We start from the raw sequence: 57,528 nt of genomic DNA, 5'->3' as shown, positions 1-57,528 counted from the left end.
GCGCGCGCTTCGCGCCCGACAGGCTTGTGGTTGACCTGTGCGGACATGCTGTCCCTCCCTCTCGTGCGATGGCGGTGTGAAAGCCAGCTTGCCGTATCCAGATTGGTGAGTGAAGGCCAATTTTGTATACGCTTTGAAAATTTTGTCGTCTGTTGAATACGGATTGCGGCAGATAAGCGATTAGCGTATACCGTTGCGACACGAACAATCTTTGAATCGAGCAATCGGTGGCCGGATGCACAGCCATGGCCGGACGCCGGTTGCCACGCCCCCCTTCGCGGGCTGAACAACGGAGAGGAGATAAGACCATGGTCGTCTATGGTGTCGCCCTGCTGTCGGCCTGCATGCTTGCCGGGCTGGTGGCCGGCGATCTGCTGGGCATCCTGATCGGGGTGAAGGCGAATGTCGGCGGCGTCGGCATCGCCATGCTGCTGCTGATCCTGTTCTCCGACCATCTGAAGCGGACGTTGCGCATGAACGCGCTGGCCGAACAGGGCATCCTGTTCTGGAGCGCGATGTATATCCCCATCGTCGTCGCCATGGCTGCCCAGCAGGATGTCGTCGCCGCAGTGAAGGGCGGGCCAGCGGCCCTGCTGGCCGGGGTTCTGGCGGTTGTCCTCAGCTTCGCGCTGGTTCCGGTGATCGCCCGCATCGGGCAACCCGCAGATGCGCGCCGCGACGCCTCGCAGTCTGACGGCGCCGGTGCCTTGTCCCTGAAGAGCGGGGAGTGATCGCCATGTTCGACCTCCTGACCGATGTTCTCGTCAAGAATGGCCTGCTGACCGCCTTCGCCGTCGTCGGCGCCACCATCTGGGTTTCCTACTGGCTGTCGCGAATCCTCACCAACGGGCGGCTGCACGGGTCCGCCATCGCGATCATGATCGGGCTGGCGCTTGCCTATGCCGGCGGGGTCTCCACCGGCGGGCACAAGGGGCTCGCCGACATCAAGCTGCTGTCCGGCATCGGCTTCATGGGCGGGGCGATGCTGCGCGACTTCGCCATCGTTTCCACCGCCTTCGGCGTGAGCTTCGGCGAGATCCGCAAGGCGGGCTTGAGCGGCGTGGTTTCGCTGTTCACCGGCGTTCTGCTGTCCTTCGTCGTCGGGGCGGCGGTGGCGCTGGCCTTCGGCTATTCCGACGCGGTCAGCATGACCACCATCGGCGCCGGTGCCGTCACCTACATCGTCGGCCCGGTGACCGGCGCGGCGCTGGGGGCCAATTCCGACGTGATGGCGCTCAGCATCGCCGCCGGGCTGGTGAAGTCGGTGCTGGTGATGATCGGCACACCCTTCATGGCACCCTATATTGGGCTGGACAACCCGCGCAGCGCCATGGTCTTCGGCGGGCTGATGGGCACCACCAGCGGCGTGGCCGGCGGGCTGGCCGCCACCGATCCGAAGCTGGTCCCCTACGGGGCGATGACCGCGACCTTCTACACCGGACTTGGCTGCCTGATGGGGCCGTCGGTGCTGTTCATCGCCACCCGCGCGCTGATGGGCGGCTGACCGCGCTTCTTCCGGGTCCCCCCTCTTCCACCGGCGGCGAAGCCTGTCTATCCTGCCATCCGGCGCCCTGCCCCGGAGATTCAGCCTTGGACCAGTTCGACCCCCAATTCCCCCCGTCCGAGACCGATGCCGCCGCCGAGGAAAAGAGCCTGCTCTCCGACGTCATCCGGCTGGCGCTGGCCGACGAGATCGCCACCGGCCGGCTGAAGCCGGGGACGCCGCTCGACGAACAGCAGATCGGCCAGCGGTTCGGCGCCTCCCGCACCCCGGTGCGCGAGGCCCTGCGCCAGCTCGCCACCACCGGCATGGTGGAGGTCCGGCCGCGCCGCGGCGTGGTTGTCGCCACCATGACGGCCGAGCGCATCATGGACATGTTCGAAACGACGGCGGAGATGGAGGCGATGTGCGTCCGCCTCGCGACATACCGCATCACGCCGATCGAACGCAGCCGGCTGCAGACCATGCATGAATCCTCGGCGGAGATGGTGAGCGGCGGCGATCTCGACGCCTACGACGACTTCAACCGCCGCTTCCACGAGGCGATCTATCGGGCCACCCACAACCAGTTCATGGCGGAACAGGCGGTCGGCATCCGCGCCCGCCTCGCCGCCTTCCGCCGCACCCAGCTTCGTCACGGCGACCGGCTGGCGACCTCCCATGCCGAACATGGTGCCATCCTCGACGCCATGGCACGAGGCGACGGGGAGGAAGCCGCCCGCTGCATGCGCGCCCACATGTTGAACGCCAGCTGCGCGCTGACCAGCTATATCCAGGAACTGGATTTGCCCTGACCTGACGGCCCTCTCCGGCACCGTCATGATGTAGCAACACTACAGACGCGCAACCGACGCAAACGCGCCGCCTATTTCCCCTGGAAGTTCCTTGTTTTCCAGCGCCAATCGACCATCCTCCCGCAATGCCCCCTGCGACCGAATTGCTCAGGCGGCAGTCTTGCCAGCGTCCTCCCGACAGGAGTATGTAGTAAAGCTACATGAGGGGAGCGAAACTCTCCCCTGACGGGCCCGCACCGATGCGCGGCAGCGAGGACATCGACCTATGAATATGGACAGCAAGGATGTGGGCGGCTGGAGCCAGCCCACCCCGCAAACCCTCGACGCGCTGATGCCCGACGCCATCGCGCTCGCCGCCGAGAATCTCGGCGTCAAGAAGGCGCATTACGACACCCCCACCCTGTTCGCCCTGGCGGTCCTGGCCGGCGCCTTCATCGCGCTGGGCGGCCTGTTCGCCACCGTTACCATGTCGGGTGCGGAAGGCATGCTGCCTTACGGGGTGACCCGGCTGCTCGGCGGGCTGGTCTTTTCCATGGGGTTGATCCTGGTGATCGTCGGCGGCGCGCAGCTGTTCACCGGCGACGCGCTGATGGTGATGGCCTGGGCCAGCGGCCGGCTGCATGCCCGCGAGATGATGCGGGTGTGGACGACGGTGTGGATCGGCAATTTCGTCGGCGCCGCCGGCACCGCGCTGCTGGTCTTCCTGTCCGGGCAATACACCTTCGGCCATGGCGCGGTCGGCGCCTCGGCGCTGTATTTCGCAGTGGCCAAGAGTTCGCTGCCGACGACACAGGCCTTCTTCCTCGGCATCCTGTGCAACGTGCTGGTCTGCCTCGCCGTCTGGCTGGCGCTCGGCGCCCGCAGCGTCGGCGACAAGATCCTGGCGATCACCTTCCCGGTCGCCGCCTTCGTCGCCGCCGGCTTCGAACACTGCGTCGCCAACATGTATTTCGTCCCGCTCGGCCTGCTGATCGAATGGGGCGCGCCGGACAGCTTCTGGCACGACCTCGGCCGCGCCGCTCCATCCATTCCGGTCGGCCATTATCTGATCAACCTCGTCGCCGTGACGCTTGGCAACTGGATCGGCGGCGCGGTGATGGTCGGTGCCGTCTACTGGTTCATCTACCGGCGCCCCAAGCTGCACTGAGCACTGCCCTCTTCAAAACCTCTCCCGACACGTCTGCGAACTGTCACTCCCTCAAGAAACGGGACATCCCTTCCCATGAGCGCCATCACCGAAATCCGCGCCCGCGAAATCCTCGACAGCCGCGGCAACCCCACCGTCGAAGTCGACGTCACCCTGGAGACCGGCGCCTTCGGCCGCGCCGCGGTGCCGTCGGGCGCCTCCACCGGCGCCCATGAGGCGGTCGAACTGCGCGACGGCGAGAAGAACCGATTCGGCGGCAAGGGCGTGCTGAAGGCCGTGCAATCGGTCAACGGCGAGCTGTCCAAGGCGCTGACCGGCATGGATGCCGCCGACCAGCGCGTGCTCGACATGACCATGATCGAGATCGACGGCACCGAGAACAAGGGTCGCCTCGGCGCCAACGCGATCCTGGGCGTGTCGCTGGCGGTCGCCCGCGCCGCCGCCGAGGATGCCGGCCTGCCGCTCTACCGCTATGTCGGCGGCGCCTTCGCCTCGCTGCTGCCGGTGCCGATGATGAACATCATCAACGGCGGCGCCCATGCCGACAACCCGATCGACATCCAGGAATTCATGATCATGCCGGTGGGCGCCGAGACCGGCGCCGATGCCATCCGCATGGGCTCCGAGATCTTCCAGTCGCTGAAGAAGAAGCTGAAGGACGCCGGCCACAACACCAATGTCGGCGACGAGGGCGGCTTCGCCCCCAACATCGGCTCGACCGACGAGGCGCTCGGCTTCGTCATGAAGGCGATCGAGGCCGCCGGCTACAAGCCGGGCGACGACGTCATGCTGGCGCTCGACGCCGCCTCCACCGAGTTCTTCAAGAACGGCAAGTACGAACTGGCCGGCGAAGGCAAGTCGCTGTCGCCCGAGCAGATGGTCGCCTACTGGGCCGATCTGGCCGGCCGCTATCCGATCATCTCGATCGAGGACGGCATGGCCGAAGACGACTGGGAAGGCTGGAAGGCGCTGACCGATGCCATCGGCTCCAAGGTGCAGCTGGTCGGCGACGACCTGTTCGTCACCAACCCCAAGCGTCTGGCCCAGGGCATCCGCCAAGGTGTCGCCAACTCGATCCTGGTCAAGGTGAACCAGATCGGCACGCTGTCGGAGACGCTGGAGGCGGTCGACATGGCGCACAAGGCCGGCTACACCGCCGTTCTGTCGCACCGCTCGGGCGAGACCGAGGACAGCACCATCGCCGATCTGGCGGTCGCCACCAACTGCGGCCAGATCAAGACCGGCTCGCTGAGCCGTTCGGACCGTCTGGCCAAGTACAACCAGCTGATCCGCATCGAGGAGCAGCTCGGTGTCGCCGCCCGCTTCGCCGGCCGCGGCATCCTCAAGGCCTGAGTTCCACGAGCTTCCTGAAGTCCCCTGCCCGGCGACCCGTCCGCCCTGCTCTCTCCTGCCCCCGGAGAGGCGACAACGGCGGCAGGGTCGCACCTGAAGGGACTTCATGGACGGGCGGCGGGCGCCCCGATCGCTGAGACGTCCCGCCGTTGTGCCCCCTCCTCCCGTCTCTCCCCGGGAGGAGGGGGAAGCCCCGCCGGACCGGCGCCGCCACCCCTGCGGCATAGTGTCAAGGTCGGGGGTTTTCGATGGTTCCATGTTGCGATGCACAGTTAATATATTAATATATCGATGGTTCCCGGCGCGGCGCAGAACGCTGGCGCAAAACGGGCGACGACCCCGGATGAAACACTGGACGGCCACCCTTTCCGTCCCTTCCCGCCGCCGCCCTATCGGACCGTAAAACGGGCCGCTCGCTCGACCCGGTCAACCGGAGTGTTCAAAAATGCGTGCCAGTGGTGAAGCTTCCGGCAACGGCGCCTGTGCCGTGGTCGAGAATGTGACCTTCGACGAAATCCAGATCGGCCAGTCGGCCAGCCTGTCGCGCCAGCTCACCCTGATGGATGTGGAGCTGTTCGCCACCGTGTCGGGCAACATCAACCCGGCCCATCTCGACCCGAAATTCGCCGCCGACAGCCGGTTCCAGAAGGTGATCGGTCCCGGCATGTGGACCGGCTCGCTGATCTCCGGCGTGCTGGGCACCTATCTGCCGGGCGCCGGCTCGCTCTATGCCGGCCAGAGCCTGCAGTTCCGCCGCCCGGTCGGCCTGGGCGACATCGTCACCGCCACCGTCACCGTGATCGAGAAGCGTCCGGCCAAGAACGTCGTCGTCTTCGACTGCGTCTGCACCAACCAGGACGGCGAGGTCGTCGTGCTCGGCACCGCCGAGGTGATCGCCCCGACGCAGAAGGTCGTCCGCCCGGCGCATGAGCTGCCGCAGATCCAGATGATCCGCCACGACAAGCACGACGCCCTGCTCGCCAAGTGCGACGAGCTGCCGCCGGTGGTCACCGCCGTCGCCTATCCCTGCGACGCCAGTTCGCTCCAGGGCGCCGTCGAAGCCGCCGAAGCCGGACTGATCGAGCCGATCCTGGTCGGGCCCGAAGCCCTCATCCGCAAGGTCGCCGCAGCCGGCGGGCTGGACATCGCCCGCTACCGCATCGTCGACGCCGCCCACAGCCGCGCTGCCGCGGCAGCCGCCGTGGCGCTGGCCCGCGCCGGCGAGGCCGAAGCGGTGATGAAGGGCAGCCTGCACACCGACGAGCTGATGGGCGAGGTGGTGAAGAAGGAAACCGGCCTGCGCACCGCCAGCCGGATCAGCCACGTCTTCCTGATGAATGTGCCGACCTACTCCAAGACGCTGCTGATCACCGACGCGGCGATCAACATCTACCCGACGCTGGAGGACAAGGTCCACATCGTCCAGAACGCCATCGACCTCGCCAAGGTGCTGGGCGTCGCCACCCCGCGCGTCGCCATCCTGTCGGCGGTCGAGACCATCAACCCGAAGATCAACACCACGCTGGAAGCCGCCGCGCTGTGCAAGATGGCCGACCGCGGCCAGATCACCGGCGGCATCCTCGACGGTCCGCTGGCCTTCGACAACGCCATCTCCGCCGAAGCCGCCCGCACCAAGGGCATCACCTCCCCCGTCGCCGGCCAGCCGGACATCCTGCTCGCCCCCGACCTGGAGGCCGGCAACATGCTGGTCAAGCAGCTGTCCTTCCTGGCCAATGCGGACCTCGCCGGCATCGTGCTGGGCGCCAAGGTGCCGGTCATCCTCACCAGCCGCGCCGACAATGTGCGGGCGCGGCTCGCTTCCTGCGCCGTCGCCTCGCTGGTCGCCGCCGCCAAACGCCAGCCGAAACTCGCGCTGGCCGCCGAATAGGACGTTACCGTCATGGTCACACTGTCGAACTCCAGCGAGGACGCCTGCCTCGTCATCAATGCAGGCTCCTCCAGCCTGAAATTCTGCGTCTTCCAGGGCGGCAACGCCGCCGAGATCGAGCCGGTCGTCACCGGCCAGATCTCCGGCATCGGCACCGCGCCCCGCTTCGAGGCGAAGGACGCCGCCCGTCACAAGATCGCCGATCACAGCTGGGCCGCCGGGGAGAATCCGGGCCGTCCGGAGCTGCTGCACCATCTGCTCGACTGGATCGGCGACACGCTGAAGGGCGCCACGCTGGTCGCCGCCGGCCATCGGGTCGTCCATGGCGGCACCCGCTTCTCCGCCCCCGTCCGCGTCAACCCGGCGGTGCTCGACCAGCTGGAGGCGCTGATCCCGCTCGCTCCCCTGCACGAGCCGCACAACATCGCCGCCATGCGGGCGCTGGCCCAGGTCTACCCGTCGCTGCCGCAGGTCGCCTGCTTCGACACCGCCTTCCACCAGACCCAGCCCTGGCAGTCGCAGACCTTCGCCATCCCGCGCGAGCTGACGGCGGAAGGCATCCGCCGCTACGGCTTCCATGGGCTGAGCTACGAATACATTGCCCACCGACTGCCGCAGGTGGCGCCGGAGCTGGCCGACGCGCATGTGGTGGTCTGCCATCTCGGCAGCGGCGCCAGCCTGTGCGCCATGCGCGGCGGGCACAGCGTCGACACCACCATGGGCTTCACGGCCTTGGACGGCGTGCCGATGGGCACCCGGCCGGGTGCTATCGATCCCGGTGTGCTGATCTATCTGATGCGCGAGAAGGGCTACGGCGCCGACGAACTGGAGAAGCTGCTCTACCACAAGTCGGGCATGCTGGGCGTGTCGGGCCTCTCCAACGACATGCGCGACCTGGAGAACTCCGACCTGCCGGCCGCGGCCGAGGCGGTGGAGCTGTTCTGCCACAATGTCGCCAAGCAGGTGGCGGCGCTGGCCGGCTCGATGGGCGGGCTGGACGCGGTGGTGTTCACCGCCGGCGTCGGCGAGAACTCCACCCTGGTGCGGGCGCGGGTGGCGGAGAAACTGTCCTGGCTCGGCGTCGCCATCGACCCGGCGGCGAACCGGGCCAAGGCCACCCGCATCTCCGCCCAGGAGAGCCGCGTGCCGGTCTTCATCATCCCGACCGACGAGGAACGGATGATCGCCCGCCACACGCTGGGCGTCATTGCCGCAGGGCAGTTGAGCCGGGCGGCGTGAGCGCCCTCTCTCCTCCAGCAGATCCCCTCTCCCCCCTGGGGAGAGGGTTAGGGTGAGGGGGTCGCATGGCGAGGATTCTAGGGAAGGCACGCTGTGCATCCCCCTCACCCCGACCCTCTCCCCGGGGGGAGAGGGGGATTATCCCCGGGCAGGAAAGCGTCATCATGGAACAGCTCCCCACAAGCCCCACCGCCAAACCGCCGGAAAATGTCCGGCTCGGCATACTGTCGATGCTGCTGGCGATGGCGCTGATGACCGTCATGAACGCGCTCGCCAAGATCCTGGCGGAGACCTACCCGCTGGGCGAGGTCACCTTCTTCCGCAACCTGTTCGCCCTGCTGCCGGCGGTCGCCATGGTCGCGGCGGCGGGCGGGCGGAGCTGCCTGCACACCGACCATTGGCAGGGACATCTGTGGCGGGCCATCGTCGGGCTGGCATCGATGGTGCTGCTGTTCTGGGCCTATCACCTGATGCCGCTCGCCAATGCGGTGGCCATCTCCTACTCCGCCCCGCTGTTCCTCACCGCTTTGTCGGTCCCGCTGCTGGGGGAGAGGGTCGGCGCCTTCCGCTGGGGGGCGGTGGTGGTCGGCTTCGCCGGCGTGCTCATCATGGTGCAGCCCGGTGCCGGCATGCTCGACCGCGGGGCGCTGGTGGCGCTGACCGCCGCGGTCTGCTACGCGCTGGCGATGATCGCCATGCGCCAGCTCGGCCGCACCGAAAGGCCGGTGACGACGGTCTTCTACTTCACCGTGATCTCCACCCTGATCAGCGCACTGGCCCTGCCGTTGGACTGGACCACGCCCGACGGCCATGCGCTGGCCCTGATGGCGGCGATGGGGATCGCTGGTGGCGGGGCGCAGTATTTCAGCACGCGGGCCTACTCGCTGGCCCGGGCGGTGGTGGTCGGACCCTTCAGCTATGCCAGCCTGATCTATGCGACGATCCTCGGCTGGCTGGTCTGGGGCGACGTGCCGGCCCCCCATGTGATCGTCGGCGCCACGGTGGTGATCGGCAGCGGGCTGCTGATCCTCTACCGCGAGACCCGCCGGGGCGCCGTTCCCCCTCCGGCGCCGCACGCGGCACGGCCGGGCGCCGGACCGGTCCGGACCGCCTGAACGGCAAGACTACGAAGAACGAGACTGGTTCGAAGGAAAGGACAAGCATCATGCTTACGACCGATGTCCGAGGCAATCCGGCCCCCCGACTGACCGGCCGGCTGCATCTGATCACGGGTGGTCGTGATGCGGGCGGGCCGGCGCGGCCAACCCTGTTCACCCCCGCCCGCAAGGCGGGACGGTCCGACCACGCGGTCTGCGCCATCGTCGGCGGAGCGAACCTGTCCGCCAAGCTGGAGCTGCTGATCCGGCTGGTGACCCGGGTCGATGTGCTGGCGCTGGGCGGCGGCGTCGCCAACAGCGTCCTGGCGGCGACCGGCACCGACATGGGCGCTTCGCTGTGCGATTACGACCTGCGGGACGACGCGCGCAAGCTGTTGGACCGGGCGAAGGCCTGCGGCTGCGAGCTGCTGCTGCCGGTGGACATGGTGGTGGCGACCGAGGCGCGCAACGGCGCGGAGGACCGCGTCGTCCCCTGTTCCGCCATCGGGCCGGAGGACATGGCGCTCGACATCGGACCGGCGACGGCGGCGCGGCTGACCGCCTGTGTCGAAGCGGCAAGGACGGTGGTATGGACAGGACCGCTCGGCGTCTATGAGATCGCGCCCTTCGACGGCGGCACCAACGCCCTGGCCTGGTTCATCGCCCGGCGCACCCGCGATGCCGGGCTGCTGTCGGTGGCGGCCGGCGAGGACACCATTGCCGCCCTGACGGCGGCGGGCGTGGATGACCGCTTCAGCGAGTTGACCAGCCGCGATGCCCTGCCGGCATGGCTGGATGCGGTGTCGCCGCGGGCGGTCCCGGCGTGAGCGAGGGCCCACGCCTTAAAATTGCAATTCCTGCGGGTCGATCCCCGCTTTCCCCGGTTGAAACAGGTCTCCGCCCCAATCGGCACAGGACCGCAACCGAACGACTGGAGCACATCATGGCTGTACGGGTAGCGATCAACGGTTTTGGCCGCATCGGCCGTCTGGTTCTGCGCGCCATCTACGAGAGCGGCCGCAAGGACGTGGAGGTCGTGGCGATCAACGACCTCGCCGATCTGAAGGCCAACGCGCACCTGCTGAAATACGACAGCGTCCACGGCCGCTTCCCCGGCACCATCGAGACGGGTGACGGCGTCCTGATCGTCAACGGCCACTCCATCAAGGTCGTGCAGGAACGTGACCCGGCCAAGCTGCCGTGGAAGGATCTCGGCGTCGAGATCGCCATGGAATGCTCGGGCATCTTCACCAAGCGCGCCGATGCCGCCAAGCATCTGGAAGCCGGTGCGCAGAAGGTGCTGATCTCGGCGCCTGCCACCGACGAGGACATCACCGTCGTCTACGGCGTCAACCACGACAAGCTGACCGCCGAGCACAAGATCGTTTCCAACGCCTCCTGCACCACCAACTGCCTGGCCCCGGTCGCCTTCGTGCTGAACAACCTCGTCGGCATCGAGAAGGGCTTCATGACCACGATCCACTCCTACACGGGTGACCAGCGGATCGTCGACACCAACCACAAGGACCTGCACCGCGCCCGCGCGGCGGCCCTGAACATGATCCCGACCTCGACCGGTGCGGCCAAGGCGGTCGGCAAGGTGCTGCCGGAGCTGAAGGGCAAGCTGGACGGCACCGCCATGCGCGTTCCGACCCCGAACGTGTCGGTCGTCGACTTCAAGTTCACCGCCAAGCGCGCCACCTCGGTCGAGGAAATCGTCAAGGCGATCTCCGAGGCCGCCAACGGCGCCCTGAAGGGCGTGCTGGCCGCTTATGACGAGGAGCTGGTGTCGTCGGACTTCAACCACGACCCGCACAGCTCGACCTTCGCGCTGAAGGAGACGAAAGTGATCGACGGCAATTTCGTCCGCGTCATGGCGTGGTACGATAACGAGTGGGGCTTCTCCAACCGGATGGCCGACACCGCCGTCGCGATGGCGAAGGCCCAATAAGACCAGCCCGACCCAGACCAGAAGGAGCCGGACGATGAGCAAGACGATCATGTGGACCGAAACCGACGCCAAGGGCTTCGAGTCCGAGTGCCTGTTCAACGAGGACAGCCGCCAGTACGAAGTGATGGTCTGCGCCTCGGGCCGCCGGCTCTGCCGGTCGGAGTCCTTCCCGGCCCAGTCCGACCCCATGCAAGGCATGAGCGATGAGGACCGGCAGCGGGCGCTGCATTGTGCCGAACGGCTGGTGACCGAGATCGAACACGATCTGGGCGACCGCTGAACGGACAAACCCGGTCTTTTGGAAACGGTCAGGGCCGGCATCCTCGCGGTGCCGGCCCTTTCGTCATTCGCCGGCAGTCGCCTACCCATGGGCGGCGAAATCGGCCGTCCGCTCGACGAGGTCGTCCAGATTGCGGCGGAACTGTTCCAGTGCGAAGCCGGTGCCGAACATCCGCCACAGCCAGTCGGTCGGCAGGTCGCGCGTCCGCCGTTCGGCGCGGGTGCGATCGATGCTGGTACGGTAGGCCGCCAGCGCATCGGCAAGCGCGGTGGAACGGTCGGGCGGCCGACCGGTGGCCAGGGCGTCGGCCAGACCGCGCAGGGTGGCCGCCCCCGCTGCGGCGACCGGGGTCCAGTCGGGGCAGACGTCGCGGTCGGCGACGTCCTGCCGCGGCTCGCCCACCGCGCGGCGCAGCATCACCACGTCGTGCCGCAGCCGCATCAGCGTGCGCAGCAGCGGATCGGGATCGGGCATGTCGGCCAGCCGGCTCCGCCGCTCCCGCGCCGCCTCCCCCACCAGGGTTTCCAGCCGGGTGAGGGCCTGGCGGGTGCGCACCGCCAACCGGTTCATGGCGGCCTGCGAGGCATCGTCGGCGCCGGCCAGCCTGTCGAGCTGGTCGGCCAGCAACCGCGCCACCTCCGCCGCCGTCTCCAGCACGGAACGCGAAGCACGGGCCGGCACCACCAGAAGCGACACCAGGATGCCGACGATGCAGCCGAGCCCGACCTCCAGCATGCGGTCGGTGGCGAAGCTGAGCGGGCCGAGGCTGGCCCCGGCGCTGCCTAGCAGCACGATGATCGCGGTGATCGGCGCGATGCGGAAGCCGGCCGACTTCGCGGCGAGATAGGAGAGCGGTGCCACCGCCGCCAGCAGCGCCGCGGCCCGCGCCAGCCCATCGGTGTGCGGGATCAGCATGGCGACCACCCCGCCATAGGCGACGCCGACCAGCGATCCGACGAAACGGTCCAGCGCCGCCTTCAGCGATCCGCCGACATTGCTCTGGGTCACGATGAGCGCCGTGATGACGGCCCAGAAGCCCTGCGGCAGGTCCAGCACCTCCGCCAGCGCAAAGGTCGCCAGGGTGGAGGCGGTCATCCGCAGGGCATGCACCAGCTTGGACCGGTTCCGCGCCATCCAGGACACCGACACGCTCCACCACCTGCTCATTCCGTCAGTCCCGCTCCATCCCCCGCTGGCGCCCAGTGTCGGGCATGACGGCGCAAATCACCAGAGACAGCGCGATGCCCCCACCGCTCCCGCGTCGCCGGTCACTCCTCCTCCTCGTCCTCCTCATCCTCATCCGGCACCTCCTCGAAGACGATTTTGTCGCCGACGGCGTAGAGCATGCAGTCGTGGTTGCCGCTGGACTGTTCGCAGCGTTCCAGCGCGGCATCCTTCGCTTCCTGGTCGCTGTCACGATCCCAGACGGTGGCCCAGCGGCCGGCCAGGGTCACGGCCAGCGCCTTGTGGCCGGGGTTGCGCTGGTAATTCACCATGCCGACCTTGCGTGTGTGGTCGCTGACGAAGGGCACGCGGGCCGGATCGAAGCGGCCGCTCCCCAGGATTTCCACCGGCATCGGGGTGAAGCGCTTGCCGTCCATCACCACCGCGTCGTCGACGGCATAGAGGGTGCAGGGCTCCTCCGCCCGGTACTGGCAATATTGCAGGGCGCTGCGCTTGACGTCGTCCCCGGTCCGGCTGTTCGACTTGTTGGAGAAATAGGCGTAGTTGCCCTTGGTCGAGATCGCCAGCGCCTTGGGCGACGGCAGCCCGGCATACATCGCCAGTGTCTCCCGCGACTTGGCGCTGAGATAGGGGATCGCCGACACATCCAGCGGCCGGGCCGGCGGGGCGGCCGGAGCGGGGGTTACGGTGGGAGCCGGCATCGGTGTCGGGACCGGCGCCGGAGCTTGGGTCGGAACCGGCGGGGCGGCCAGGGAGGCGACCGAAAGCTGGGCCCGCTCGGACGGCACCGTCCCGCCCAACTCCGCGACACGCGCCTCGGCGATGGGGGCGAAGGTGCCCTGCGGGAACTGCTTCAGATAGGCCTCGAACAGGCCGCGGTTGGAACTGCCCTTGATGCTGTCCCAGAACAGCATTTCCTTGTCGGCGTTCACGGCGTTGAGGGCGGGTGCCGCGTCGGCCGGAGGCGCCGTCACCACGGTGGTCGGCCCGAGGAAATAGAAGCGCCCCTCGATGGGAGAGGCCGAGACCCAGGGCTGCTGCACACCGCCGGAGTTGCGCTTCACCGCGATGCCGACATCGTTGAAGACGTCGAACACCGTCTCGCCCGGCTTCAGCATCGCCTTCGACAGCGCCTCGGTATAGGGGCTGTTGGCCCCGGCCCCGTCGGCCGCCACCGCACCCGGCTGGGTCGCGTAGGCGATGATGGTGCCGGCCGGCGCCTGCATCTGCGCCAGACCGGGCGACGCCGCGCGCAGGCCGCGCCCGCCGAAGGGGTTGTTGCGGCAGGCGTCCAGGATGACGATGTTCAGCCGGCTTTCCGCCAGCGCCATCTCGTCCAGCACCATGGCGACGTCGATCAGTTCGTAGCGGACATCCGCCTCCTTCTCCAGATTGGCGGAGACCGGCAGCAGATAGTTGGTGCCCCTGGCCTGCATGCCGTGCCCGGCATAGAAGAACAGCCCGACATCGGCCCCGGCCAGCTTGGCGCCGAAGCTGCGGATCACCCGTTCGGTCCCCGCCCGGTCGAGGTCGAGCTGCGGCGCCCCGCCGATCAGTTCGAACCCGGCGGCACGCAGGGAGTCGGCCATCGCCTTGGCATCGTTGGTCGGGTTGGGCAGCCGCGGCGCATACTGATAGGTGCTGTTGCCCATCACCAGCGCCACCCGCCGGTCCGCCGCGGCCTCTCCCGTCCCCGCCACCCAGACGAACAGCGACAGGGTGAGCGCAACGGTGCGTCCCAGGATGTTCACGGCCATTTTCCTTCGGGTCGAAAGTATTACGGCCACTCTGCCCAGGCAACGGCACGGGTTCAAGGACGGTGACGATCCTCCTGCTCCGGCCGGGCATCGGTTTTGTCGTCCGTCCTGGAATCGACCGCACGGACCGCGTCGAGGAAGGCCCGCAGGGCCGGGGCCATCTGCCGCTGGCGCGGATAGCACAGGAACCGGCCGGGAAAGGCGGCGGACCACTCCTCCAGCAGCGGAACCAGCGCCCCCGCCGCGATATGGCCGGCCACCGAATCCTCGACGCAGAAGCCGATCCCGATCCCCCGCAGGGTCGCGCGCAATACCATCTCCTTGTCGTTGAAGATCAGCGGCCCGTCGACCGCGACCTCGAACCAGGATCCGTTCCCGAAGAACTCCCAGGCATAGGGCATCACATGACCCGGCCAGCGCCAGCGGATGCAGCGGTGGTCGACCAGATCGCGCGGATGCGCAGGCCGGCCATGAAGATCGAGATATCCGGGCGATGCCACGGCGATCTGCCGCAGGTCGGGACCGAGACGCACGGCGACCATGTCGCGATCGATCACTTCGCCGATCCGGATGGCCGCATCGAAGCCGCCGGCCACCAGATCCACCACCGTGTCGTCCAGCGTGATGTCCAGCACGACGTCCGGAAAGTCCCGCGCGAAGTCCGCCAGCATCGGTTCGATGTAGCGCTCCGCCGCCGCACGAAAGCTATGGACGCGCACAATGCCGGCCGGACGTTCGCGATACTGGCGCACCTGCCCGATGGCGTCGCCGAGTTCCGAGACGGCCGGCTGGACACGCCGGAACAGATTCTCACCGGCGTCGGTCAGCGCGACGCTGCGCGTGGTCCGGTTGAGCAGCCGCACCCCGACCCGCTCCTCGAATCCGCGCACCAGCTGGCTGAGCGCCGAGGGGGAAACGCCCAGCCGCTCCGCCGCGCGGCTGAAACTCAGCGTCTCGCCGACGGCGAGGAACGCGCGAAGCTGGTTGTAGTCGCTGCCGGAGAGCAAGGGATCCATGGGTCGAAGAAAGCATTCTTCAGCCGCACTTACAAGTATCGTCAGAAATCCGGGTATTCTGTGAGCAGATCACGGGATGTATCTCTGGTCGCGAAAGGAGACTCCCATGACCACATGGTTCATCACCGGCATCTCGCGCGGCCTCGGGCTGGCACTCGCCAAGGCGGCCCTCGCGGAAGGCGATACCGTCATCGGCACCGTCCGCAGCGGCAAGCCGGACCTCCCTGCCGGGCGCGGCACCCTCCATGTCCTCACCGTCGACCTCGCCGATGGCGATGCGGCCGAAGCTGCCGTCGTCGAGGCCTTCGCTCTCGCCGGCCGCATCGACGTGATCGTCAACAATGCGGGCTACGGCCTGCTGGGGGCGGTCGAGCAGGCGAGCGACGACGAGGTCGCCCGGCTGTTCGCGGTCGACGTGTTCGCCCCCTTCCGCATCATCCGCGCCGCCCTGCCCCGCCTGCGCGCCCAGGGTACCGGGCATATCGTCAACATCACCTCCATCGCCGGACGGGCGCCCGGCGCCGGTTCCGGCCTCTACGCTGCGGCCAAACACGCTCTGGAAGGATTGTCCTCCAGCCTCGCGCAGGAGGTCGGCCCGCTCGGCATCAAAGTGACGGCGGTGGCGCCCGGCGCCTTCCGCACCGACTTCCTGTCCACCCATTCGATCCGCAAGAGCGCTGCCGAGGACGCGGCCTACGCCGACAGCGTCGGGCGGATGTCGTCCGCCTTCGACGGCATGGCCGGCCGCCAGCTCGGCGATCCGGATCGCGCGGCGCAGGCCATCCTGGCCGCCGTCCGCTCCGATACACCGCCGCTCCATCTGCTGCTGGGGTCCGACGCCCTCCGCCGCGCCCGCGCCAAGCTCGACGCCGTGATCGCGGAAATCGAAGCCTGGGAAGGCGTGACCCGCGGCACCGACTTCGTCGAGCAGGCTTGAGGCTACAGGTAGGCGATCAGCCGTCCCGACGCCAGCACGCCCACCCACAGCAGAAGGGAGACCGCTCCGGCGACACGCGCGGCCGGCGGTGGCCTCCCTCCTCCGCCCCAATCGAAGATCCGTCTGCCGGTGCCCCGATGGAACAGGGCGATGTTGCCCAGCGCCAGCACCATCAGGCCCATCTTGACCAGGAAGGCGGGATTGCGGGCCAGCGCCGTCGCCTCGCTGATGAACAGGAGGATGCCGGTCGGCACCACCATGACGAAGCCGACCACCGCCACCGGCAGCAGAAGCCGCGACAGCGCCTCGGCCGGCAGGCGGGTGTGCAATCCCATCAGCCGCAGGTCGAAGGCGGCGATGGATCCGACCAGCAACGCCAGACCCAGGATGTGCAGCACCTCCACCAGTGGATAGAGCCACAGCGACTGACGCAGCATGTCGCCCAGGCCGGAGGTTTCCAGCGCCACCAGCCAGCCGGGTCCGGTCGGGCCCAGACTGTGGTCCATCAGCGCAACTCGACCGTCTGCCCGCCGACGGTGATGCGCTCCGCCCGCAGTTCCGCCGGGTCGGACTTGCTGGGATAGCCGACGACGGTGACCGTCTGCCCGGGCTTGATCGTCCCGTCCGGCAGGCCGCGCGCGGTCATGCGGCCGGGCGGCGCCAGGACCACATGCCACAGCTTCCCGTCCGATCCCAGGTTCAGCATGGCGTGGGGGTTGCTGAAGGCGAACTGCTCGACCGTGCCGGTCAGGGTCAGCGTTTTGCCGGCGTCATAGCCGCCCCAGCCATGATGGGCGAGCGCCGGCAGGGCGATCGTCGCCGCAACGGCGAAGCCGGCGGCGGCACCGGCGGCAACAAGGGCACGGGATCGGGTGCTGGGCAGGCGGTTGCGGACCATGATGACGCTCTCCCTTTCGTCGGGCATTCCCCGCACATGGGGCGGGCCGCCGTTCCTGCAAGCGGAGGCTGGGCGGGGAGGCGCCGTCCCGCGACAGCTTTGCGAACGGCCGTTCACATTTGTTGCGCAAACTGTTCATGGCCCTGACGAACGACATTCAATGGCATTGCCCAGACTGCGCACTCCCAAGGGCTGGCAAGGGTCGGCCAAGAAAATCGCAATGGGAGAGGAATGCCGTGTTGAAGACCACCGCCCGCACCATGAGCCGCACCATGGCCGCCGCCGGGCTTGCCGCGACGTTGATGACTGGAAGCGCCGCTTTCGTCCCCGCCTTCGCCGATGACGGGCTGCCCAACGTCACCATCCTGGCGACCGGCGGTACCATCGCCGGCACCGGCGCCACCAGCACCACCACCGTCGGCTACACCGCCGCCAAGGTCGGCGTGGAAAAGCTGATCGAAGCGGTGCCGGAACTGAAGAAGGTCGCCAACGTCAAGGGCGAGCAGGTCTTTCAGATCGCCAGCGAGAACATGACCAACGACCATTGGTTGAAGCTGGCCAAGCGGGTCAACGAGTTGCTGGCGCAGAAGGACGTCGATGGCATCGTCATCACCCACGGCACCGACACCATCGAGGAAACCGCCTATTTCCTGAACCTGACGGTCAAGAGCACCAAGCCGGTGGTGATCGTCGGCGCCATGCGGCCCTCCACCGCCATCAGCGCCGACGGCCCGGTCAACCTCTACAATGCGGTGACGCTGGCCGGATCGAAGGACGCCGTCGGCAAGGGCGTGCTGGTCTCCCTCAACGACCAGATCAACGCCGGCCGCGACGTGACCAAGACCAACACCTCGACCGCCGACACCTTCCGCACGCCGGAACTGGGCTTCCTCGGTTACATGCAGGACAACAAGGCGCACTTCTACCGGCAGGTCGTGCGCAAGCACACCGCAGAGGCGGAGTTCGATATCTCCAACCTCGACAGCCTGCCGCAGGTGGACATCGTCTATGGCTATGCCAACAACAACCGCACGGCGCTCGACGCGCTGGTGAAGGCGGGGGCCAAGGGCATCATCCATGCCGGCGTCGGCGACGGCAGCCTGTCCAACGCCATGAAGCCCGGTCTGGTCGATGCCCGCAAGCAGGGCGTGCTCATCGTCCGCTCGTCCCGCGTCGGCAACGGCATCGTCGCCCGCAACGGCGAGGCCAACGACGACGAGCTGGATTTCGTCGCCAGCGACACCCTGAACCCGCAGAAGGCGCGCATCCTGCTGATGCTGGCCTTGACCAAGACGACCGATACCAAGGCCATCCAGAAGATGTTCTACACCTACTGAGCCGGTGACTGAGGGAGGCGGCATCCTGCTGGCAACAACCACAGGGGATTGGGTGTTGAGGTTCCGCCCAGGGGGCACAGTGCCCCCAACGGAGATGCCGATGCCCATCCCGCGCCGCCGCACCCTGACGGCTCTTTCCGCCGCGCTGATTGCCACCCTGGTCTGCGCGTTTCCCGCCGCGGCTCTGGAGACGGCCGGGCTCGTCGTGCTGATGCGCCATGCCGAGGCGCCCGGCACCGGGGATCCGGCCGGCTTCAGGCTGGGCGACTGCGCCACCCAGCGCAATCTCGACGGCGATGGCCGTGCCCAGGCGGCGCGGATCGGCGAGCGGCTGCGGCAGTTCGGCATCGATCAGGCGCGCGTGCTGTCCAGCCAATGGTGCCGCTGCCTCGACACCGCCCGCCTGCTGGACCTCGGCCCGGTGAAGGAGATGCCGGCCCTCAACTCCTTCTTCGGCCAGCCGGAGAAGGAAAAGGAATCGATCACCGCACTGCGCCAGTTCCTGGCCGACCTGCCGCAGGACGGCAAGCCGGTCGTGCTGGTCACCCATCAGGTCACCGTCACCGCCCTGACCGGCATCTTCCCGGCATCGGGCGAGGCGGTGTTTCTGCGGGCAAACGGCACCCCCGATCCGGAGCGGGTCGATCGGCTGACGATTCGCTGAAACGCAAAGCCGGGCCACAAAATCAGGCCGCAAAATCGAGGTGGCACGGTACCGCCCCCGCGACGGACCTGAACATCTGCGCCGTTGACCGGTCGCCCTCCATCGGTCTGGATTAGCCGCCCGACGCGGCTTTCCGTCGTGACGGTGTCTGGAAAAGGAACAATGTTCGTCAGGCGGATGAAATATTCTCATATACCAGGATTGAGGACCGGCGGCATATCGCGCCGGATTCACCGTGCCCGGATCCCGCTTTTACTGGCCGCGGCGGGATTTGGACTGGCCGGCTGCTCCACCTCCCACGTCACCACCCCGGCCCGCTCCGCCACCGAACAGCTGCTGATTTCCACCGCAGCCGATCAGGCGGCGGAACGTCTGGCCGGCCGGATGGCGGTGCAGGGCAGCGTCTATGTCGATGCCGCCGGGGTCGAGGGCTACGACACCAAATACGCCGTCTCCGCCGTGCGCGACGCCCTGCTGCGCCACGGGGCCGCCATGGCCGAAAACCGCGACAAGGCGGCCACCATCGTGGAACTGCGGGTCGGCGCCCTGTCGGTGGACAGCGAAAGCTCGCTGCTCGGCATTCCCAGCATCGACATTCCGCTGCCGGTCAGCGGCACCTCCTCCACGCCGGAGATCCCGCTGTTCAAGAAGGAGCTGACCCAGGGCGTTGCCAAGCTCGCCGCCACCGCCTACGACAAGAACTCCGGCTCGCTGGTCTCGTCCAGCGGGCCGCAATACGGCTTCTCCAACCGGGCGGAATGGGTTCTTCTGCTGATGCTGAGCTGGGACACCAACGATCTGCTGCCGCCCGACACCCGGCCCGATCCGAAGCCCTGGGATGACTGAACCGGAGGACCCGAGAGAATGACCGACGGCCTGTTCCCAACCTGGATGCTGTGGGCGCTGTTGTCGGCCTGTTTCGCGGCACTGACCGCCATCTTCGCCAAGGTCGGCGTCGAGGGCGTCAGTTCCGACATGGCGACGCTGATCCGGACCGCCGTCATCTTCGTGATGCTGGTCGGGATCGTCGTCGCGTCGGGCCAATCGCTGTCGCCGTCAGCGGTGTCGGGCCGGACATGGCTGTTCCTTATCCTGTCCGGCCTCGCCACCGGGGCGTCGTGGCTGTGCTATTTCCGCGCGCTGAAGCTGGGTCCAGCCTCGCAGGTGGCGCCGGTCGACAAGCTCAGCGTCGTGCTGGTCGCCCTGTTCGGCGTCCTGTTCCTGGGCGAGACGCTGTCAGGGCCGAACTGGCTCGGCGTCGTGCTGATCGCCGCCGGGGTCATCCTGCTGGCCTTCAAATGACGTGAAGGCATTCAGTTCCTCCCTCAGGCCGCCCGCACATGGCGGAGAAACTCTTCCGCCTGATCGCGCAGGGACAGCGCCTGCCGGCCCAGGTCGGCGGCGGCGGCGCGGACCTCCGACGCCATCACCCCGGTCTCATGCGCGGAGTGCGAGACCTCTTCGATGTTGTGGGTAACCTCGGTCGTGCGGTCGGCGGCGCGCTGGACCGACTGGGCGATGTCGGCGGTGGTGGCGCTCTGGTGGTCGGCGGAGATTGCGATGCGGCCGACAAGCTCACTGACCGACAGCACGGTGCGGCCGATCCCCCCGATCGCCTCCACCGCACGGCCGGTCACCGCCTGGATTTCCGCCACCTGCCGGGCGATGTCGTCGGTGGCGCGGGCGGTCTGGTTGGCCAGCGTCTTCACCTCGCCGGCGACGACGGCGAAGCCCTTGCCGGCCTCTCCCGCCCTGGCCGCTTCGATGGTGGCGTTCAGCGCCAGAAGGTTGGTCTGGCCGGCGATGGACTGGATCAGGGTCACCACCTCGCCGATCTTGCCGGCGGCGGCGGCCAGCCCGTCCATGGTGTGGTTGGTGCGGGTCACCTCCTCCACCGCGCTGCGGACCATGCGGGCGGACTCCTCCACCTGACGGCCGACCTCGCCGATCGAGCTGCTCAGTTCCTCCGCCGCACCGGCGACGGTGCGGACATCGTCGCTCGCCTCGCCGGCGGCGCTGCTGACGGTGTGGGCGCGGATGCTGCCGGTCTCGGCGATGTCGTGCAGGCGCTGGGCATTCGCCTGCAACTGCGTGGTGGTGGCGCTCAGCACGCCGACGACGCCGAGCAGCGAGCCTTCGAAGGACTGCGCCACCTCCTCCATCGCCGCACGGCGTTCCTGCACCGAGCGGGCGCGCTCCGCCGCCTGGGCCTCGTGCAGCTGGGCGACCTCCAGCGCGTTGTCCTTGAAGACGCCGAGCGCCTTCGCCATGCCGCCGATCTCGTCCCTGCGGCCCAGCGCCGGGATGGCGACCGACAGGTTGCCGCGCGCCAGTTCCTCCATCGCGGCGCGGATGCCGGACAGCGGCCGGAACATGCGCCGCGCCAGCAGCAGGCAGCCGGCCGCGACCAGCAGGGTCACCACGGCGCTGATCACCACGATCATCGCCTGGGTGTCGCGGATCGCCGCGAAGAACTCCGCCTTCGGGATGCCGACATAAAGGATGCCGACGACGCGGCCGTCCGGCGCCTTGATCGGATCATAGGCAGTGTAGAAGGGCGTGCCGAGAATGTCGGCCTGCCCGCGATAGGGCACGCCGCGGCCCAGCACCGCGTCGTAGACCGGCCCCTTCGCCAGGGTCGTGCCGACGGCACGGCTGCCGTCCGGCTTCAGCACATTGGTGGCGACGCGGCGGTCGCCCATGAACAGGGTCGCGGTGCCGCCGACCAGCCGCTTGACCCGGTCCACCGGCTCGAAGAAGTCGTTCAGGGCGCGATCGCCGGCGAACAGCGTGCCGTCGCGGGCTTCGAACGCCTGCCCATACTGGTTCAGCACGTCCCAGGCGACGCGCATGTTGGTTTCCTGCCGCTCAATCGCCACGCGGTCGGCGTAGCCGGTCAGCAAAAATTCATTGACACCGAATGTGGCAAAGGCAAGCAATAGGAGACCGCCTCCACAGAGCGCCACAGTCTTTCCCGCAAGTGACAGAGCCTTGATCGTCATACCCAACCCCCGATTTTATCCTGCCGTCGGCGCCTTGTTCTTTTTCTTGAGCACCAGCCCTTAGGGCAAACATCTCAGACAGGGAAAACGTGAGAAGAGTTAAGGAAAAGTTAGACAAAATCCCTGAATCGATTTCCGGTATTTGTCTCAGTCATACGGATTGATTGAAGAACAACAATCGATCGGAAAGCTTCGTTCGACAGTCGACGCCGCAGATCAATATCATTGCCGGCAGAGGCGGCAGCCGGGGATGATTCCATCACCCGGCGACGCCGCGACGATCGGTCACAACAAATCTATGAAATAGGTAATATGACTTGAACGGGGTAAGGCGACGATGGAAAGTCCGGCCCCGCCCCAACCCCAGCCCCTACGGTGTCCGGCCCGTTGCCGTCAGGCTGTCGACGATGCGCACCAGTTCCACGACGGAACGGGCCTCCATCTTGCGCATGGCCTGACCGCGGTGCAGCTTCACCGTCGCCTCGCTGAGGCCGAGATCGTCGGCGATCTGCTTGTTGCGCAGGCCGGACACCACCATCATCGTGATCTCGCGTTCGCGTGCGGTCAGCGTGTCGAAACGGGCGCGCTGGGTGGTCAGCCCGCGTTCCTGGCTGCGGCGTTCGCCATGGGCGGCGATGGCGGCGTGGATGGCGTCGAGCAGTTCCTGGTGATGCACCGGCTTGGTCAGGAACTCGAACGCCCCCGCCTTCATGGCGCGGACCGACATCGGCACGTCGGCATGGCCGCTGATGAAGATCACCGGCAGACAGTTGCCGGAACGCGCAAGCTCCGCCTGGAAATCCAGGCCGCTGCGCCCCGGCAGCCGCACGTCCAGCACCATGCAGCCGACGTCGATCGCTGGACTCTGGTCGACATACTGCTGCACCGAGCCGTAGCTCTTCACCTGCAAGCCGACGGAGTCGAGCAGCCCTTCCAGCGCTTCGCGAACGGCTTCGTCGTCGTCGATGATGACGACGGTTTCAAGCGCCACCACGGTTTCCGGCTTCCTCGCCATCATTTCCCTCCGGGCGACACGGGCAGCACGACTTCGAAGACACTTCCGCCGGCGGCACCGGGTGTCGCGGTCAGCCGTCCGCCATGCAGTTCCACGATCGACCGGCTGATCGACAGCCCCATGCCCAGCCCGTCCGGCTTGGTGGTGTACAAGGCGCGGAAGATGTCGTCGACATCGGCATCGGCGATGCCCGGCCCGCTGTCCTCCACCCGGACGCGGATCAGTCCTGCATCACTGCCGGTGACGATGCGCAGGCGTCGTTCGGGCAAATCGTCGGCGGACATCGCCTCGATGGCGTTCATCACCAGATTGAGCACCAGCTGCTGCAACTGCACCCGGTCGCCATGGACCCAGGGCGGTTCGGCCCGCAGGTCGGTCTCCACCGTGACGCGGGCGCGGCGCAGTTCCGCCCGCACAAGCTCCAGCGTGTCGGCGATCAACGCGCTGATATCGACCCAGCCGGGATCGACCGGGGTCCGGCGGGCCAGCGCGCGGATGCTGCGCACCACGTCGCCGGCCCGCTGGGCGTCGCGCACGATCCGTTCCACCACCACACGCGTCCTGTCGAGGTCGGGCTGCGGCTGCGACAGGTGCTGGAGGCAGGTGCCGGCGTTGGTGACGATCGCCATCAGCGGCTGGTTGACCTCATGCGCGACCGCCGCGGCCAGTTCGCCCATCATGGTCAGCCGGCCGATATGGGCGAGGTCGGCCTGGGCGGTCCGCAGCGCCTCGGCGATCCGGCGGCGCTGGGTCAGGTCGCGGAACACCAGGATCGAGCCGACCAGATCGCCGCGGTCGTCGATGATGGCGGAACAGCGTTCCTCGACGACGATTCCAGCCGGCTCCTCCCCGCCGCGGGGCAGCAGCCGGGACTGCCGTTCCGGCGGAGCGAACTCGCCGCTGCGCAGGACGACGGCGGAGAAATCCTCCAGCGGTTCCTGCGTTTCCTCGTCCACCGCGACGAAGACGGCGGACAGCGGCTGGCCGGCGGCCTCTGCGGCGGTCCAGCCGGTCATCGTCTCCGCCGCCCGGTTCATGAAATCGACCCGGCCGTCGCGGTTGCACAGGATGACGCCATCGCGGATGCTGGCCAGGGTGGCGGCATAGCGCCGCTCGCTGAGGCGCAGCCGGGTGTCGCTGGCATGCTTGTACAGCGCCATCTGGATCACCGTGCGCATCTGCGGCTCTTCGAAGGGCTTCAGCAGATAGCCGAAGGGCTCCGTCAGGCTGGCGCGCTGCACCACCTCGTCATTGGCGTAGGCGGTCAGGAAAACGATGGGGATGCGCTGGGCATCGCGGATCCGGCGTGCCGCCTCGATCCCGTCCATCTCCCCTTCCAGGCGGATGTCCATCAGGACCAGATCGGGCTGCTGGCTGCACGCCAGCCGGACGGCATCCTCGCCGCTGGCCGACATGCCGACCACCACATGCCCCATGCGGGAAAGTTGATGCTGAATATCGCGCGCAACGATGCGGTCGTCTTCGACGATCAGGATGCGTGCCGCGATCATTCACTTCCCCGATTACGCCCCTTCAAAGGAAAGGTGACGATGAATTCCGCGCCTGTGTTGAAGCTGTACTTCAAAGTTCCGTGCAACTGACTGCTCAAATCCGACACAAGCTGGAAACCTACGGTGTCCATCCTATCGGGATCGTACCCGCCGGGCAAGCCCACGCCGTCGTCCCGGACGGATAGCCGGCAATCCTGCCCGTCGGTGGTGAGGACGACCCGCAGCACCCCGCCCCGTCCGGCCGGGAAGGCGTGCTTCAGCGCGTTGGAGACCAGTTCGTTGACGATCAGCCCGCAGGGAACCGCGCGGTCGAGGTCCAGCTTCAGATCGTCCATCTCGGTTTCCAGCCGCACCGCCCCGGCATGGCGGGAATAGGCGCGCAGCAGATGGGCGCAGACCGATTCCAGATGTTCGCGCATCGGCACCCAGGCGAAGTTGCCCAGGCGATAGAGGCTTTCATGCACCAGCGCCATCGACCGCACGCGGTCGCGGCTGTCGGCGAACAGGGCGGCCACCGCCTCGTCCTCGATCCGGCGCGACTGGAGGTTCAGCAGGCTGGTGACCAGTTGCAGGTTGTTCTTCACCCGGTGGTGGATCTCCTTCAGCAGCGCGTCCTTCTCCTCCAGCGTCGCCGTCTCCAGCGAGGCCGCCGCCTGGGCGCCGAGCAGGGTCAGCACATTGACGCGCTGCGGGGTGAAGGCGTAGGTCGCCAGCGCGTTCTCCAGATGCAGCAGCCCGACGACGCGGCGGCGGCGGACCAGCGGCAGGCAGAGGATGGAGCGCGCCTCCGTCTCCTGGAAATAGGGGTCGGCCGACAGCGGGCCGGCGGCGCGGGTGTCGTCGACGATCACCGCCTCCTGGTCGCGGATGGCGCCATGGATGATGGAGTGGGGCAGCGGGAAACGGTCGGCATCCTCCTGCACCAGACGGACCGACACGCCGTAGAGGCCGGTGGTCGCCTCCGCCTCGACCCGCAGGCGTTCGCCGCGGGCGAGGATCAGCAGGCCGCGGCTGGCGCCGGCATGTTCCAGCACCAAGGTCAGCAGGGTGGTGGTCAGCTGCTCCACGCCCGCCTGATCGGAGACGGTGCGCAGCGTCTCAAGGAGGGAGGCCAGATCGACGCCGTCGAAGCCGCGCGGCGCTTCCGGCATCACCGCCTCGCCCGACTCCACCGCCAGCGACGGGTAACGGCGGGCCAGCTGCCGGACCTTGGCCGTCGCCCCCCAGACTCGATAGCGGTCGGCCGCCTCACGGATACAGGCCAGTTCCAGCGTCGGGATGCCCATGCGGCGGTAGAGGCCGGCGGCACATTCATGGGCCAGCGCCTCCACATGCGGCAAAGCGGTGCGGCGCGCGGCCAAAACGGCGCGGTCATAGCCGCGCATCGCATCCCCGGTCCGTCCATCGGTGCGTGCTGCCTCCGCCTCCACCAGGGCAAGGCGGGCGTCGAAGCTGTCGGCGCTGTGTCCGGCCCATTCGCGCAGCTGGGCAAGATGGCGGGACAGCGCCACGGCATGCCGGGCGCGCTCCTCCGGTTCCGCTCCATCCATTGCGCCCGCGCGTGCCAGGGCGGCATGGAAATGGAACTCCGCCATCTCCCAATGGCCCGATGTGGTCCACAGCAGCCCCTCGGCCCGCTCGGCCGCCTCGACCGCCGCCGCCATCTGGCCGGCGATGCAGCGGAGCTGGAGCGTGCGGATCCAGTGCCAGCAGGTGGCGATGTCCAGGCTGGGATTGGCCAGCAGCCGCGCCTCGAAGGCGGCATTGCCGAAGCCGTGCCCGTCGAAGGAGCCGAGATCGTCGGTCCGTCCGCGCAGGGCGCGCAGCAGTTGCAGCTGCGTCGTCAGGATGTCGGCGCACAGCCCGAACTTCACCTGCCGCACATAGGCGAGCCGTGCCTCCGCCGTGCGCTGTACCGTCGCCAGCGGATCGCCCGACGCCAGCATGCTGGTGACCAGCGTCACGCTGGTGAAGCCGCCATAGGTGACGTCGCCGGCCTCCCGCGCCTCCTCGAACGCCCGCAGGAGCAGGGGGCGTTCGCTGCGGATGTCGCGGGTCCAGGGCACGACATGATAGGCGAAGGTCATCAGCACCCGCGCCCGGTAGCGGGTCCGCCCCTGCCGCTCCGCCAGATCGTAGCCGAGCCGGCCGAACGCGTAGCCGGCCGCGTAATCGCCGAAATAGGGGCCGGCCATCATGCCAAGATAGGCGAAGCCGAGGGCGGAGGCATCGCTGCGTCCATGCTGGAGCGTCAGGTTCGCCATCCGGCAGAGGATCAGGCAGACGAGGTTGCGGTCGCTGAAGAAGGCCGGCGGCAGCGCGGCGGCCAGCACGTCCAGCGTCGCCCGGCTGTCGGGATCGCTCACCGCGGACAGCGCCGCCAGCGAGTTGATCGGCCGGTCGCCGATGGCCGCGCGCAGCCGTGCATATTCCTCCTGCGCCAGGGCCGCCGGCGGATGGGCCGGCCAGTCGACGCCGGCGCCGCGCAGATAGGCGAGGCAGGCGTCGATGGCCCGGTCGCTGCGGTCGATGGCGGTGTAGACGGTGACCAGCAGGGCGGTGATAGCGGCGCGGTCGGTCGGACATTCGGCGCGTCCGACCAGCCCGAGAAGCCGCAGCTCCGCCCGTTTCAGGTCGCCGCTGAGGAATTCGCATTCGGCCTGGAGATGCTCCAGCGCGAAGGCCAGCCGGTGCCGCCGCTCCCACCGGCCGCCTTCCAGCAGGCGCAGACCGCCCAGCGCATAGGCGAGCGCCGATCCGTGGGCGCTCGCCGCCTTGGCCTGATGGCCGGCGGCGAGGTGGAGCGTCGCCACCTCCTCCCGCTCGCGCCCCTCCTGGATCAGCGACAGGCAGCGGTCATACTGGCCGACCAGCGCGAACAGCCGCTCGCCCGACAGATCGGCTTTGAGTCCACGGTGCAGGGCGCGGGCGATGTCGAGGTGCAGCCTCCCGCGCTCCTCCGCCGGCACCAGGGCATAGGCGCCCTCCTGCACCCGGTCATGCAGGAAACGGTAGCCGCCGTCGGTGCGCAGGATCAGCCCTTCGGCCAGAACCGGCTCCAGGTCGCGCTCCGTCTCCGCCTCGGTCAGGCCGGCGGCCAGCGCCAGGGTGGCGAGGGGAGCGCTGGCGCCAAGGGCGGCGAGGCGGGCCAGCAGGTCGCGCGCCCGCGCCGGAAAGCGGCCCAGCCGTTCGGTCATCAGCGTGGCGATGCTGTCGCCCGACCGCGCCGTCTCCACCGCCGCCAGATCCCAGTCCCAGCGCTTCGCCTCGCGGTCGAACCACAGCCGGCCGGACCGTTCCAGCGCGGTCAGAAGCTGCACGGCGAAGAAGGCGTTGCCGCCGGTCCGCTCCTCCAGCAGGGCGGCCAGGGCCGCCACCTCGTCCGGCTTGCGGTCCAGGCTGTCGGCGACCATCCGGCGCAGATCGCCGGACGGCAGCGGCCCCAGCGTGATCTCCCGGCAATCGATGTCCGCACCGGCCTGCCCGGATGCGGAGCCCCGGATCCGCTCCATCAGGGCGGCCAGCGGGTGGTCCGGCCCCACCTCGTCGCTGCGATAGGCACCGACCAGCAGCAGATGGCCGATGCCGCCGTCGGCGACCAGCCGGTTCAGCAGGTCCAGCGTCGCCCGGTCCAGCCATTGCAGATCGTCGAGGAACAGCACCAGCGGATGGTCGGCGCGGGCGAAGAGCTGGAGCACGCGGCGGAACAGCAGGTCGAAGCGGTTCTGCGCCTCCTGCGGCGGCAGCGGCGGGACCGCCGGCTGTTCGCCGATCAGCAGCGCGAGGTTGGGGATCAGCGCGGTCATCAGCGCGCCGCCGTCGCCCACCGCCTCCGCAAGGCCGCGGCACCACAGGTCGCGGTGGGGGACCGGCAGGGCGAGGATGCGGCTGACCAGCCCGCGGAAGGCCTCCGCCAGACTGGCATAGGGCAGGTCGCGCCGGCCCTGGTCGAACTTGCCGGCGGCGAACAGGCCGCGCGGCGGCACCAGCTGTTCCTCCAGCGCGTGGACGACCGCCGACTTCCCCACGCCCGACCGGCCGGAAATCAGCACGATGCCCATCCGGCCGCGGCCGGCGACCTGATCGAAGGCGGCCTCGAGAACCGCCACCGGCTCCTCCCGGCCATAGAGCGAGGGCGGCGGCTCCAGCCCCTCCGGCAGGTCGCGCGAGCCCGGCGGAAAGGCGGGTATGTTACCCTGCGCGTCCCATAGCTGAAGGGCATGGGTGAGGTCGCGGACAAGGCCGTCCGCGGTCTGGTAGCGGTCCTCCGCCGTCTTGGCGAGAAGCCGCAGCAGGATGGCGGAGATCGCCGGCGGCAGGTCGGGGACGTGGCTGGCCGGCGGGATCGGTGCACGGGCGAGATGGCTGTGAACCCATTCGATCGCATCGCGGGCGACGAAGGGCAGCTCCCCCGAGAACAGCTCGTACAGCGTGACGCCCAAGGCATAGAGGTCGCTGCGCCGGTCGACCGGGCGGTTCATCCGTCCCGACTGTTCCGGGGCCATGTAGGGCAGCAGCGCCACCGGGCGCTCCACTTCCTGCCGCTGGGGAGCCGACAGGTCGGCGGCGCGGCCGAAGCCGGTCAGCCGCACCGCTCCATCCTCGCCGACCAGCAGGTTGAAGGGCCGCAGGTCGCCATGCAGAATCCCGCGGCGGTGCAGCTGCGCCAGGGCTCCGGCGATGCGGATCGCCAGGGCGAGCCGCTGGCGGAAGGCCGCGACGAAAGCCGAGGGCGCGGAGACGGCAGGTGCCGAGACCGCCAGCGCTGACAGCGGCTGCCCGCCCGGATCGGCCAGGGTCAGCACCGGCACGGCGCCATGGCGCAGCAGGTCGAGCGGCTTCACCGCCCAGGCGGGGTCGAGCCGCCGGGAAAGCTCATGCTCCCGCCGCAGACGGGCGAGCACCGCATCGGCGGGGACGCCCGCCTCCGCCATGCGCGCCAGGATGGGGAAGGGCTGGCCCGGCCGCGTCACCCGCAGCAGCCGGGTTTCCCCGTCGCCGCCGAGCGCGTGGGTGCCGGAGCCCGTCTCGGTCAGATGGTCTAGACTGGACTCCATGAATCGGCCTTTCCCCAGCGCAACCCCGACAGGATAGCGGCATTCCGCCGCAGATGGGGAAATTGCCGCGACGCGCCCTCACGGCGATCAGGCACAGGGAAATTCGGCGGATGTGCCGCGAGAGGCGCCGGCCGGCAGGACGGCGTCGGCCCCCGTATTGCGCCGCCGCCAGCTGCGCGGCGATATGCCGACCAGACGGCTGAAGGTGCGGGTGAAATGGCTCTGGTCGGCGAAGCCGCAGGCCAGCGCCACGTCGGCCAGCGTCTGCGACCCGTCGCGCATCAGGGTCTTGGCATGGTCGATGCGCCGGTGCAGCAGCCACTGGTAGGGCGTGGTGTTGGCGGTCCGGCGGAAGGCGCGGACGAAATGCCCGACCGACAGCCGGCATTCGGCGGCAAGATCGGCCAGCCGGATTTCGCCGTCGAGATTGGCGGCGATCATCTCCTTCACCCGCTTTTCCTGCCAGGGCGCCAGCGTTCCCGCGGTCCTGACGGTGCTCACCCGGCCATAGGCGGTCACGATATGGGTCGCCAGCGCCGAACAGAGATGATCGATATAGAGCAGGCTGATCCGCTCCGGATACTCCAGCGTCGGCAGGACGGCCGATGCCAGCGCCCGCACCGTCGGGTCGTCGACCGGGCTGCTGGGCGTGATGGACAGATCCTCCAGCCGGCCGCCATGGAGGTCGGGGCAGGCGCTTTCCAGCGCCGTCCAGGGCAGATGGAAGGTCAGCGTGTCGAACGCCGTGTGCATGCGGCAGTCGATCTTGCGGCGGTAATCGTGGATCGTGGTCAACCCGGCAATGTTGGCGGGCTTCTCCACCCGCCGGCCGTCGACCCAGATGTCGGAATGGAAATTGGACAGATGGTGGCTGACCAGAAAGGCATCCTCCGGCACCGGACTGAAATGGCCGACGCCGCCCGTCATGCAGCGGACCCGCGCCACCCCCACCATGCCGCTGCCCGACCCGAGCACCAGCACCTCCGGTTCCTCCGGCGTCGGGACGTAGCGCATCCGCAGATTGGTCTGGTTGGCCGCGGCCATGGGGGCGTCTCCGTTGGCTTGCTGGCAGGGCTCCCCAGGAAAGGAAACCGCCGCCCGACTTGCCCACACAGGGTAAACGCGACCATATGCCGCAAACCACTAGACGCAGATTAACCTCGGCAGTGTTTAGGTCGAGCGACCCTAGACCTTGGTTTAGGTTCTCAACCTTCAGCACAGGATTTTCCCCATGCGATCACTAAAGGCGCAATTTCGGAATTAGCGATTCCAGGAGAGATGGCGGCCGAGCGCGGCGATCACCAGCGCAGTCACCACCGCATCCTCCCGAAGAACCGGAGTGCACAAACTCCGCCCGCAAAGCAAGGAAGGCCGCCGGAGAACATTCCGGCGGCCTTCCTGTGGCGTCGGCCCCGATCAGACCGGGATCGGGTTCTCGGCGATGTAGCTGTTGAAGCCCATGACCAGGGCATGTTCGTTCGGGCCGGCATTGTCGCGCATCGGGCGGGCGCTCTCGACGATGGCCTCCTCGGCGTTGGTGCCCAGGGCCGCCATCGTCTGTTCGATGAAGGCATCCAGCGGCATGGCGCGCGGGTCGTCGCCCTTCTTGATCAGGTCGGTGTTGACCCAGGGCGGCGCGATTTCCTGCACGGTGACGCTGGTGTCGCGCAGCATGAAGCGCTGGGACAGCGTGTAGCTGTGCAGCGCCGCCTTGCTGGCGGAATAGACCGCGGTGGTGGCCAGCGGCGTATAGGCGAGCACCGAGGTGTTGTTGACGATCACCGACCGCGGCTGCGCCTTCAGATGCTCGATCAGCGCCGAGGTCATGCGGATCGGGCCAAGCAGGTTGGTGGTGATGATCGACTGCGCCTGTGCATCGTCAATCGGGCCGGAAGCGTCGTCGAACGGCATGATGCCGGCGTTGTTGATCAGGACATTCAGCGTCGGGTTTTCGGCCATCAGCCGCTCGGCCGCGGCCTGGATGCTGATCGGGTCGGTGATGTCGAGTTCGACGCCCTTCATGCCGGGGTTGGCAGCGGTCACCTCGTCCAACAGGGCCTTGCGCCGGCCGGCGATGATGACCTGATTGCCCAGCTTGTGGAACGCCTCGGCCAGACCGCGGCCAATGCCGGAGGTCGAGCCCGTGATGAAGATGGTGTTGCCGGTGAGTTTCATGGCGTGATGTCCGTCCCTGTCTGAATTTTGCAAGTGGAAGCGTTCGGAGAATCGAAGTATTCCCCAAGGAAGCTTTGTTCTGGATGATGTTAGAACCTACCGCACCCGAAGTTCCGGCGGAGCCATATCTAGGTATTAATGGCCGCCCCGAGCATTCGAACCCCGGATGCCGCCTATTCCAGCGCCGAGACGCGGCCGCTCTCGACGGACCGGCGGACCACCTGCGGCGGCTGGCCGTAGGCGCGCAGGAAGGCGCGGCGCATGCGCTCGCGGTCGGCGAAGCCGGTTTCACGGGCGATGACGTCCATCGGATGGTGCCCTTCCTCCATCATCACGCGTGCCGCCTCCAGCCGCAGATGCTCGACCGCCTTGGCCGGGGTCTGGCCGGTTTCCTGGCGGAACAGGCGGCTGAACTGGCGCGGGCTGAGATTGGCCGCCTCCGCCAGCTCCTCCACCGACAGCGCGTTCTTCAGGTTTTCCTTGGCATGGACCAGCGCCCGCCGGACCCGGTCGGAGCGCGGCTCCAGATCGAGAAGAGCGGAGAATTGCGACTGCCCGCCCGGCCGGCGCAGATAGACCACCAGCTTGCGCGCCACCGCCTTCGCCACATCGGCGCCGAAATCATCCTCGACCAGCGCCATGGCAAGGTCGATGCCGGCGGTCATCCCGGCCGAGGTCCAGACATTGCCGTCGACGCTGAAGATGCGGTCCTCCTCCACTTTCACGGCGGGGTAGAGGCGCTGAAGGCTGCGGGCATGGCTCCAATGGGTGGTGGCGCGCCGGCCGTCGAGCAGGCCGGCCTCCGCCAGCACATAGGCGCCGGTGCAGATGCCGGCGATCCGGCGCGAGTCGGCGGCGGCGTCCCGCAGATAGGTCAGCAGCCCCGGTGTGCTGGGTTTGACCCGCAGCGATCCGATGGTGACGGTGGTGTCGTGGAAATCGCCGCCGAACGGGTGGGTCTCGATGGCGAAGCCCAGGGAGTTGCGCACCGGCCCACCCCGCTCCGACAGGACATGCACCTGATAGGCCTGCCTGCCGAGCACGAGATTCGCCATCTCGAACGCAGACAGCGCGGCCATCCCCATCACCTGGAAATCATCGAACACCACGAACCCGATGGTGAGCATGTCCCTCTCCGCCTCGCCCTCTGCCCATCCCGCAGCCGGCACGCCCGACGGCGTTGCGGCTGGAACCAGACTATGCGGCGACTGGTTTGTCTGGAATGTCAAAGATCCGATGATTCCAGACATCGCAGCGGTGGAAGGCAGTCCGTCTCCGCCCGGACCGGCGGCCGGACATAGCCCCTGAACCCCGTCCAAAAGACGCGTGCATCCTTCTATATCGCCATCGCGCCGGCCGATAGCGTGGTCCGACAAAGCCGGTCGCCGCGACAGCGCGACCAACGACCGCAGGAGACATGGACCATGATGCTCAACTGGAACGAATATCGTCAGCAGGTGCTCACCGGCGTCGGCGAAATCGCCAAGCTCAGCCCCGATACCGTCCGGGGCTATGCCGGGCTCAGCGCCGCCGGGCAGAAGAAGGACCTGCTGGGCGCCAAGACGCGTGAGTTGATCGCGCTCGCCGTCGCCGTCAGCCTGCGCTGCGACGGCTGCATCGCCGTGCATACCGAGGCGGCGATCAAGCATGGTGCCAGCCAGGACGAAATCGCCGAAGCGCTGGGCGTCGCCATCGCGCTCAACGCCGGTGCGGCGCTGGTCTATTCGACCCGTGTGATGGACGCCTACGCCGCACATGAATGAACCGGAGGCGGCGGTCCCCGACCGTCGGGCCGCCGTCCCCCCTTCCGGCAACCGGCGCCGTTACCGCTCTTCCACTTGGTCGGCCTGATCGGTGCCGTCGATCTGGCGTTTGTGCCGCCACAGCCGGGGAGCCTCGCCGGTGACGCGGCGGAAGATGCGCGAGAAGTGCGACTGGTCGGAAAATCCGCAGTCGAGCGCGATCTGCGACAGCGGCGTGGTCGTGGTTTCCAGCAACTCCTTCGCCCGCTCGACCCGTCGGCGCACGATATAGCTGTGCGGCGGGCAGCCGAAGCTGTCCTTGAAGCTCTGGCAGAAATAGCCGCAGCTGAGCTTCGCCGCCGCCGCCAGATCGCGGTTGCGGATGGAACCGGCCAGATGGGCGTCGATGTAGGCGGTCACCCGCCGCATCTGCCAGGCCGCAAGTCCGGTTTTTGCCGGCCCGGCTTTCTCCGGCACGGCATCGTCGGACACAAGAATGGCGCTGACCCGGCCGCCATCAGCAGCTTGGAGCCGCGCCAGGGCCAGCGAAAGACATTCCTCCACCGACTGCCGGTCGGGCGCCAGCATGTCGCGCGCCGCCCGCAGCAGCCAATCGGCCGCGGCGGCCAGCCTGTCGCCATCGTCGTCCGAATACTGCCCTACCGGTTGCCGTCCGACGAGGGCCGGAACCGGCGCCGCCGGAAGGTGCTGCGGCGTCTCGAAAGCAGCCGAATGCATATCGTTCTCCTGCACGTGGTCACCTTGAGGGCGACAGTGCCGGAGGCGTTTGCCAGCCGGAACCCATACTCAGGTATCGATAGCCGGCCGGATCGGGACAACCTCGGGTGATCAGCCGCTCACACAACATCTTGGATGCGCAGCGGTGGCACCTGACGGCCTGCGGCACTGAGCCCCCGGCCCGCGCCCCATCGTCAGGCCACCGGCCGATGGTCCCTCACCCTTCCACCAGTTGCAGGCGCTCGGGCGGGGAGGAGGCGAGTTCGGACCAGTCAAGCTCCTGCTCCAGCGCGTGGAAGACATCCTCGTCGATGGTGCCGGCCCGACGCATCTCGGCAAGCCTGCGGCGCTTCACGGCGATCATGTCCCGTTTCAGGCGGTCGCTCTCGCTGACCTCCCGCGGATGCTGCCCGGCGGCCGTGGCCGCCCGCGCCTCTTGGAGAGAGTCCAGTTGCGCCCGCGCCGCCTCATCATCATGTGCCTCAAGCGCCGCAATGGCGGCGTCGATCAGAGCGATCCGCGCGGCAGACAGCTCCCGGTCGAAGGAATCGTCCGGCGGAAAGCGCAGGCGGACGATCAGCGGCCCGAGCGTAAGCCCCTGCACCACCAGGGTGCCGAGCAGAACGGCGAAGGCGCACAGCACGATCAGGTCGCGTTCCGGGAAGCTTGCCGGCAGGGCCTGCGCGGTCGCCAGCGTGACCAGCCCGCGCATGCCGCACCAGCCGACGACCAGCCCCTGCCCCACCGTGGGACCATCGTGCCCGCCCTGGCGCCGCACGACGAAGGCGGCGGCACGGTTGTAGGCGAGAACCCAGACCACGCGCACCACAACCACGGCCAGGAACACCGCCGCCGCGACGCCGGCCGCCTGCCAGAACCGGTCGCCTTCCAGCCTGCCGATGATCGCCCTTGCCTGGAGGCCCATCAGAAGGAAGGCCAGGACGTTCAACAGGAAGACCACGGCCTCCCAGACGGAATAGGAATGGACGCGGTCGCGGGGCGGCTGCCGCTCCGGCGCGGATTGCGCGACCGTCATGGCGAAGGCGACGGTGGCGAGAATCGCCGAGAAATGCAGGCGTTCCGCGATCACCCAGGTGCCGAAGGTGGTCAGGAACTCGAAGATCGTGCCGCTCAGCGTCCCGGCCAGCCGGGGCGCCAGCAGACCATAGATGCGGCCGACCAGAACGCCGACCAGCAGCCCGCCGGGCACCGCCAAAGCGAGTTGCGGAAGCAGGTTCTCCGGAATGGCCCCGCCGGCCATCCCGGACTGGACCGCCACCGCGGCGCTGAAGATCAGCAGGGCGACGGCGTCGTTCAGAAGGCTCTCGCCCTGTAGAACGGTGACGGTGCGCCGCGGCAGGGCAAAGCGCCCGAGCATGGCCGCCGCCGCTGCGGCATCGGGCGGCGCCACGATGGCGCCCATGGCGATGGCCGCGGCGATGGGAAGTCCGGCCAGCGCGATGCCGACCCACGCGACCGCCGCGGTCGTCAGGATGACGGCAACGGCGGCGAGGGCCAGCAGCGGCGCCCAATTGCGCCGGAGCGCCGAAAAGGGCGTGTCATAGGCCACGTCCACCAGGGCCGGCGCCACGAAGAGCGCCAGCGCCAGTTGAGGGTCCAGCGTAATGTCGGGCGCCGGGATGTCGGGTGCCCAGGGCAGCGCCGCCACCGCCACGCCGGACAGGCACAGGATGGTGGGATAGGGAACGGAAAAACGGCGCGAGAGTTGGAGCAGCAGGACAGCAACCAGAAGCAGGATCAACGTGCTCTCGAACAACGCCATGAGCGACCGCGCCTTTCTCCCTGAGGCGGCTGGCTTTACGACCAGCGTTCCGCCGGAGAGTCCGGTATGACGCACCCCGTCGTGGCCGGGCAATCGCAATTTGATCAGTGCCGCGCATAGCGGAAGGCGGTGCTGACGGCGACAAGGCCGGAGATCAGCAGGAATTCGATGCCCTTGGCCGACCCGATCAGGTCGGACGACAGTTGCATGGTCAACGCGAAGGCGGCGGTCAGCGTCACGATCGCCAGCGTCGCCGCGACACCCATGGAGCGCAGAGCCAGGATCGCCGCACAGGCGATGGCGGCCAGAAATGAACCGGCAGCGGCGGGAGAAATGCCGGTATGGACCGGGATCAGGTCCGAGGCACCGCTGCCGAGCTGACCGGCAACCGACAGCAGATGGTTGCCCAGCCAGCCGAGAAGGCGCTGGTTGCCCGACGGCATCATCAGCAAATCCAGCACCCCGCGGACGACGGAGCAGCCGGCGCTTTGCAGCTTGCAGGAAAGGGTCGAGAGGGTGTCACCGCTGGCGACATAGAGCGAACTGGATTGGCTCATGATCCGCGTCCTTGGACCTTCGGGAGAGATCTGGATCAGGCCGGACGCGAATGGTTTGCCGTGCCGGTCAGTGCCAGAACGTTAGATGTTCCGCGCAGGGCGATAAACCGCGCATTGCACAGAAATTTGTTGCGTACTGGGCGACAATTTTACGCCTTGCTGCCGGGCGCGCTCACCGATGGTCGGCGTCGCCCGCCAGATCGAGGCGGGCCACCAGGAAATCCAGGAAGGACCGCAGCTTCGGCGGCTGAATCCGGCCGCCGGGAAAGACCGCGTGCAGGTCGACATCCGATCCCTTCCAACCATCGAGTACCGGCTGCACCTGTCCGGCCGACCGATAGGGCCGCATGGCGAAGTCGGTCGCGAGGACCAGCCCGCCGCCGGACAGCAGCGTCGGAATCAGCATCTCAGGATCGTCGGCCGTCATCACCGGATCGATGGGCACATCAAGCCCACCCTCGGGCCCATCTTCGGGCCGGCCCCCGTCGTCCCTGAACAGGCGCCAGCCATAGCCGGAGGGGCGTCGGGCGGACATGTTCGCCAGCGTAAGATGCCGGATCAGGTCGTCGGGATGATCCGGCATCCCATGGGCAGCACAATAGGATGGGGCGGCGTAGACATGGCGGCACAGGACACCCAGTTTGCGGGCCGCCATGGCGGAGTCCTGCAACGCCCCCATCCGGATCGCCAGATCGATGTCCCGCGCCACCAGATCCAGATTTTGGTGGCTGAGCACCAGATCGATGCGGACATCCGGATAGCGGGCGCGGAATTCGGGCAGAAGCGGTGCGATGACCTTCATCCCGAAGGACGGCGGGGTGGTGACCCGCAGCCAGCCGCGCGGTGCGTCGCGAAGCTGGGCAACGGCGCTTTCCGCCTGCTCCAGCTCTTCGGCGATGCGGCGGCAGCGGTCGAAATAGACGGTCCCCGCCTCGGTCAGCCCGATGCGGCGGGTGGTCCGGTGCAGGAGCTGGATGCCGAGCCGCTGTTCGAGATCCCGCACCTTGCGGCTCAGCGTCGTCTTGGGCAGCCGCAGCCGCCGGGCGGCCTTCGTGAAGCTCCCCTCCTCCACCACCTTCACGAAGGCGATGGTGTCGTTCAGGTCCTGCATCTGCACCCGCCGATTGGATCGGATTTCGGCACAATGTTGCCCAAGCCTGACGGGTAATCAAGCCTGCCATCCGGTGCTAGGTGGTGGATGGGCGCAGCGGCTGGAACGAACGCCGCCGCGAGCTTCGATATCCGGGACCGCTCCTAAGGACAGACACGATGAAACCACATACGCTCCTGCTGGCCGCCGGCCTGCTGTTCGCAGCCATACCGACCGGCCATGCCGCCGATACGGCCGCCAGCAAGGCCGCCAACAAGGCCACTGACCACACCGCCCCCCAATCGACGGCCCAGCCCTCCGCAGCCGGAGTCTACCGCTTCGCCGTCGGCGATCTCCGCGTCACCGCACTCAGCGACGGCACCCTGCCGCTCGGCATCAAGCCGCTGGTCAAGGGATTGCCGCCGGAGCGGATCGACGCGCTGCTGGCCGAGCGGTTCGAACGCGATCCGCTGGAAACCTCCATCAACGCCTTCCTGATCGACGCGGGTTCGCGCCTGCTGCTGGTCGACACCGGCGCCGGCCAGCTGTTTGGACCCTATGGCGGCAAGCTCCCGCTCAGTCTGGCCGCCGCCGGTTACCGCGCCGATCAGGTCACCGACATCCTCCTCACCCACATCCACACCGATCATTCAGGCGGGCTGGCGCTGGATGGACGGATGATGTTCCCGAACGCCACGGTCCATGTCGGAAAGGCCGACCTGGACTTCTTCCTCAACCGCGACAACATCGCCAAGGGATTGCAGCCCCGCCACTATGACGAGGCGGTCGCCACGGTCGCTCCCTACGTCAAGGCAGGCAAGGTGAAGCCCTTCACCGACCGCAGCGAAATCCTGCCGGGCGTCACCGCGATCCCCACCCCCGGCCATACGCCCGGCCACGCCTTTTACCGGGTGACGAGCCGCGGCGAGAGCATCGAGTTCTGGGGCGACGTCATCCATGTCGGTCCGGTGCAGTTTCCGCATCCGGAAGCCACCGTCGCCTTCGACATCGACCAGGATGCCGCACGCGCACAGCGTCTGAAGCGCTTCGCCGAGGAGGCCGGCAGCGGCCAGCTGACCGCCGCCGCCCATCTCAGCTTCCCCGGCCTCGGCCGCCTGACACGCGACAGCGACGCCTATCGCTGGGTGCCGGTGGAATACCGAAATCGGGATTAGCAGCAGCGCTTCCGGGCAGGTCGTCGCTGCCTACAGCCTGTCGAGAAGTGCGGCGGCTTCGCGCAGGTCGGGGGTGTCGTGTCCCTCGGAAAAGCCGTCATAGACGGTGGAAAGGATGGACGCGGCGTCCGGCAGCCCCCCGGCCTCCAGATGTCGCCGGGCCATGCTCATCGCCGTCCGCAGGCGCCAGGCCTGGGCACCTTGTGCATCGGCGATGTCCATCGATTGCCGCAGCAGCCTCTCCGCCGTCTCCGCGTCACCGGCATTTTCCGACTTCAGGCGGAGAAGTTCGGCCGTCGCCCAGTGTGTCGGACCGTCGCTCACCTCGTCAAGGATGGCCGGCGTGAGCAAACGCGGAGCGACGGTCGCGAGCATCCGGACGCGCCTGTTCCGATGGACGTCGGCGAACCGCGTCGACCGGCGCAGCGCCGCGATCTGATGATCCTGGCCCTGCCGCGCCTCCAGCGCCAGCTGGTAACACGACCCATAGGTGCGCCAGACGAACAGGGAGCCCTCGCTGGTCTTCTCGACCAGCAGCTCGGCATAGCGCGCCGTCAGATCGTAATCGCCGCACCAGAAGGCCACCGGACAGGCACCGAGCGACAGGGCGAAGCTCAGGGAGAGCGCATGGCCCGACGCCAGCCCCTGCTCCACCGCTTCCTGCATGGCCTCCCGCGCCCGGTCCGGATAACCCTGGAGCCAGGAAATCCGCGCCAAATGGGTGTGGGAGACGATCCGCTGTTCGAACTGGTATCCCCTCAGGCTCGATCCGGTGGTCGGAGCCGGTGCGCCCAGGCACCGTTCGGCGAAGTCGCGGGCGCGGTCGAATTCTCCCACCGTGAGCAGGCCGAGCGCCATCATGCGCTGGTGCATGGACTCCGCCCCCGGGTCGGCGGGACTGCCCAGCAGATCGCCGAACCGCTCCGCCGCCTCCAGCGCCTCATGGTCCTGCTCCCGCGCCAGATAATAGAGCCACAGCCCCCACAGGGCACGGCGCTGGTATCCGACGTCGCCGAGCTGCCGTGACAGCTCCAGGCCGCGCAGCAGCACGGCACTGACCTCCGGCGCGGGACCGAGCGAGTTCCACAGCGCCGGCCCCAGATGGGCGGTGATCGCCATTTCCGACTTCAAATCCGGCTGAGGCTGCCGACGGATGGCCTGGAGCACCGTTTCTGCGCGCCGGCGGAATTCGTCGGTCAGTGACAGCTGGAACCACATCGGCGCCGAGGCGACGGTCAGATCGACGGCGGTCGCCAGATCCCCGGCCGGCGACAGGGACCATTCCAGGGCGCTGCGGACATCATCCACCCGGGTCCCGTACACGATTTTCCAGGCGGCGGTGTTCGTCGACTGCGATCCGGCCAGCATGCGGCAGAGATGCCGCGCCAGATTGCGGCTGACCACCTCGGCCTCGCCGCTTTCCTGAAGACGTTCCGCCGCATACTGGCGGGTGGTTTCCAGCAGACGGAACTGGACGCTCTGCTGCCGGTGCTCCACCGACAGCAGCGATTTCCCGGCCAGTTCCGAGATCGCCTCGACGACATCCTCCTCCGAAATCGCCCCGAAGGCCGCGACGCCGATGGACAGGTCGCCGGTGAAAGAGCCGCGGATGGCGGAGAGCCGGCGCAGGACGATGCGCTCGCGCTCGTCCAGCAGGCGATGGCTCCACTCCAGCGTCGCCCGCAGGGTCTGGTGACGGGGTAGCGCGGTCCGGCGGCCGCCGCGCAAAACGTCGAAGGCCCTGTCCAGGCTCGCCGCCAGACCATGGATGCCCAGCAGGGGCACGCGGGCCGCCGCCAGTTCCAGGGCGAGCGGAACGCCGTCCAGATGGCGGCAGAGCTCCGCGGCCACCGGCGCATCGGCATCCGACAGGCTGAACATCCCGTCGCCGGACGACACCCGCTCGACGAACAGCTCCACCGCGGGGTAGGTCAGCGCCTGCTCGGCGGTCAGCGTGGGTTCCTGCCCCGGCGGAACCGGCAGCGGCGGCAGGCGGTGGACCCATTCGCCCTGGGCGCGCAGGATCTCGCGGCTGGTCACCAGGATGTCGATGTCGCGGGCGGTCGTCAGGATGCCTTCGACGACGACGGCGACCTCCTCGATCAGATGCTCGCAATTGTCGAGGATCAGCAGGGCGTCCAGCCCCTTCACCGCCGCGAGGAACCCCTCCAGCGCACCCTTGCCGCCGCCGGGAAGCTTCATCACCTGCGCGATGGTGCCGCACACCAGCGTCGGGTCGGACAGCGTGCTGAGATCCACGAAATAGACGCCATCCCGGTGGCTGCCGGCGGACAGTTGCGCCACTTCGACGGCGACGCTGGTCTTGCCGATGCCGCCGACGCCGGTGATGGTGACGAAGCTCTTCTCCGCCAGCTTCCGCACGAGGTCGTCGATCGTCTCGTCGCGCCCGATCAGCCGATCGATGTTGCGAGGCAACAGGCTCGACAGATCCGCTTGCGGCGCCGAGGCGGGGACGGAAGTGCCCGCCCCGGGCTCCGCCGACAGCGTCCGGACTGTTCCGACAAAGCGGTAGCCCTGCGCCGGAATGTTTTCGATGTAGTCCGTGCCGACGTCGTTCTTGCCCAGAAGCTTGCGCAGGGAGCCGATGTGAACGCGGATGTTCGCTTCTTCGACGAACAGCCCCGGCCAGACGCGGGCCATGATGTCGCGGTTGCTGATGACCGCGCCGGCCTGTTCCAGCAGCAGGGCGAGAATGGCCTGGGGCCGGCTGCCCACCTTGACGGCAACGCCGTCCTTCAGCAGCCCGCGCATCGGGGAAAATCGGAAAGGTCCGAAGGCGACCTCGTTCTGCTCCATAGGGGGAGCCGTCGCGGGCCGCAGCTGGGAAACCGCCGGCTCTCCGAATAAAGGCGACTCAGTCAAAGGGTGCGTCCACCAGCCCGCCGACGGCAAAGCGGTGACACAAGCTCCTGCACGCCTCCGTCTTCTTCAGGTCATCGAAGGCAAAAGAAATCGTCATTTCCCGGCGCTATGCATACGTAAGATCTTCCCCATGATACGTACACCAAGCCCAGGGTCAACGTATCAGAAAGATGGTATGGACAGGCGCAGGCGGATGCGTCCACGCCCGCCGTCAGCGCCCCCCGGCGCCCTCCTCCGCCATGCCGGTCTCGACCCCGATGGCGTCGGCCCAGCGGCTTCTCACCAGTTCCACCGCGCGTTGCCGGGTAAAGGCGCCCGACACGATGATGGCGGACGGAAAGGCCGCCCGGAAGCGGGTGGCGGCGGCGCTGTCCTCATAGGGCAGATGGCCGAGCGGCGCCCCATCCGCGGCGGTGCGGACGAGATGCACGAAGGGAAGCTCCTGCCCCCCCAGCGTCGTCAGGAGGGTGGCGAACAGTGTGACCGGATCGGAATCCGACATGCCGCGGAACTGGCCGAACGGCGACAGGCGGACGCCAACCCGCTCCACCGACCAGACGCCGGCCACCGCATCGACCAGTTCGCACAGGAAGTTCAGCCGGTTCTGGATCGATCCGCCGTAGCGGTCCGTGCGCCGGTTCACCCCGTCCTGAAGGAACTGGTCGGGAAGCGAGCCGTCCGCCGCGTCCAGTTCCACGCCGTCGAAGCCGAGGCGCTTCGCCTGCTCGGCCGCGCGGCGGAAATCCTCGATGACCGCATCAATGCCGGCGCCGTCCAGGGCTGCCGCCAGCATGGAGTCCTGCCCCGCGTGCCGTCCGGAATGCCACAGCCGCGCCACCACTCTGGCCTTCCTGACATGCGCCAGCGCGATCGCCCCGCCCCACGCCGCAGCCGCCCCGGGCGCATCGAACCCGTCCAGGAAGGGGGCGGATGCCGCCGCCGCGGAAACGGGTACGGGGGGCGTGATGACCAGACCGCCCGGCGAGACATGCCGGACGCAGGCGCCGCAATCGGCCGCCGATTGGCGCTCGCCGGTCCGCCCATGGTCGCTCGCCGCCGCCATGACGACGCGATGGGCAAGATCAAGGGCGCCGATATTGATGGGAAGAAACAGCTTTTCCATTCCGGTACCTTCCACCGGATCAAAACCGCATCGCAGCGCAGCCAGGCGCTGGAGTTTCAATCATGCCGAAAACCGCCATCCCAGGCTCAACCATGCCGGACCCAGGGCTGCTTGTCCTTCTGCACCGTCCGCAGCCCCGGGGCTGAGCGGAAGACGGAAACGGGTGCCGCCTCGGTGCGCTTGGGAAGCGATGGCGGAGCGGAGTCCGCACGCACCGACGCCACCAGCCCGATGATGCGGTGCGCCATCTCGTCGGCGCGGTCCATCTCGGCCTCGATCAGGCGGGACATCTTCTCCGCATCGGGACAGGCGGCACCGTTGCGCTCCATCCAGCGCCGCCGCGCATCCGACGCCAGCCGGATGGAGGTCACGGCGTTGACCAGCGTCCTGACGTAGGAGACGTAGGCGTTGATCTCCGCCTCGCCGAATGCGTGCGCTTGCATCGCGAAGGCGTCGGCTTCGGGCCAGCGCTGGTGCGGCGATGTCGGCAGTGCACCGTCGTCATGGGCGGAAAGGTGAGCCATGTCCCCTGCTCCTCTTGCGTGTTGTTCTGAGGGGAGTGTGGCCGGGCGGCGGTCGTTACGCGAGTAAAGCGTTGTAAAGACCGCCGGCCCTTTACGCGCCCCTTCATCCACGGCGCCGCCGTGCCGTCCGCGCTACGGAAGGGGCTTGGCAATCCTGCCGAAGCTCCGCAATATTCTTTTGTATGCATGCACCTCCGTGATTCCCGCTGGAGAGTCGGCACGCCTGTGTCGTTTGATTTGATTGATGGAATCGACCATGACGGTAAAGCGACGGGATCTGCTGACGGCCAGCGCGGCGGGCATGTTCCTGGCCTCGGTAAGGCCATTGGGTGCACAGGTGGGTGCACAGGCGCAGGATGCTCTTTCCATCGTGCTGCCCAACCAGTTCATCCTGGCCTTCATCGACGTCCTGTTCGCGCAGGCCGGCGGGTATTTCGAACGCGAGGGGCTCCGGGTCGGCATCGAGGAGGCTCGCGGCTCCTCCATGGCGTTGCAGCAGGTTCTGGGCGGGAACGCGACGATCGCCCGCATCGGGGCAGTCGATCACATCCGGGCCAGCGCGCAGCCGGCGGGCCGCGACCTCGTCGCCTTCGGCACGGTGCAGCAGAGTTCCCCCTGGTTCGTGGTGAGCCTGCGGGACAAACCGGTGAGCGGGCCGCAGGACATGGCGAACCGGACGGTCGGCATCCAGTCGGTCGGCGGCACCACGGAAACGCTGCTCGACATCATGCTGGCGGCCCGCGGTGTGGACCGCACCGCTGTCCAGCGGGTGGTCGTGAACAATTCGCCGGCGGGGGTCGACCTGATCCGCCAGGGCCGGATCGACGCCTATTTCGTGACCGCCAGCATCGCGGTCGCATTGCAGAAGAGCGGCCAGCCCGTTCACCTGTGGAACACCGATACTGTCGCTCCGACGCCGGGATTCTGCTACGCGGGCAAGAGCGAGGTGATCGAGCGGCATGGGCCCGTGATCCAGCGCTACGTCCGCGCCGTCCGCACCGCACTGCTCGACCTGATCGATGGCAAGGTCGCCGTCGCGGACGCGCTGAAGGCCATGGAACGCTACGACATGGCCGAAGCCCGCAACCCGGAGCTTGCCGCCGCGATCTACAAGGAAAACATCGCCTTCCTGCTGGCGGACGGCCGCGAGAACCTGCTGCGCAACGTGCCGAAACGCTGGCAGAGCGCCTACGACCTGATGGTTTCCTGCGGGTTCGCTCCACCGAACATGAAACAGGAGGATCTTTACACCAACCGGTTCATCGACGCGCTGTGAGCGGGACCGGCGTTGCCAGCAGCGGCGGGCGGCCACCCCTGATCGCCCTTACGGGGGTCGGCAAGATCTTCGATGCCGGTGCCGGGGCGGCGCCGGCGCTCCTGCCCAGCAGCCTGTCGATCGCCGACGGCGAGTTCGTCGTCTTCCTCGGGCCGTCGGGTTGCGGCAAGACCACCCTGCTGCGCATGATCAGCGGATTGCTGGAGCCGACCTGCGGGACCATCGCCATTGCCGGCAGCCCCCTGTGGGACGGGGGCCGCTGCCGGAAGGAGCTTCGGTCGCGGCTGGGGCTGGTCTTCCAGGACGCGCCCCTGCTCCCCTGGCTGACGGTGGAGGAGAATGTGCGGCTGCCGCTGGACCTGCGCGGACGATCGCCGCGGGCGGAGCGGCAGTCAGGCGCGCGGGCGATGCTGGCGCTGGTCGGTGCAGCCGGCATCGGCTCCCGCATGCCGCACGAGATTTCCGGCGGCATGCGCCAGCGTGTCGCCATCGCGCGGGCCCTGTCCTACGATCCCGACGTGCTGCTGATGGACGAGCCCTTCGCGGCACTCGACGCGATTTCCCGCGAGGCCCTGAACCTGGAGCTTCAGACGCTCTGGCTCGCGACCCGCAAGACCGTCGTCCTGGTGACCCATTCGATGGCGGAGGCGGCATTCCTGGCCGACCGGATCGTCCTGTTCTCGCCGGGACCGGGACGGATCGACACTGTAGTCGAGGTGCCCTTCCCCAGGCCTCGCAGCCGCGGTCTCACCTATTCGCCGGAGTTCCAGCAGATGGTGCGCGATCTGCACGAAAGATTGGCCGGACTGATGGAACAGCCATGAGGAAAGTCCGTTTGCGCGATGCGGTCTGGCTGCCCTGGCTGGTCACGCCGTGCCTGCTGGCGGCCGGCCTGCTGGCCTGGCATGGCTTCGTCACCGCCTGGAACATCTCCCCTTTCATTCTTCCCGCTCCCCGCCCGGTGCTGGAGGAATGGGCGGCGCTGCTGTCCAGCCGGCGGGCCTGGAGCCACACGGCGATGACCTTCGCCGGTGCGGTGGCCGGCTTCCTGCTGGCGGCCGTCCTCGGCGTGGCGACAGGCATCCTGCTTTCGCTGTCGCCGACGCTGGAGCGCCTGTCGAGGCCCTTCATCGTCGCCTTCCAGGTCCTGCCGAAGGTCGCGCTGATTCCGCTGTTCGTGGTGTGGATGGGGTTCGGTCTCGGTCCGAAGATCCTCACCTCCGCCATCCTGCCCTTCTACCCGATCATGATGAACACGCTGCTCGGCATCCGGTCGGTGCCGGAGGGGTTGCGCGACCTGATGGTCTCCTTCGACGCCGGCCGCTTCCAGCTGCTCCGCCGCCTGGAGTTCCCCCATGCCCTGCCCTACATCGTCACCGGGCTGGAGGTCGGCATCGTCCTGGCCCTGGTCGGCACGGTGGTGGCGGAGTTCGTGTCGGGAAGCTCCGGGCTGGGATATCTGCTGGTGAGCAGGATCAATTCCTACGAAACGGCACAGATGTTCGCCATCGTGCTGCAACTCTGCCTGCTGGGGCTGGTGCTCTATGCCGGTGTGGCGGGGCTCCGCCGGCTGCTGGTGCCGCGCTTCACCCCGCCCCGCTCCGATTGAGACAAGCTCCGTCTTCCTGACTGCGAAGACAGGAAGCTCAAGCCTCCAGGTTCAGCGCGGCACCCTCGACCGTGCCGGGCCGCGCCTGCGATCCGCCCACGCTGCGCAGGCGCAGGCTGCGCCATGCCGGCTGGTAGCGGCCGGTCGCCTTGGCGGAGACCACCACGGCGTCACCCTGGCGCACCGCCGTGAGCCGGGTCACCAGCCCGGCGCCGTCGCGCCAGCCGGTGGTGTCGCCGTCATCGTCATAGAGCACGGCCGTGGCGCCCGCCGCATCGCCGCCGATTTCACCATAAACGACGAGTTCGCGTTCGGTATCCGTCGCCGGATCGACGCGCAGTCCGGCCGCCGCCAACGGCAGCAGGGCGCCGGCCCGCACGAACAGCGGCGCCCGACCGAGCGGGGCCGCCACCGTCGCGACCGCTCCGCCCGCATGATGCGTGCCGTCATGGAAGAGGTACCAGCCGCCGGGATGCTTGGGCAGCCGGACCGACCGGCTGTCCGCCCCCGGCTCCAGCACCGGCGCCACCAGCAGGTCGGGGCCGAGCATGAAGGCGTCCTCGGTCGTCGCGGCGCCCGGATCGTCGGGGAAGTCGTAGAACAGCGGGCGCACCACCGGCTCGTCCGCCTCCGCCGCCCGCCACATCCGGGTGTAGAGATAGGGCATCAGGCGATAGCGCAGGCGGATCGCCTCACGGATCGGATCGATGACCTCCGGATGCATCCAGGGCAGCGTGGTGATGCCGTCGCTGTTCCAGCTGTTCATCATGAAGCGCGGCCAGAAGGAGCAGAACTCGACGAAGCGGCAGAGCAGCTCCGGCCCGGGGCTCGGCCCATGGAAACCACCGGTGTCATGCCCGATGTCGAACATGCCGGACAGGCTCATGTTGAGCCCCTGGGTCAGGTTGAAGCGCAGCGTCTTCCAGGCGGTGGCGTTATCGCCCGACCAGGTCTGGCCGTAGCGCCACAGGCCGGCCGACCCGCCGCGGGTGATGGTGTAGGGCCGCTTGCCCGGTACCCAGGCCGCCTGGGTCTCGTAGGCCAGCTTGGTCATCAGCAGCGCCTGCGCCGGCCGCGCCAGCGTCTGGGGGAAGGGTCGGCCATCGCCGGCCGCAACGGCATCCTCGTCCCAGATCTCGTATTCGTTGTTGTCGTTCCACACCGACACCATGCCGGGGGCCAGCAGCGCCGTCTCGATCCCGTTGCGCCACCAGTCGCGCGCCTTGGCGTTGGTGAAGTCGAGATGGTAGCCGAGCCCGTCCCAGAACTGCGCCACCGCCGGCTCGCCGGTCTCGCCGTCGCTCACCAGCCCGCCGACCGCCGTCACCTCCGACAGGCGGGGATGGTCGTCGAGCAGGCAGGGCTTCAGGTTGGCGACCGGGTGCAGCCCGGCGGCGTTCAGCTTGGCGAGCGTCGCGGCAGGATCGGGGAACTTGTCGTGGTTCCAGTTGAAGGCGTAGCGCCGCCCGCCGATCATGGTGTAGCCGGAACCGAAATGGAAACTGTCGCAGGGAATCGCGTGCTCGGCGCAGCGGTCGACGAAGTCGGCGATGCGGGCATCGGCGTCGGCGGCGTCGGCGATCGCCATCGAGGTGGTGGCGAAGCCCAGCGTCCATTTCGGTCCGAAGGCATGGCCGCCGGTCAGGCGCGAAAAGGCGCGCACCACGTCCGGAACGCCCGGACCGGCGAAGACGTAGGCGTCGAGGTCGCCGTCGTCGGCACGGTACGAGCGGAACAGGCCGTGGTAGTTGTCGATGGTGGCGCCGACGTCGATCTCGGCGGTGGCGAGGTTGTCGTAATAGACCCCGTGCGCCCCCGTCGGCCCGGCGACCAGCAGGAACGGGATCATCTTGTAGAGCGGGTCGCTCAGCTCGGCATCGAAGCCGCAGGGATCGACCGCATCGACGCGGAAGCGGCGGCCGGTACGGTCCAGCGGACCGGCCTTGTCGCCCAGCCCGTAATGCCGCTCGTCCCCGCCGCGCTCGACGAAATGCGAAAAGGCGTGGGTCTTGCGCGAGACGAAATAGGCCTGGGTGCGGCGGTCCTGAAGGAAGGGAACCTCCTCCCCCGCCCGGTACCAGGCGATGCCGAAGGGCTCCAGCGTCACGACGGCGCGGAGCCTGGCCCCCCGCAGCGTGACCGTGCCCTCGCTCTCCTCGACATCGGCAGGCGGGCAGGCGAAGCCGGTCAGGTCGTCGCGGTCCCGCCCGGCATAGGACGGATCAGCACCGCCGGGCGCCACCGACCAGCCGCGGTCGAGGCGGTAGGCGCCACCGCGCCGCATCACGATGCGGCCGATATCATCCTCGACGAAGCCGATGCGCAGATCGACACCATGGTCGAGATCGAACACGGCATAGATGCCGTCGCGCCCGCGGAAACGGGCTCGGGTCAGGGCCTTCATGAATGGCTCCGGGCGAGAAGGGGTTCGGGACGGCAGGCGAGGCCCGCGGCGTCGAAGCGGTGGAGATGGTCGCGGCTGAACCGCACCGGCAACAGGTCGCCACGAACAAGGCGGCTCTGGCCGTCGCAGCGGATGGTGAGCGGGACGTCGTTCGGACCGGCAGCGTAGAGGAAGGTTTCGCCGCCGAGCTGTTCGACGAGATCGACCCGGACGGTCAGGTCGGCGTCGGCCTCGGCGCAGGGTTCGACATGCTCGGGCCGGATGCCCAGCGTCGCCGCCGGGCCGGCCGCCTCCCCCCGCACCAGCTCCGTCGGCAGCAGGTTCATCCGCGGCGAGCCGATGAAGCCGGCGACGAACAGGTTTGCCGGGCGGTTGTAGAGGTCGAGCGGCGTGCCGATCTGCTCGATCCGCCCGCCGTTCAGGACGACGATGCGGTCGGCCAGCGTCATCGCCTCCACCTGATCGTGGGTGACGTAGATCATCGTGCCGCCGATCTCGGCATGCAGGGCGGCAAGCTCCTTGCGCGTCGCCACCCGCAGTTCGGCGTCCAGATTGGACAGCGGCTCGTCGAACAGGAAGATCTTGGGATCGCGCACGATGGCCCGGCCGATGGCGACGCGCTGGCGCTGGCCGCCCGACAGGGCGGCGGGCTTGCGTTGCAGATAGTCGGTCAGCCGCAGCATGCGGGCGGCACGATCGACCCGCGACGATATCTCCGCCTTGGCGATCCCCATGTTCTCCAGCGCGAAGCTCATGTTCTGGTGGACGGTCATGTGCGGATAGAGCGCATAGGACTGGAACACCATCGCCAGCCCGCGGTCCGACGCCGCGGTCCGCGTCACCTCCGCCCCGTCGATGTGGATGTCCCCCGCCGTGACCGTCTCCAGCCCGGCGATGACGCGCAGCAGCGTCGATTTCCCGCAGCCCGACGGGCCGACGAAGACCACGAACTCGCCGTCGGCGATGCTGAGGTCGATGCCCTTCAGGACGGCGGTGCTGCCATAGTCCTTGCGGATGCCGCGAAGTTCGAGTCCGGCCATGTCACTTCATCCCCGTGTTCGCGATGCCGCTGGTGATGAAGCGCTGCAGGAAGGCGAAGACGAGCGCCACCGGCAGCAGGGTCACCACGGTCATGGCGAGCAGATAATGCCATTGCGTCTGCAACTCGCCCTGGAAGGCGTTGAGCGCGATCGGCAGCGTGTGGACCTCGGTCTTGGTCAGGACGGCCAGCGGCCACAGGAACTCGTTCCAGCGCCACATGACCGAGAAGATCGCCAGCACCGCCAGCGCCGGCATCGACAGCGGCATGACGATCCGCGCGTAGATGCGCCATTCCGACGCCTTGTCCATCCGCGCCGCCTCGATCAGGTCGCGCGGGATGGTCAGCATGTACTGGCGCAGCAGGAAGACACCGGTCGGAGTGGCGGCCCCCGGCAGGATCACCGCCCATAGCGAGTCGACGAAGCCCAGCTTGGTGACCACCAGATAGACCGGCGCCAGGATGATGGTGATGGGGATCATCAGGGTGCCGATCACCCCCAGCATCGCCAGCTTCTTGCCGCGGAACTCGTAGACCGACAGCGCGTAGGCGGCCATCGAGTTGATCAACAGCGTGATGATGGTCGCCACCACCGTCACCACCAACGAATTGCGCAGGAAGCGCAGGAAATCGAACTGCGTCAGCGGGTCGGTGTAGTTCTCCACCGCCAGGGCCATGTGGCGCACCGGCGTCCGGCGGTCGGCCGGCACCCGGATGGTCTGGCCGGGCGCCGCCGGATCGACCATCTGGGCGGTGATGCCGACGCGACGGACCTGCGCCAGTTCGCGGACCGAACCGTCCTCCATCGTCACCCGGAACAGCGGCAGCGGCTGCGGATAGCCCGGCACCGACACCTCGCTCTGCGCCATCGGCAGCAGCGACGGCGGGAATTCCAGCAGGGCCGCCGGCGTCTTGAAGGACGACAGCGCCAGCCAGAGCACCGGCCCGAACATCAGCAGCACGCCCAGCGCCAGATAGCCATAGCTGGCGACATCGGTCCAATGCCAGGAGGCGCCGCCACGCCGCGCCAGGAGCAGACGGCGGAGTTTTCCGGTCATGATGCCCTCCGCCGGGTCAGGAAAAGCTGGATCAGGGTCAGGACGAACAGCACCACGCCCAGCAGCACCGACGCCGCACCGGCCAGCCCGAAATTCTGCACCTGGTTGGCGAAGGCGGTGGCGTAGATATACTGGACGACCATCATCGTCGCCGTGCCGGGACCGCCGCCGGTCAGCACGAACACCTCGTCGAACACCTGCACCGAGCGGATCAGCACCAGCACCAGCACAACCAGCAGGTTGGGCCACAGCAGCGGCAGCGTGATGCGGTGGAAGACGCGCCAGGGGCGGGTGCCGTCCATCTCCGCCGCCTCGTAGACGTCGCGCGGGATCGCCTGGAGGCCGGCCAGCAGGATCAGCGTGTAGAAGCCCATATGGGCCCACACCGAGACGAAGACCGACCAGAACATCGCCCAGCCGGGATCGACGAAGAACAGGATCTTCTCACCGCCCGCCGTGGTCAGCACCGCGTTCAGCAGCCCGTCACGCTGCAGGATCCATTTCCAGATCAGCGCGACGACGACCGGCGACAGCAGGACGGGGAAGAAATAGACCGCCCGGAAGAAGCCTCGGCCACGGATGGGGCGGTTCAGCACCAGCGCCGTGACCAGCGAGAACAGCACCATCGCCACCATCTGGAAGACGGTGAAGGTCAGTGTGTTCCCCACCCCGCGCCAGAACAGATCCTCCCGGCAGCTCGCGGCCTCCAGGTAGGAGCCGCAATCGAGCAGGCGGGCGTAATGCTCAGCCCCGACATAGGGCCTCTCCGCCGGGAACAGCGCCGTCCCGCCCGTCACCGAGAAGACGATGTTGATCCCGATCGGCAGGAAGACGAACAGCCCGAAGAAGACGAGGTTCGGCAGCAGGAAGACATAGGGCATGCGCGCCGCGCCGATCAGCCGCTGGACCGCCCGCATCGGCGGGTCGGTCAGCCGCATCAGGGCATTGGCGCTGCCCGTGGTGACAGCAGCCGCGGCGGCGGACGGACCGCGCGCGGGGGCACCGTGCGATCTCATGGTGTCGGTCATGATCCACCGCCCAGGGTTGGGGCCCGGGATTGGGGCCCAGGGTTGGGAGCAAAGGCCGGGAGTTATTGCTTCTTCTTGCGCTCGGCGATCTGCTGGGCGACATCGGCGGAAATCCGCTGATAGGCGTCGTCCAGGGTCGTTTCGCCGACCACCACCTGGCCGAGGCGGCTGATGGCGGCGTTGAAGACGATGCGGCTGCTGGGATCGCCCTGGATGCGGTAGGCCACCGGATCGAGCTTGCCCACCGCATCGCCGAACACCTTCAGCGCGGCTGCGGCCTGCGGCGAAGCCGACTTGTAGGCGATGCCCTTCTTGGCAAGGCCGATATGGCCCGGCACGAACAGCGTGCGCGCGTAGAATTCCGCCGCGACATCCTCGCTGGCGAGATAGTCGAGCAGGCGCCCGACCTCGGCCGGATGGCTGCTGGTCTTCAGCGCCACCAGCGCTGCGCCGCCGGGCATGCCGGAGCAGTTCGCCGGACCGCAGGGCGTCGGCACGGCGACCCAGTCGAAGGCGTCGCCGATGGTCTTGTCGAACTGCGCGGTCTGCCAGGATCCCGATTCGTAGAAGACGACCTGGGCGTTCTTGAATTCCTCGTTGGCGCCGCGATAGGCGGTGCCGGACACCGCACCCCACAGCTCCTTCGACATCACGCCGGATTTGTGCCAGTCGACGACCAGCTTGGCGGCGCGCTTGAACCCGTCATCGACCGGCTTCAGCTCGCCGCCGGTCTCGGCCATCTGCGCCCCTTGCGAGACGGCGAGGCCGAAGAAGCGGTGTCCCGAGCGGTCGAAGGCGACGGGGAACGGCGCCTGCACCTTGTCGGCGACCGCCTTCGCCGCCTTCGCCCAGTCCTCCCAGGTCGCGTTGGCGCCCGGCATGGCGACGCCCGCCTGTTCGAACAGCGTCTTGTTGACGAAGGGGCCGGTAACCGTTAGTTGCGTCATGTAACCGGGGATCGCGGTGGTGTTGCCCGGCACCCGCATCCACTGGAGGAACGGCCCGTAATTCTGCTCCCAATAGGCGGCATCCTTCACATGAGGACGAATATCCAGCAGGTACGGCGCCAAGCCGCCCATGTCGGTGATGCGGGCGAGATCCGGCCCCTGGCCAGAGGCCAGTTGCACCGGCAGGGTCTCGTTGATCGCCTTGAAGGGCACCTGGTCCAGAACGACCTTGACGTCCTTGTTCTTCTCCTCGAACCGGCGGAGCAGGTCGTTCATGACCTCGCCCTCGTTGCCGTCCGAATACCACATGATGCGCAACGTGGTTTCGGCCCGGGCGCCGGCGGCCCCGAGGATCGACAACGCCAGCGCACAGCCGGCCATCCATGCTGCCTTCTTCATTGCGCTTCCTCCTGTGGGGTCGCTTCCGGACCCTTGTCCCGGTCCCGATCCGGACCGCTTTCCTGCCGGTGCCGGCAGCTCTACGCAGGCGCCGAATTGCCCGGCGCCACTCTTCGTTCTTGAACATGGCAAACGTTTGCCTTAACTGTCAACAGCAATGTTCGCTACACAAATGGAGGGGGTCGTGAACGATCGGTACCGAGAACCGGGACAGGCCTCCGGACAAACGTCCTTGGCCGACATCGCGGCCGAGGCAGGGGTGTCCGTCTCCACCGTCTCGCGCATCGCCAACGGTGACCTCGGGCGGGCGTCGGCGGCGACGGTGGCCAAGGTGCAGCGCCTGATCGCCGAACGCGGCTATCGTCCCAATCCGATCGGCCGCAGCTTGCGCGGTGGGGACAGCCGGCTGGTCGCCATGCTGGCGCCCAATCTCGACAACCCGGCCATGGCCGCGATCGCCGCGTCGACGGAGGCGGCCCTGCGCGCCGCCGGCTATGTGATGATTCTATGCGACACCCATGACCGCCCCGACCTGCAGGACGAGTATCTGCGCGCGATGCGGTCGCGCTTCGCCGAAGGGTTCATCGTGGTGAGCGCGGTCGCCAGCCCCGAACTGGAAGCGTCGCTGGACCGGCGCGAACCGATCGTCTTCGTGAACCGCCGCAATCCCTATGGCGGCGGTCCCTTCATCGGCATCGACAACAGGCAGGCCGGCGCGGACGCCGCCGACCATCTGCTGGCCTGCGGCGTGCGCGCGCCCGCCGTCATCCACCCGACGGAGCTGTCCTCGACCATCCGGGAGCGGGTGGAGGGGTTTCTCGACCGGTTGGAGGAGCGGCGGCCGGGCCTGACCGTCCGCCGCTATGACGGGCCGGGCGACAACCATCTCGACTGCGGCTATGCCGCCTCACGGCGAATGGCCGCAGATGGAGGCTGGCCCGACGGAGTCCTCTGCCCCAGCGACCTGATGGCCTACGGCCTGTTCCGCGCCGCCGGCGAGCAGGGCGTGCGCATCCCGGACGACTGCCTCCCGGTCGGCATCGACGACAACGATCTCAACGACTGGATCGCCCCCTGGCTCAGCTCGATCAAGATCCCCTACCGGCGCTTCGGCGACGCGATCGTGACCAGTCTGCGCGACCTGCGGGCGGGAGGCAGCGTCGGCGAGGTCCTGCTTCCCCACCAACTGATCCGCCGCCGGAGCGGTGGAGAAACCATCGAGAATTGAAGCTGGCGATTGTTGAAATCCGAACGTCGGGAAATATCGGACCGAAGAACATCGCAACATATCGGCCCGTCTCGCATCGGCGCCACTCAATGCCTGCGTAACGGTTTTTAATATCACACTCCCCTAAACTAAAGAACCTACCCGGAGCACGGTTTTACCATCGGGAAAATTTTGCAGCTTCATCCTCTCCGGATGACGGCGTTCAGATATTTTTCAGAAAATAGCGGTGTTATCGCTGGTTGCTACTGGCAACTGATGCACCGGCGAAAGGGCCGTGATGACAGACCCTGTGACGGCCGAAACCACCTCCGCACCGCTCCTGATCATCCCCGAGGCGCTCGCTTCGGAAGCGGCAGGGGCGCTGTTGAGCGGGAATCCGGACGCGCTGCCGGCGGTGCGGGAAAAGATGGCGGCAGCCTTGAGCGGTCAAGGCCTGCCTGCAACCGCCGCCGGCGCGCTCGCGGAAGGCTGGATGCATGATTTCGCCAATGGTCTCGGTGCGCAGTCCACGCCGGATGCCGCCATCCTCCAGGCGAACCGGATCGCGGCCGGTGCCGCCGAGCGCATGGTCCAGGCGACGCAGAATGCGGCTTCCCTGAGCGGCGAGCAGAAGGTGGCGATCGCCCTGGCGCAGGGTCAGGGAATGGACGCACAGTCCTTGCCCACCCCTGAGGCGGCAGCCAGGCTGTCCGCCGCCCTGTTCAGCGGCGTGATGGACCCGCTCGCCCGACCGGCGGGCGCGGCGGACCCGATCGCCGCCCTGTCGCAGGCCTTGAATGCGCCGGCGGTCCCGACGACCGCACCGGCAGCGGCACCGCTCTCCCCGGCGGAACAGCTGACCGCCGCGCTGGCCTCCGGCGCCGGGGTTCAGGATGCGGTCAAGGCGTTGGGGGCCGGCCAGAACGGCCACTTCGCCGACACGCTGGAACGGGCGCTGTCCAGCGGCACCGAGTCCACTGCCGCCGTGACCGCGGCCAGGGAAGCGAGTGCCAGCAGCGAGCTTCTGACACACTCAACAACAGTCGTGCAGTCGGACGGCGACCGCATGCTGACCGCGCTGGCCTCCGGCGGTGCGGAGGCGCAAGGCGCCGTGAGCGGCCCGGCCTTCGCCAGCGTCCTCAACGATGCCCTGGCCCGCGGCGGATCGCCGGACGCGGCCCTCGGCGCATCGGTTCGGGCCCAGGCAGAGATGACCGCCAGCCAGACCGCCGCCGCCGTGCCGCCGAAGCCGACCGACGCGCTGGTGGCGTCGCTGGCGTCCGGCCGCAACGTGGCGGAGACCGTGAAGTCCTTCGCCACGGCGGCCGGCTTTGACGGAACCGCGGCCGGCGGGTTCGGGCAGGCGCTGGGCGGCGCCCTCTCCACCGGCCACGAGCCGTCCGGCGCCTTGGGCACGGCGCGGCAGGACGTTGCCGCGGCAACCGCCCTGTCGGCGGAGACGACGAAAGGCGTGAAGGCCGACCCGCTCGTCGCGGCACTCGCCAGCGGCAACAATGTCCAGCAGGCCGTCCAGGCCCTCGGCGGAACCGGCACTGCCTTCGGTGCCGCCCTGGGACAGGCCCTGGCGGAGGGACGGTCCGCAGGACAGGCGCTGGCGGCAGCCCGTCAGGCCGCCGACACCGTCCAACAGAACAGCCAGTCCAGCGAAGTCCCGGTGTCCGCCCAGGACAAGGCGATGGCCGACCTCGCCAACCCGGACAAAGCCGCCGCTGCCAAGGAGACCGGCGAAAGCAAGCAGGCCGCCAAGGACGGCGCCCAGCACAGCGAAAGCACCGACGGCAAGGCCGTCGAGCAGGTGGCGGACGCCCAGGCGAAGGACGCTCAGGCGAAAGACCCCCAAGCGAAGGACGATGGCGGAAAGGAAAAGGACGGCAAGGAAAACGCCAAGTCGGACGACAAAGGCGACACGAAGGGCGATGCAAAGGAGAGCAGCGGCGAGAAGGCTGCGGCCGATGCGTCCGCCGACGGAAAGCCCCCGGCTCCTGACGCCTCCTCTCCTCCTGCGGCAAAGTCGGCGACGGGCGAGACCGCGCTCAAGTCCATCAGCTTCGATCTGTCAGGCACCGTGGACAAGGGCGCCACGGGCGACAGCTCCGCCCACTCCACCGCGTCCACGGACGCACGGCCAGCCGTTTCCGCACCGTCGGTCACCAAGGCGCTGAGCACCGGCGATGCCTTCGCCGTCGCGGCGCAAAGCCAGCAGCGGGCGGTGCAGTCGGCGGTTCGCGCCATCGAAAACGCGACCACCGACAGCGCAGGCACCAGCTCGCCGACCATCACGCCAACCCTGCCCGCCACCCCCACCGTAACGGTCGAACACCACGCCGCGGCGCCGACCCTGTCGCCGTCCTTCGACGCGGCGGCCCTGGCAAAGGCGCTGGCGATCGCCGAGGGGACGACCGCCCCCGCCGGCTTCACCGTCTTCCACCTGATCGAGGCGATGTTCCGCCCCGGTGAGACCGGCAGCAGCGTGGTCGGCGTCGCGGTCGTGGCGAACCAGGGCTCGCAACTCGGCGTCTGGCAATACAGCGTCGACGGCAGCAGCTGGATCGCGGTCGGGTCGGTCGCCGAAACTGCGGCGCTGGTGCTGCCGGGCAATGCCCTGCTGCGTTTCCTGCCCGCGACGGGCGCCTCCGGACAGGCGCCCGCCCTGGAATTGCGGGCGGTGGGGGACGAATGGACCGGTGGCTTCAGCGGTGCCGAGCACCGCCTGTTCACCCTCGCCGGAACCGGAGGCACCACACCCCTGTCGTCCGACGTGGCGCAGCTGTCCCTCGCCATCACCCCCGTCAACGGCGCCCCGGTGGCGACCGGCGTGCAGGCCGTCCTGGACTCCGTGACGGAGGATAGCACCAACCCGGTCGGCGCCAGCGTCTCCACCCTGTTCGGCAAGCTGTTCTCCGACCCGAGCGATGCGGTGTTCGGCGTGTCGGGCGACAAATTCGCCGGCGTTGCCGTGGTCGCAAACCCCGGCAATGCCGCCCAGGGCGAATGGCAATATTGGAACGGCAGCAGCTGGGTCGCGATCGGCGCGGCGTCGGACGGCAATGCGCTGCTGCTGTCCGCCGAGACGATGCTGCGCTTCCTGCCTGTCACCAATTGGAACGGGCAGCCCCCAAGC

General features: G+C 68.2%; 47 protein-coding genes (1 of these 47 running past the window's edge). 23 read left to right on the top strand and 24 right to left on the bottom strand.

Annotated elements, in window-relative coordinates; translation table 11 throughout:
* Positions 1–308: 308 nt before the first annotated feature.
* The 11 genes from madL (at position 309) to J2848_RS14155 (ending at position 11,250) form a co-directional block, all read left to right on the top strand.
* The gene (madL, locus tag J2848_RS14205; protein WP_149231620.1) at positions 309–731 is read left to right on the top strand and encodes a malonate transporter subunit MadL; all 423 of its coding nucleotides are present in this window, start codon (positions 309–311) and stop codon (positions 729–731) included.
* 5 nt (positions 732–736) lie between these two features.
* Positions 737–1,504 carry a malonate transporter subunit MadM gene (gene madM / locus J2848_RS14200; RefSeq protein ID WP_149231619.1) on the top strand — a complete coding sequence of 256 codons (768 nt, stop codon included), beginning with the start codon at positions 737–739 and terminating at the stop codon, positions 1,502–1,504.
* Positions 1,505–1,590: 86 nt separating this feature from the next.
* Entirely contained in the window at positions 1,591–2,295 is a 705-nt protein-coding gene (locus tag J2848_RS14195; protein WP_149231618.1) for a GntR family transcriptional regulator, read from the top strand.
* Positions 2,296–2,566: 271 nt separating this feature from the next.
* On the top strand, positions 2,567–3,442 hold the full coding sequence (locus tag J2848_RS14190; RefSeq protein WP_246193883.1) for a formate/nitrite transporter family protein: 876 nt from the start codon (positions 2,567–2,569) through the stop codon (positions 3,440–3,442).
* Between the two features lie 75 nt (positions 3,443–3,517).
* Entirely contained in the window at positions 3,518–4,795 is a 1,278-nt protein-coding gene (gene eno / locus J2848_RS14185; protein ID WP_149231616.1) for a phosphopyruvate hydratase, read from the top strand.
* Positions 4,796–5,240: 445 nt separating this feature from the next.
* Positions 5,241–6,683 (top strand): bifunctional enoyl-CoA hydratase/phosphate acetyltransferase, encoded by a 1,443-nt coding sequence (locus J2848_RS14180; protein ID WP_149231615.1) that lies wholly within the window; start codon positions 5,241–5,243, stop codon positions 6,681–6,683.
* Positions 6,684–6,695: 12 nt separating this feature from the next.
* On the top strand, positions 6,696–7,922 hold the full coding sequence (locus J2848_RS14175) for an acetate/propionate family kinase (RefSeq protein WP_149231614.1): 1,227 nt from the start codon (positions 6,696–6,698) through the stop codon (positions 7,920–7,922).
* A 164-nt stretch (positions 7,923–8,086) separates the two neighbouring features.
* Positions 8,087–9,037, top strand: a complete 951-nt coding sequence (locus tag J2848_RS14170) for a DMT family transporter (protein ID WP_149231612.1) — start codon at positions 8,087–8,089, stop codon at positions 9,035–9,037.
* A gap of 50 nt (positions 9,038–9,087) precedes the next feature.
* A complete protein-coding gene (pgk, locus tag J2848_RS14165; RefSeq protein WP_149231611.1) occupies positions 9,088–9,846 on the top strand; it encodes a phosphoglycerate kinase in 759 nt (252 codons plus the stop codon).
* 116 nt (positions 9,847–9,962) lie between these two features.
* A complete protein-coding gene (gene gap, locus J2848_RS14160) occupies positions 9,963–10,970 on the top strand; it encodes a type I glyceraldehyde-3-phosphate dehydrogenase (RefSeq protein WP_149231610.1) in 1,008 nt (335 codons plus the stop codon).
* Between the two features lie 34 nt (positions 10,971–11,004).
* Entirely contained in the window at positions 11,005–11,250 is a 246-nt protein-coding gene (locus J2848_RS14155; RefSeq protein ID WP_149231609.1) for a hypothetical protein, read from the top strand.
* An 81-nt stretch (positions 11,251–11,331) separates the two neighbouring features.
* On the opposite strand, the gene J2848_RS14150 is transcribed toward J2848_RS14155, so the two are convergent.
* From J2848_RS14150 to J2848_RS14140, 3 genes are all read right to left on the bottom strand, one after another.
* Positions 11,332–12,417, bottom strand: a complete 1,086-nt coding sequence (locus tag J2848_RS14150) for an FUSC family protein (protein WP_149231608.1) — start codon at positions 12,415–12,417, stop codon at positions 11,332–11,334.
* A gap of 101 nt (positions 12,418–12,518) precedes the next feature.
* Positions 12,519–14,192, bottom strand: a complete 1,674-nt coding sequence (locus J2848_RS14145; RefSeq protein ID WP_149231607.1) for a caspase family protein — start codon at positions 14,190–14,192, stop codon at positions 12,519–12,521.
* A 53-nt stretch (positions 14,193–14,245) separates the two neighbouring features.
* Positions 14,246–15,208 carry a LysR family transcriptional regulator gene (locus tag J2848_RS14140; RefSeq protein WP_149231606.1) on the bottom strand — a complete coding sequence of 321 codons (963 nt, stop codon included), beginning with the start codon at positions 15,206–15,208 and terminating at the stop codon, positions 14,246–14,248.
* 106 nt (positions 15,209–15,314) lie between these two features.
* Between J2848_RS14140 and J2848_RS14135 the strand changes: the two genes are divergently transcribed.
* Entirely contained in the window at positions 15,315–16,145 is an 831-nt protein-coding gene (locus J2848_RS14135; RefSeq protein ID WP_149231605.1) for an SDR family NAD(P)-dependent oxidoreductase, read from the top strand.
* Positions 16,146–16,147: 2 nt separating this feature from the next.
* Here the strand turns inward: J2848_RS14135 and J2848_RS14130 are convergent, their stop codons facing one another.
* On the bottom strand, positions 16,148–16,651 hold the full coding sequence (locus J2848_RS14130; protein ID WP_149231604.1) for a DUF6644 family protein: 504 nt from the start codon (positions 16,649–16,651) through the stop codon (positions 16,148–16,150).
* Positions 16,651–17,070, bottom strand: coding sequence for a DUF6152 family protein (locus J2848_RS14125; protein WP_246193882.1), 420 nt, complete (start codon positions 17,068–17,070; stop codon positions 16,651–16,653). The genes J2848_RS14130 and J2848_RS14125 overlap by 1 nt, the downstream gene beginning before the upstream one ends.
* Before the next feature lie 209 nt (positions 17,071–17,279).
* On the opposite strand from J2848_RS14125, the gene J2848_RS14120 reads away from it, so the two are divergent.
* The 4 genes from J2848_RS14120 (at position 17,280) to J2848_RS14105 (ending at position 20,346) form a co-directional block, all read left to right on the top strand.
* Positions 17,280–18,380 carry a type II asparaginase gene (locus J2848_RS14120; RefSeq protein ID WP_281288575.1) on the top strand — a complete coding sequence of 367 codons (1,101 nt, stop codon included), beginning with the start codon at positions 17,280–17,282 and terminating at the stop codon, positions 18,378–18,380.
* Between the two features lie 100 nt (positions 18,381–18,480).
* Entirely contained in the window at positions 18,481–19,044 is a 564-nt protein-coding gene (locus J2848_RS14115) for a histidine phosphatase family protein (RefSeq protein ID WP_149231603.1), read from the top strand.
* A 201-nt stretch (positions 19,045–19,245) separates the two neighbouring features.
* Positions 19,246–19,890: a DUF6655 family protein gene (locus J2848_RS14110; protein ID WP_170307042.1), complete on the top strand. Its 645-nt coding sequence runs from the start codon at positions 19,246–19,248 to the stop codon at positions 19,888–19,890.
* Between the two features lie 18 nt (positions 19,891–19,908).
* On the top strand, positions 19,909–20,346 hold the full coding sequence (locus tag J2848_RS14105; RefSeq protein WP_149231601.1) for an EamA family transporter: 438 nt from the start codon (positions 19,909–19,911) through the stop codon (positions 20,344–20,346).
* 23 nt (positions 20,347–20,369) lie between these two features.
* Here J2848_RS14105 and J2848_RS14100 read toward each other — a convergent pair whose 3' ends face one another.
* The 7 genes from J2848_RS14100 to J2848_RS14070 all read right to left on the bottom strand — a co-directional run bounded on the left by J2848_RS14100 (position 20,370) and on the right by J2848_RS14070 (position 32,931).
* Positions 20,370–22,046 (bottom strand): methyl-accepting chemotaxis protein, encoded by a 1,677-nt coding sequence (locus tag J2848_RS14100; RefSeq protein WP_281288574.1) that lies wholly within the window; start codon positions 22,044–22,046, stop codon positions 20,370–20,372.
* A gap of 370 nt (positions 22,047–22,416) precedes the next feature.
* Positions 22,417–23,061, bottom strand: a complete 645-nt coding sequence (locus tag J2848_RS14095; protein ID WP_246193880.1) for a response regulator transcription factor — start codon at positions 23,059–23,061, stop codon at positions 22,417–22,419.
* The gene (locus tag J2848_RS14090; protein ID WP_149231599.1) at positions 23,061–24,572 is read right to left on the bottom strand and encodes an ATP-binding response regulator; all 1,512 of its coding nucleotides are present in this window, start codon (positions 24,570–24,572) and stop codon (positions 23,061–23,063) included. Before J2848_RS14090 ends, J2848_RS14095 begins: the two co-directional genes overlap by 1 nt.
* The gene (locus J2848_RS14085) at positions 24,569–29,629 is read right to left on the bottom strand and encodes an AAA family ATPase (protein WP_149231598.1); all 5,061 of its coding nucleotides are present in this window, start codon (positions 29,627–29,629) and stop codon (positions 24,569–24,571) included. Before J2848_RS14085 ends, J2848_RS14090 begins: the two co-directional genes overlap by 4 nt.
* Positions 29,630–29,716: 87 nt before the next feature.
* Positions 29,717–30,673, bottom strand: a complete 957-nt coding sequence (locus tag J2848_RS14080; protein ID WP_149231597.1) for a helix-turn-helix transcriptional regulator — start codon at positions 30,671–30,673, stop codon at positions 29,717–29,719.
* A gap of 372 nt (positions 30,674–31,045) precedes the next feature.
* The gene (locus tag J2848_RS14075; RefSeq protein WP_149231596.1) at positions 31,046–31,804 is read right to left on the bottom strand and encodes an SDR family oxidoreductase; all 759 of its coding nucleotides are present in this window, start codon (positions 31,802–31,804) and stop codon (positions 31,046–31,048) included.
* 173 nt (positions 31,805–31,977) lie between these two features.
* Positions 31,978–32,931 (bottom strand): GlxA family transcriptional regulator, encoded by a 954-nt coding sequence (locus J2848_RS14070; RefSeq protein ID WP_149231595.1) that lies wholly within the window; start codon positions 32,929–32,931, stop codon positions 31,978–31,980.
* Positions 32,932–33,228: 297 nt separating this feature from the next.
* On the opposite strand from J2848_RS14070, the gene J2848_RS14065 reads away from it, so the two are divergent.
* Positions 33,229–33,567, top strand: a complete 339-nt coding sequence (locus tag J2848_RS14065; RefSeq protein WP_342787942.1) for a carboxymuconolactone decarboxylase family protein — start codon at positions 33,229–33,231, stop codon at positions 33,565–33,567.
* A gap of 60 nt (positions 33,568–33,627) precedes the next feature.
* On the opposite strand, the gene J2848_RS14060 is transcribed toward J2848_RS14065, so the two are convergent.
* The 4 genes from J2848_RS14060 to J2848_RS14045 all read right to left on the bottom strand — a co-directional run bounded on the left by J2848_RS14060 (position 33,628) and on the right by J2848_RS14045 (position 37,735).
* A complete protein-coding gene (locus tag J2848_RS14060) occupies positions 33,628–34,284 on the bottom strand; it encodes a helix-turn-helix transcriptional regulator (RefSeq protein ID WP_149231594.1) in 657 nt (218 codons plus the stop codon).
* A gap of 217 nt (positions 34,285–34,501) precedes the next feature.
* Positions 34,502–36,067 carry a cation:proton antiporter gene (locus tag J2848_RS14055; protein WP_149231593.1) on the bottom strand — a complete coding sequence of 522 codons (1,566 nt, stop codon included), beginning with the start codon at positions 36,065–36,067 and terminating at the stop codon, positions 34,502–34,504.
* Positions 36,068–36,171: 104 nt separating this feature from the next.
* On the bottom strand, positions 36,172–36,624 hold the full coding sequence (locus tag J2848_RS14050) for a hypothetical protein (RefSeq protein WP_149231592.1): 453 nt from the start codon (positions 36,622–36,624) through the stop codon (positions 36,172–36,174).
* A gap of 172 nt (positions 36,625–36,796) precedes the next feature.
* Positions 36,797–37,735 carry a LysR family transcriptional regulator gene (locus J2848_RS14045; RefSeq protein ID WP_246193879.1) on the bottom strand — a complete coding sequence of 313 codons (939 nt, stop codon included), beginning with the start codon at positions 37,733–37,735 and terminating at the stop codon, positions 36,797–36,799.
* 158 nt (positions 37,736–37,893) lie between these two features.
* On the opposite strand from J2848_RS14045, the gene J2848_RS14040 reads away from it, so the two are divergent.
* Positions 37,894–38,889, top strand: a complete 996-nt coding sequence (locus J2848_RS14040; protein ID WP_149231590.1) for an MBL fold metallo-hydrolase — start codon at positions 37,894–37,896, stop codon at positions 38,887–38,889.
* Between the two features lie 30 nt (positions 38,890–38,919).
* Here J2848_RS14040 and J2848_RS14035 read toward each other — a convergent pair whose 3' ends face one another.
* The 3 genes from J2848_RS14035 to J2848_RS14025 form a co-directional block, all read right to left on the bottom strand.
* Complete coding sequence (locus tag J2848_RS14035) at positions 38,920–41,661, bottom strand: ATP-binding protein (RefSeq protein WP_170307041.1); 2,742 nt, start codon at positions 41,659–41,661, stop codon at positions 38,920–38,922.
* Positions 41,662–41,983: 322 nt separating this feature from the next.
* A complete protein-coding gene (locus J2848_RS14030) occupies positions 41,984–42,895 on the bottom strand; it encodes an oxidoreductase (RefSeq protein ID WP_149231588.1) in 912 nt (303 codons plus the stop codon).
* An 86-nt stretch (positions 42,896–42,981) separates the two neighbouring features.
* Positions 42,982–43,419: a hypothetical protein gene (locus J2848_RS14025; protein ID WP_149231587.1), complete on the bottom strand. Its 438-nt coding sequence runs from the start codon at positions 43,417–43,419 to the stop codon at positions 42,982–42,984.
* A gap of 256 nt (positions 43,420–43,675) precedes the next feature.
* Here J2848_RS14025 and J2848_RS14020 point away from each other — a divergent pair, with 256 nt between their 5' ends.
* Genes J2848_RS14020 through J2848_RS14010 form a run of 3 tightly spaced genes read left to right on the top strand, consistent with a single transcriptional unit; the run spans position 43,676 to position 46,304 of the window.
* Complete coding sequence (locus tag J2848_RS14020; protein WP_170307040.1) at positions 43,676–44,695, top strand: ABC transporter substrate-binding protein; 1,020 nt, start codon at positions 43,676–43,678, stop codon at positions 44,693–44,695.
* Positions 44,692–45,519, top strand: coding sequence for an ABC transporter ATP-binding protein (locus tag J2848_RS14015; protein ID WP_149231585.1), 828 nt, complete (start codon positions 44,692–44,694; stop codon positions 45,517–45,519). Before J2848_RS14020 ends, J2848_RS14015 begins: the two co-directional genes overlap by 4 nt.
* Positions 45,516–46,304 (top strand): ABC transporter permease, encoded by a 789-nt coding sequence (locus J2848_RS14010; protein ID WP_149231584.1) that lies wholly within the window; start codon positions 45,516–45,518, stop codon positions 46,302–46,304. Before J2848_RS14015 ends, J2848_RS14010 begins: the two co-directional genes overlap by 4 nt.
* Before the next feature lie 37 nt (positions 46,305–46,341).
* On the opposite strand, the gene J2848_RS14005 is transcribed toward J2848_RS14010, so the two are convergent.
* The 5 genes from J2848_RS14005 to J2848_RS13985 form a co-directional block, all read right to left on the bottom strand.
* Entirely contained in the window at positions 46,342–48,708 is a 2,367-nt protein-coding gene (locus tag J2848_RS14005; RefSeq protein ID WP_149231583.1) for a glycoside hydrolase family 31 protein, read from the bottom strand.
* Entirely contained in the window at positions 48,705–49,748 is a 1,044-nt protein-coding gene (locus J2848_RS14000) for an ABC transporter ATP-binding protein (RefSeq protein WP_149231582.1), read from the bottom strand. The genes J2848_RS14005 and J2848_RS14000 overlap by 4 nt, the downstream gene beginning before the upstream one ends.
* A gap of 1 nt (position 49,749) precedes the next feature.
* A complete protein-coding gene (locus tag J2848_RS13995) occupies positions 49,750–50,805 on the bottom strand; it encodes a carbohydrate ABC transporter permease (RefSeq protein ID WP_149231581.1) in 1,056 nt (351 codons plus the stop codon).
* A complete protein-coding gene (locus tag J2848_RS13990; RefSeq protein ID WP_149231580.1) occupies positions 50,802–51,833 on the bottom strand; it encodes a carbohydrate ABC transporter permease in 1,032 nt (343 codons plus the stop codon). The genes J2848_RS13995 and J2848_RS13990 overlap by 4 nt, the downstream gene beginning before the upstream one ends.
* Positions 51,834–51,895: 62 nt before the next feature.
* Positions 51,896–53,179, bottom strand: a complete 1,284-nt coding sequence (locus tag J2848_RS13985; RefSeq protein ID WP_149231579.1) for an ABC transporter substrate-binding protein — start codon at positions 53,177–53,179, stop codon at positions 51,896–51,898.
* A gap of 232 nt (positions 53,180–53,411) precedes the next feature.
* Between J2848_RS13985 and J2848_RS13980 the strand changes: the two genes are divergently transcribed.
* Together J2848_RS13980 and J2848_RS13975 are read left to right on the top strand one after the other, a co-directional pair.
* Positions 53,412–54,407, top strand: coding sequence for a LacI family DNA-binding transcriptional regulator (locus tag J2848_RS13980; protein WP_246193878.1), 996 nt, complete (start codon positions 53,412–53,414; stop codon positions 54,405–54,407).
* Positions 54,408–54,684: 277 nt separating this feature from the next.
* Positions 54,685–57,528, top strand: partial view of a beta strand repeat-containing protein gene (locus J2848_RS13975; RefSeq protein ID WP_211103130.1) — the 5' end (the start) only. 3,126 nt of this gene lie beyond the right edge of the window; the window shows 2,844 of its 5,970 coding nt (coding positions 1–2,844); it begins with the start codon at positions 54,685–54,687; its stop codon lies beyond the right edge, outside the window.

The organism is Azospirillum lipoferum, from assembly GCF_024170005.1.
GTDB lineage: Bacteria > Pseudomonadota > Alphaproteobacteria > Azospirillales > Azospirillaceae > Azospirillum > Azospirillum lipoferum.
Note: the sequence above shows the minus strand (reverse complement) of the source record. Positions and strands in the feature narration are given on the sequence as shown.

What these genes read in the sequence shown, in the direction of transcription:
- gap (WP_149231610.1), top strand. Translation starts at nt 9,963, where the DNA reads ATGGCTGTACGGGTAGCGATCAACGGTTTTGGCCGCATCGGCCGTCTG.
- J2848_RS14135 (WP_149231605.1), top strand. Translation starts at nt 15,315, where the DNA reads ATGACCACATGGTTCATCACCGGCATCTCGCGCGGCCTCGGGCTGGCA.
- J2848_RS14150 (WP_149231608.1), bottom strand. Translation starts at nt 12,417, where the DNA reads ATGAGCAGGTGGTGGAGCGTGTCGGTGTCCTGGATGGCGCGGAACCGG.
- J2848_RS14080 (WP_149231597.1), bottom strand. Translation starts at nt 30,673, where the DNA reads ATGGCCGCGGCCAACCAGACCAATCTGCGGATGCGCTACGTCCCGACG.
- J2848_RS14035 (WP_170307041.1), bottom strand. Translation starts at nt 41,661, where the DNA reads ATGCGCGGGCTGCTGAAGGACGGCGTTGCCGTCAAGGTGGGCAGCCGG.
- J2848_RS14095 (WP_246193880.1), bottom strand. Translation starts at nt 23,061, where the DNA reads ATGGCGAGGAAGCCGGAAACCGTGGTGGCGCTTGAAACCGTCGTCATC.
- J2848_RS14030 (WP_149231588.1), bottom strand. Translation starts at nt 42,895, where the DNA reads ATGGAAAAGCTGTTTCTTCCCATCAATATCGGCGCCCTTGATCTTGCC.
- J2848_RS14070 (WP_149231595.1), bottom strand. Translation starts at nt 32,931, where the DNA reads ATGCTCACCATCGGGTTCGTGGTGTTCGATGATTTCCAGGTGATGGGG.
- J2848_RS14145 (WP_149231607.1), bottom strand. Translation starts at nt 14,192, where the DNA reads ATGGCCGTGAACATCCTGGGACGCACCGTTGCGCTCACCCTGTCGCTG.
- J2848_RS14060 (WP_149231594.1), bottom strand. Translation starts at nt 34,284, where the DNA reads ATGCATTCGGCTGCTTTCGAGACGCCGCAGCACCTTCCGGCGGCGCCG.
- J2848_RS14190 (WP_246193883.1), top strand. Translation starts at nt 2,567, where the DNA reads ATGGACAGCAAGGATGTGGGCGGCTGGAGCCAGCCCACCCCGCAAACC.
- J2848_RS14020 (WP_170307040.1), top strand. Translation starts at nt 43,676, where the DNA reads ATGACGGTAAAGCGACGGGATCTGCTGACGGCCAGCGCGGCGGGCATG.
- J2848_RS14155 (WP_149231609.1), top strand. Translation starts at nt 11,005, where the DNA reads ATGAGCAAGACGATCATGTGGACCGAAACCGACGCCAAGGGCTTCGAG.
- J2848_RS14000 (WP_149231582.1), bottom strand. Translation starts at nt 49,748, where the DNA reads ATGGCCGGACTCGAACTTCGCGGCATCCGCAAGGACTATGGCAGCACC.
- J2848_RS14045 (WP_246193879.1), bottom strand. Translation starts at nt 37,735, where the DNA reads ATGCAGGACCTGAACGACACCATCGCCTTCGTGAAGGTGGTGGAGGAG.
- J2848_RS14065 (WP_342787942.1), top strand. Translation starts at nt 33,229, where the DNA reads ATGATGCTCAACTGGAACGAATATCGTCAGCAGGTGCTCACCGGCGTC.
- J2848_RS14140 (WP_149231606.1), bottom strand. Translation starts at nt 15,208, where the DNA reads ATGGATCCCTTGCTCTCCGGCAGCGACTACAACCAGCTTCGCGCGTTC.
- J2848_RS14130 (WP_149231604.1), bottom strand. Translation starts at nt 16,651, where the DNA reads ATGGACCACAGTCTGGGCCCGACCGGACCCGGCTGGCTGGTGGCGCTG.
- J2848_RS14075 (WP_149231596.1), bottom strand. Translation starts at nt 31,804, where the DNA reads ATGAAACTCACCGGCAACACCATCTTCATCACGGGCTCGACCTCCGGC.
- J2848_RS13995 (WP_149231581.1), bottom strand. Translation starts at nt 50,805, where the DNA reads ATGACCGGAAAACTCCGCCGTCTGCTCCTGGCGCGGCGTGGCGGCGCC.
- J2848_RS14085 (WP_149231598.1), bottom strand. Translation starts at nt 29,629, where the DNA reads ATGGAGTCCAGTCTAGACCATCTGACCGAGACGGGCTCCGGCACCCAC.
- J2848_RS14105 (WP_149231601.1), top strand. Translation starts at nt 19,909, where the DNA reads ATGACCGACGGCCTGTTCCCAACCTGGATGCTGTGGGCGCTGTTGTCG.
- J2848_RS14010 (WP_149231584.1), top strand. Translation starts at nt 45,516, where the DNA reads ATGAGGAAAGTCCGTTTGCGCGATGCGGTCTGGCTGCCCTGGCTGGTC.
- madL (WP_149231620.1), top strand. Translation starts at nt 309, where the DNA reads ATGGTCGTCTATGGTGTCGCCCTGCTGTCGGCCTGCATGCTTGCCGGG.
- J2848_RS14170 (WP_149231612.1), top strand. Translation starts at nt 8,087, where the DNA reads ATGGAACAGCTCCCCACAAGCCCCACCGCCAAACCGCCGGAAAATGTC.
- madM (WP_149231619.1), top strand. Translation starts at nt 737, where the DNA reads ATGTTCGACCTCCTGACCGATGTTCTCGTCAAGAATGGCCTGCTGACC.
- J2848_RS14115 (WP_149231603.1), top strand. Translation starts at nt 18,481, where the DNA reads ATGCCCATCCCGCGCCGCCGCACCCTGACGGCTCTTTCCGCCGCGCTG.
- J2848_RS14055 (WP_149231593.1), bottom strand. Translation starts at nt 36,067, where the DNA reads ATGGCGTTGTTCGAGAGCACGTTGATCCTGCTTCTGGTTGCTGTCCTG.
- J2848_RS14050 (WP_149231592.1), bottom strand. Translation starts at nt 36,624, where the DNA reads ATGAGCCAATCCAGTTCGCTCTATGTCGCCAGCGGTGACACCCTCTCG.
- J2848_RS14100 (WP_281288574.1), bottom strand. Translation starts at nt 22,046, where the DNA reads ATGACGATCAAGGCTCTGTCACTTGCGGGAAAGACTGTGGCGCTCTGT.
- J2848_RS14090 (WP_149231599.1), bottom strand. Translation starts at nt 24,572, where the DNA reads ATGATCGCGGCACGCATCCTGATCGTCGAAGACGACCGCATCGTTGCG.
- pgk (WP_149231611.1), top strand. Translation starts at nt 9,088, where the DNA reads ATGCTTACGACCGATGTCCGAGGCAATCCGGCCCCCCGACTGACCGGC.
- J2848_RS14180 (WP_149231615.1), top strand. Translation starts at nt 5,241, where the DNA reads ATGCGTGCCAGTGGTGAAGCTTCCGGCAACGGCGCCTGTGCCGTGGTC.
- J2848_RS13985 (WP_149231579.1), bottom strand. Translation starts at nt 53,179, where the DNA reads ATGAAGAAGGCAGCATGGATGGCCGGCTGTGCGCTGGCGTTGTCGATC.
- J2848_RS14175 (WP_149231614.1), top strand. Translation starts at nt 6,696, where the DNA reads ATGGTCACACTGTCGAACTCCAGCGAGGACGCCTGCCTCGTCATCAAT.
- J2848_RS14125 (WP_246193882.1), bottom strand. Translation starts at nt 17,070, where the DNA reads ATGCCCGACGAAAGGGAGAGCGTCATCATGGTCCGCAACCGCCTGCCC.
- J2848_RS14025 (WP_149231587.1), bottom strand. Translation starts at nt 43,419, where the DNA reads ATGGCTCACCTTTCCGCCCATGACGACGGTGCACTGCCGACATCGCCG.
- eno (WP_149231616.1), top strand. Translation starts at nt 3,518, where the DNA reads ATGAGCGCCATCACCGAAATCCGCGCCCGCGAAATCCTCGACAGCCGC.
- J2848_RS14040 (WP_149231590.1), top strand. Translation starts at nt 37,894, where the DNA reads ATGAAACCACATACGCTCCTGCTGGCCGCCGGCCTGCTGTTCGCAGCC.
- J2848_RS14005 (WP_149231583.1), bottom strand. Translation starts at nt 48,708, where the DNA reads ATGAAGGCCCTGACCCGAGCCCGTTTCCGCGGGCGCGACGGCATCTAT.
- J2848_RS13990 (WP_149231580.1), bottom strand. Translation starts at nt 51,833, where the DNA reads ATGACCGACACCATGAGATCGCACGGTGCCCCCGCGCGCGGTCCGTCC.